At 49.6% G+C, this 41,556-nt stretch carries 41 protein-coding genes and 1 riboswitch (1 of these 42 running past the window's edge); of the genes, 25 read left to right on the forward strand and 16 right to left on the reverse strand.

The window, feature by feature from the left end:
* Together zwf and pgl are read left to right on the forward strand one after the other, a co-directional pair.
* Positions 1-976, forward strand: partial view of a glucose-6-phosphate dehydrogenase gene (gene zwf, locus GWK09_RS10645; RefSeq protein ID WP_163693375.1) — the 3' portion only. 557 nt of this gene lie to the left of the window's left edge; only the last 976 of its 1,533 coding nucleotides appear in the window; its start codon lies beyond the left edge, outside the window; it ends in the stop codon at positions 974-976.
* 5 nt (positions 977-981) lie between these two features.
* Positions 982-1,692: a 6-phosphogluconolactonase gene (pgl, locus tag GWK09_RS10650; RefSeq protein WP_163693376.1), complete on the forward strand. Its 711-nt coding sequence runs from the start codon at positions 982-984 to the stop codon at positions 1,690-1,692.
* A gap of 4 nt (positions 1,693-1,696) precedes the next feature.
* On the opposite strand, the gene rmuC is transcribed toward pgl, so the two are convergent.
* The 4 genes from rmuC to GWK09_RS10670 all read right to left on the reverse strand — a co-directional run bounded on the left by rmuC (position 1,697) and on the right by GWK09_RS10670 (position 6,150).
* Entirely contained in the window at positions 1,697-3,052 is a 1,356-nt protein-coding gene (gene rmuC, locus GWK09_RS10655) for a DNA recombination protein RmuC (protein ID WP_163693377.1), read from the reverse strand.
* Positions 3,053-3,111: 59 nt separating this feature from the next.
* Entirely contained in the window at positions 3,112-3,894 is a 783-nt protein-coding gene (locus tag GWK09_RS10660) for an ABC transporter ATP-binding protein (RefSeq protein WP_163693378.1), read from the reverse strand.
* 81 nt (positions 3,895-3,975) lie between these two features.
* Positions 3,976-4,995, reverse strand: coding sequence for a FecCD family ABC transporter permease (locus tag GWK09_RS10665; protein ID WP_239530898.1), 1,020 nt, complete (start codon positions 4,993-4,995; stop codon positions 3,976-3,978).
* Positions 4,996-6,150: an ABC transporter substrate-binding protein gene (locus GWK09_RS10670; protein WP_163693379.1), complete on the reverse strand. Its 1,155-nt coding sequence runs from the start codon at positions 6,148-6,150 to the stop codon at positions 4,996-4,998. It lies immediately after the preceding gene.
* 69 nt (positions 6,151-6,219) lie between these two features.
* A riboswitch (cobalamin riboswitch) is annotated at positions 6,220-6,432 on the forward strand.
* Positions 6,433-6,497: 65 nt separating this feature from the next.
* Here GWK09_RS10670 and GWK09_RS10675 point away from each other — a divergent pair.
* Positions 6,498-8,360, forward strand: a complete 1,863-nt coding sequence (locus GWK09_RS10675) for a TonB-dependent receptor plug domain-containing protein (protein ID WP_163693380.1) — start codon at positions 6,498-6,500, stop codon at positions 8,358-8,360.
* Positions 8,361-8,392: 32 nt separating this feature from the next.
* On the opposite strand, the gene GWK09_RS10680 is transcribed toward GWK09_RS10675, so the two are convergent.
* The gene (locus GWK09_RS10680; protein WP_163693381.1) at positions 8,393-9,850 is read right to left on the reverse strand and encodes a S41 family peptidase; all 1,458 of its coding nucleotides are present in this window, start codon (positions 9,848-9,850) and stop codon (positions 8,393-8,395) included.
* A 225-nt stretch (positions 9,851-10,075) separates the two neighbouring features.
* On the opposite strand from GWK09_RS10680, the gene GWK09_RS10685 reads away from it, so the two are divergent.
* The 4 genes from GWK09_RS10685 to GWK09_RS10700 all read left to right on the forward strand — a co-directional run bounded on the left by GWK09_RS10685 (position 10,076) and on the right by GWK09_RS10700 (position 12,168).
* Positions 10,076-10,585: an RNA polymerase sigma factor gene (locus GWK09_RS10685; RefSeq protein ID WP_163693382.1), complete on the forward strand. Its 510-nt coding sequence runs from the start codon at positions 10,076-10,078 to the stop codon at positions 10,583-10,585.
* Complete coding sequence (locus GWK09_RS10690; protein WP_163693383.1) at positions 10,572-10,991, forward strand: FecR family protein; 420 nt, start codon at positions 10,572-10,574, stop codon at positions 10,989-10,991. Before GWK09_RS10685 ends, GWK09_RS10690 begins: the two co-directional genes overlap by 14 nt.
* Before the next feature lie 11 nt (positions 10,992-11,002).
* Positions 11,003-11,551, forward strand: coding sequence for a DUF4252 domain-containing protein (locus tag GWK09_RS10695; protein ID WP_163693384.1), 549 nt, complete (start codon positions 11,003-11,005; stop codon positions 11,549-11,551).
* A 77-nt stretch (positions 11,552-11,628) separates the two neighbouring features.
* A complete protein-coding gene (locus GWK09_RS10700; protein WP_163693385.1) occupies positions 11,629-12,168 on the forward strand; it encodes a DUF4252 domain-containing protein in 540 nt (179 codons plus the stop codon).
* Between the two features lie 59 nt (positions 12,169-12,227).
* On the opposite strand, the gene purB is transcribed toward GWK09_RS10700, so the two are convergent.
* Both purB and GWK09_RS10710 read right to left on the reverse strand, forming a co-directional pair.
* A complete protein-coding gene (gene purB / locus GWK09_RS10705) occupies positions 12,228-13,586 on the reverse strand; it encodes an adenylosuccinate lyase (protein ID WP_163693386.1) in 1,359 nt (452 codons plus the stop codon).
* A gap of 76 nt (positions 13,587-13,662) precedes the next feature.
* Positions 13,663-14,358 (reverse strand): SIR2 family NAD-dependent protein deacylase, encoded by a 696-nt coding sequence (locus GWK09_RS10710; RefSeq protein WP_163693387.1) that lies wholly within the window; start codon positions 14,356-14,358, stop codon positions 13,663-13,665.
* A gap of 44 nt (positions 14,359-14,402) precedes the next feature.
* Between GWK09_RS10710 and GWK09_RS10715 the strand changes: the two genes are divergently transcribed.
* The 3 genes from GWK09_RS10715 to GWK09_RS10725 are packed head-to-tail and all read left to right on the forward strand — an operon-like array spanning position 14,403 to position 16,021.
* Complete coding sequence (locus tag GWK09_RS10715) at positions 14,403-15,059, forward strand: TrmH family RNA methyltransferase (RefSeq protein WP_163693388.1); 657 nt, start codon at positions 14,403-14,405, stop codon at positions 15,057-15,059.
* 45 nt (positions 15,060-15,104) lie between these two features.
* A complete protein-coding gene (locus GWK09_RS10720) occupies positions 15,105-15,638 on the forward strand; it encodes an SRPBCC family protein (protein ID WP_163693389.1) in 534 nt (177 codons plus the stop codon).
* A gap of 2 nt (positions 15,639-15,640) precedes the next feature.
* Positions 15,641-16,021 (forward strand): VOC family protein, encoded by a 381-nt coding sequence (locus GWK09_RS10725; RefSeq protein ID WP_163693390.1) that lies wholly within the window; start codon positions 15,641-15,643, stop codon positions 16,019-16,021.
* Positions 16,022-16,024: 3 nt separating this feature from the next.
* Here the strand turns inward: GWK09_RS10725 and GWK09_RS10730 are convergent, their stop codons facing one another.
* The 5 genes from GWK09_RS10730 to GWK09_RS10750 form a co-directional block, all read right to left on the reverse strand.
* Entirely contained in the window at positions 16,025-16,840 is an 816-nt protein-coding gene (locus GWK09_RS10730) for a metallophosphoesterase (protein ID WP_163693391.1), read from the reverse strand.
* A 46-nt stretch (positions 16,841-16,886) separates the two neighbouring features.
* Positions 16,887-18,578 carry an alpha-amylase family glycosyl hydrolase gene (locus GWK09_RS10735; RefSeq protein WP_163693392.1) on the reverse strand — a complete coding sequence of 564 codons (1,692 nt, stop codon included), beginning with the start codon at positions 18,576-18,578 and terminating at the stop codon, positions 16,887-16,889.
* Positions 18,579-18,744: 166 nt separating this feature from the next.
* The gene (locus GWK09_RS10740) at positions 18,745-19,533 is read right to left on the reverse strand and encodes a carboxypeptidase-like regulatory domain-containing protein (protein ID WP_163693393.1); all 789 of its coding nucleotides are present in this window, start codon (positions 19,531-19,533) and stop codon (positions 18,745-18,747) included.
* A 61-nt stretch (positions 19,534-19,594) separates the two neighbouring features.
* Complete coding sequence (locus tag GWK09_RS10745) at positions 19,595-21,361, reverse strand: DEAD/DEAH box helicase (RefSeq protein ID WP_163693394.1); 1,767 nt, start codon at positions 21,359-21,361, stop codon at positions 19,595-19,597.
* 152 nt (positions 21,362-21,513) lie between these two features.
* On the reverse strand, positions 21,514-22,119 hold the full coding sequence (locus GWK09_RS10750) for a non-canonical purine NTP diphosphatase (protein ID WP_163693395.1): 606 nt from the start codon (positions 22,117-22,119) through the stop codon (positions 21,514-21,516).
* A 75-nt stretch (positions 22,120-22,194) separates the two neighbouring features.
* On the opposite strand from GWK09_RS10750, the gene GWK09_RS10755 reads away from it, so the two are divergent.
* From GWK09_RS10755 to serA, 4 genes are all read left to right on the forward strand, one after another.
* A complete protein-coding gene (locus GWK09_RS10755) occupies positions 22,195-22,647 on the forward strand; it encodes a methyltransferase family protein (protein WP_163693396.1) in 453 nt (150 codons plus the stop codon).
* Between the two features lie 106 nt (positions 22,648-22,753).
* Entirely contained in the window at positions 22,754-23,356 is a 603-nt protein-coding gene (locus GWK09_RS10760; RefSeq protein WP_163693397.1) for a hypothetical protein, read from the forward strand.
* Positions 23,357-23,361: 5 nt separating this feature from the next.
* Positions 23,362-24,060 (forward strand): DUF3307 domain-containing protein, encoded by a 699-nt coding sequence (locus tag GWK09_RS10765; RefSeq protein ID WP_163693398.1) that lies wholly within the window; start codon positions 23,362-23,364, stop codon positions 24,058-24,060.
* A gap of 226 nt (positions 24,061-24,286) precedes the next feature.
* A complete protein-coding gene (gene serA, locus GWK09_RS10770) occupies positions 24,287-26,179 on the forward strand; it encodes a phosphoglycerate dehydrogenase (protein WP_163693399.1) in 1,893 nt (630 codons plus the stop codon).
* Here the strand turns inward: serA and rlmH are convergent.
* Positions 26,173-26,646, reverse strand: coding sequence for a 23S rRNA (pseudouridine(1915)-N(3))-methyltransferase RlmH (gene rlmH, locus GWK09_RS10775; protein WP_163693400.1), 474 nt, complete (start codon positions 26,644-26,646; stop codon positions 26,173-26,175). The genes serA and rlmH overlap by 7 nt on opposite strands.
* An 83-nt stretch (positions 26,647-26,729) precedes the next feature.
* Here rlmH and nadC point away from each other — a divergent pair, with 83 nt between their 5' ends.
* The 4 genes from nadC to priA are packed head-to-tail and all read left to right on the forward strand — an operon-like array spanning position 26,730 to position 31,458.
* Positions 26,730-27,587, forward strand: coding sequence for a carboxylating nicotinate-nucleotide diphosphorylase (nadC, locus tag GWK09_RS10780; RefSeq protein ID WP_163693401.1), 858 nt, complete (start codon positions 26,730-26,732; stop codon positions 27,585-27,587).
* Positions 27,588-28,565 carry a YihY/virulence factor BrkB family protein gene (locus GWK09_RS10785; RefSeq protein ID WP_163693402.1) on the forward strand — a complete coding sequence of 326 codons (978 nt, stop codon included), beginning with the start codon at positions 27,588-27,590 and terminating at the stop codon, positions 28,563-28,565. It abuts the gene before it with no gap.
* On the forward strand, positions 28,558-28,992 hold the full coding sequence (locus GWK09_RS10790) for a DUF2147 domain-containing protein (RefSeq protein ID WP_163693403.1): 435 nt from the start codon (positions 28,558-28,560) through the stop codon (positions 28,990-28,992). The genes GWK09_RS10785 and GWK09_RS10790 overlap by 8 nt, the downstream gene beginning before the upstream one ends.
* Before the next feature lie 9 nt (positions 28,993-29,001).
* Entirely contained in the window at positions 29,002-31,458 is a 2,457-nt protein-coding gene (priA, locus tag GWK09_RS10795; protein ID WP_163693404.1) for a replication restart helicase PriA, read from the forward strand.
* Between the two features lie 5 nt (positions 31,459-31,463).
* Here priA and GWK09_RS10800 read toward each other — a convergent pair whose 3' ends face one another.
* Positions 31,464-32,156, reverse strand: coding sequence for a LytR/AlgR family response regulator transcription factor (locus GWK09_RS10800; protein WP_163693405.1), 693 nt, complete (start codon positions 32,154-32,156; stop codon positions 31,464-31,466).
* A gap of 234 nt (positions 32,157-32,390) precedes the next feature.
* On the opposite strand from GWK09_RS10800, the gene rpsF reads away from it, so the two are divergent.
* From rpsF to hisS, 6 genes are all read left to right on the forward strand, one after another.
* Positions 32,391-32,729, forward strand: a complete 339-nt coding sequence (gene rpsF, locus GWK09_RS10805; protein ID WP_163693406.1) for a 30S ribosomal protein S6 — start codon at positions 32,391-32,393, stop codon at positions 32,727-32,729.
* A gap of 5 nt (positions 32,730-32,734) precedes the next feature.
* Positions 32,735-33,031, forward strand: coding sequence for a 30S ribosomal protein S18 (rpsR, locus tag GWK09_RS10810; RefSeq protein WP_129604536.1), 297 nt, complete (start codon positions 32,735-32,737; stop codon positions 33,029-33,031).
* A 13-nt stretch (positions 33,032-33,044) separates the two neighbouring features.
* The gene (gene rplI / locus GWK09_RS10815) at positions 33,045-33,497 is read left to right on the forward strand and encodes a 50S ribosomal protein L9 (protein ID WP_163693407.1); all 453 of its coding nucleotides are present in this window, start codon (positions 33,045-33,047) and stop codon (positions 33,495-33,497) included.
* A gap of 95 nt (positions 33,498-33,592) precedes the next feature.
* A complete protein-coding gene (locus GWK09_RS10820; RefSeq protein WP_163693408.1) occupies positions 33,593-36,769 on the forward strand; it encodes a TonB-dependent receptor in 3,177 nt (1,058 codons plus the stop codon).
* A gap of 47 nt (positions 36,770-36,816) precedes the next feature.
* Entirely contained in the window at positions 36,817-37,287 is a 471-nt protein-coding gene (locus tag GWK09_RS10825) for a DUF6495 family protein (RefSeq protein ID WP_163693409.1), read from the forward strand.
* Between the two features lie 28 nt (positions 37,288-37,315).
* Positions 37,316-38,692, forward strand: coding sequence for a histidine--tRNA ligase (hisS, locus tag GWK09_RS10830; protein ID WP_163693410.1), 1,377 nt, complete (start codon positions 37,316-37,318; stop codon positions 38,690-38,692).
* On the opposite strand, the gene GWK09_RS10835 is transcribed toward hisS, so the two are convergent.
* Both GWK09_RS10835 and GWK09_RS10840 read right to left on the reverse strand, forming a co-directional pair.
* Positions 38,687-39,235: an NUDIX hydrolase gene (locus GWK09_RS10835; protein WP_163693411.1), complete on the reverse strand. Its 549-nt coding sequence runs from the start codon at positions 39,233-39,235 to the stop codon at positions 38,687-38,689. The genes hisS and GWK09_RS10835 overlap by 6 nt on opposite strands.
* A 46-nt stretch (positions 39,236-39,281) precedes the next feature.
* Complete coding sequence (locus GWK09_RS10840) at positions 39,282-40,370, reverse strand: M42 family metallopeptidase (RefSeq protein ID WP_163693412.1); 1,089 nt, start codon at positions 40,368-40,370, stop codon at positions 39,282-39,284.
* Between the two features lie 100 nt (positions 40,371-40,470).
* On the opposite strand from GWK09_RS10840, the gene GWK09_RS10845 reads away from it, so the two are divergent.
* Positions 40,471-41,166, forward strand: coding sequence for a DUF4294 domain-containing protein (locus tag GWK09_RS10845; RefSeq protein WP_163693413.1), 696 nt, complete (start codon positions 40,471-40,473; stop codon positions 41,164-41,166).
* Positions 41,167-41,556 lie beyond the last annotated feature (390 nt).

Genomic DNA, 41,556 nt, shown 5'->3' on the forward strand with positions numbered 1-41,556 from the left:
CCTGGGAAAGGAAACGGTGCAGAACCTTCTGGTCACCCGTTTTGCGAACAGTATTTTTGAACCCCTGTGGAACAGGAACTATATACAGCACATAGAGATCACCAATGCCGAGAGCGTGGGGGTCGAGAAAAGAGGCGGATATTACGATGGGGCAGGGGCCCTGAGAGACATGTTCCAGAACCACCTGCTGCAGATCGTTTCCCTGATCGTGATGGAGCCTCCCATAAGTGCAGAGGCCGAATCGATCAGGAATGAAAAAGTAAAGGCCCTTAAATCGCTCCGCATCCTGAGGGATGAAGAGAGCCTGAAGGAAAACATCATTCGCGGGCAGTATCTCTCCGCAGAGATCGATGGTAAAAAGGTCAAGGGATACCGGGAAGAAGACGGTGTAGATCCCGATTCGACCACAGAGACGTTCGTCGCCATCAAGTTTTTTGTGGACAACTGGCGCTGGAAAGACGTGCCTTTTTATGTAAGAACTGCAAAGCGAATGCCTACCAAGGTCACTGAAGTGGTCATCCATTTTAAACCTCCCCACCACAAGATCTTTACCGAATCCGGCATGTTCAACAAGGACAATAAACTCATCATCAGGATACAACCGGATGAGGGTATTCTGATAAAGTTCGGCGTGAAGGTGCCGGGACAGGGATTTAAGGTGGAACGGGCGAACCTCGACTTCTACTATGACAGCCTGGCAGAAAACAACCTCATGGCCGCCTATGAGAGGCTCCTCCTGGACGCCATGCAGGGCGATGCCACACTCTACGCCCGGGCCGATGAGGTGGAAGCCGCCTGGGAGTTCGTCGATCCTATTCTGGAGTTCTGGAACACCAGCAAAGATTCCATGATCTACGGCTATTCCGCAGGGGTCTGGGGCCCTCAGAATGCAGATGACCTCATAGAAGGCGAGAATACCTGGCGCAACCCCGGTTCTAACCTCGCGGATGACCCCGGGTTCTGTGTTATAAATTAAGGAGGATGGAATTGAACATTTACGACACCAAGATTTCAGTAGCAAGGCATTTCGCCGATTATCTTGTAAATAAGATGAAAGGAGCGGGGCCTTATCATATTGCCCTTTCAGGTGGGAGTACCCCCAGGATCCTCTTTGAGGAACTTTCTCATACTGAGAAATACGACATCGAATGGAAAAAGGTAAACCTTTACTGGGGGGATGAGCGCTGCGTACCCCCTTCCGATCAGGAAAGCAATTTCGGGATGACGGAAGATTATCTGCTCCGGAACATCCAAATACCCAGGGGAAATATTCACAGGATCAAGGGGGAGAACGACCCCGAGCAGGAAGCCAAAAGGTATGGAAACCTTCTGGACAGGGAACTTCCTGAGGCAGACGGAGTTCCCGTGTTCGACCTGGTGATCCTCGGGATGGGGGAGGACGGGCATACTGCCTCTATCTTTCCTCATGAGATCGGTCTCTGGGATTCTGACCGGAACTGCGAGGTGGCCATCCATCCGGAAAGCGGACAAAAAAGGGTCACTATCACCGGGAGGGTGATCAACCAAAGCAGGGAGGTGGCATTCCTGGTAACCGGTGCCGGCAAGGCCGACAAGGTAGCCAGTATCCTCGAGAAGCAGAAAGGCTACCGCCAGTATCCTGCAGCCCTGGTAGATCCAGTGGATGGGAAGCTAAGCTGGTATTTGGATAAAGAAGCTGCTTCCGCCCTCTAAACCCTTAATTTAAATTGAAAGTCGTGGGCTCTTCTTCCTGTAGATCGTCGTCCTCGGCCCTTTTTAAGATCTTATCCGGAAGGGATTTCTTGGCCTTGGCTCCCATTTTCTTTAATTTTTCTATACTGGTGATGATGTTTCCCCTTCCTTCCACCAGTTTGTTCATGGCCCCCCGGTATTCGTTCTTCGCTTCGTCCATCTTTTTACCCACCCGGGTGAGGTCGGCCACGAACCCTTCGAATTTATCGTAGAGAGCACCCGCCTGCCTGGCGATCTCTATGGCATTCCGTTGCTGCTTTTCGTTGTTCCACATGGTGTCTATGGTGCGCAGCGTGGCCAGCAGGGTGGAGGGGGTAACGATGACGATGTTCTTTTCGAAAGCCTTGTTGTACAGGGCGGGGTCCTGGTTGATCGCAACCGAAAAGGCGGTTTCAATAGGGACAAACATCAGCACAAAATCCGGACTTTCCATGTCATAGAGGTCCTCGTATTTCTTGGAGGAGAGTTGCTCAACGTGTTTTTGAAGCGATTGTATATGGCTCTTTAGGTGGTTCTCCTGCATCTCCTCTTCTGCGTTCACAAAGCGCTCGTAATCCGTGAGGGAAACCTTGGAGTCAATGATCATTTTCTTGCCATCTGGAAGGTTGATCACCACATCGGGTAAAACCCTGCTTCCATCTTCCTTCTTGAAACTCTGCTGTACGGTGTATTCCCGGTCTTTTTCCAAACCCGATTTTTCAAGGACCCTTTCCAGGACCAGTTCACCCCAGTTACCCTGCATCTTACTGTCTCCTTTGAGTGCTTTGGTCAGGTTTTCGGCTTCCTTGGTGATCTTGAGGTTTTGGTTCTGCAGGTTGAGGAGCTGTTCCCTGAGTGCCGAATGGATGCTGATATTCTCCTTCTGGCTTTCCTCTACTTTCTTCTCAAAGAGCTGGATCTTTTCCTGGAGGGGCGTGAGGATGTGTTTGATGTTCTTCTGGTTCTGCTTTGTAAACTTCAGGCTCTTTTCATCCAGGATCTTGTTGGCCAGGTTTTCGAATTCCTTGGTGAATTTCTCCTGCAGTTCGGCCACTTCCTCTTTTTGTTCATCCAGTTTCTGCCTCAGGTTTTCCAGGTCGGCCTCATTTCGAGTGACCTGCTGGGCCAATCGCGTATTCTCCGTCCGCAGCCCTTCCACGATCTGTTTTTCGTCAGTCAGGCGGGCTTCGAGTTCCTCACGGCTCAAACGGATCTGCCGTTCTCTTTCCTCCAGGGTACTCTGTACCGACCTCCGCTTAAGACGTTCGATGTAGTTCCCCAAAAAAAAGCCAAGCAGACCGGCCAGCAAGGCCAATATTACCCACGTGATCTCCGTACTCATCTCGTTCTCATTTTACGTAAAGATAGGCCATCTCACATAAAATAGGGAGTAGAGACCTGCTAGTTTTTGATTTTGAAAGTGCCTGTCCTGGAATCAAAACCGATCAGGTCTGAGGGGAAAAGTCGCTGGAAGCTGCGATCCTCTATATGCTGGCAGGGCGGTCCGAAATGGTGGCCAGAACTGTCCAGGATAAGCATCTGATCGCAGAGTTGGATGGCCAGATCGATCTCATGGGTGGTATAAATGACCGTCTTTCCGAATTCCCTGGCGATCTCCTTCATGGTTTTCAAAACCTGAACCTTGTGATAGAGGTCCAGATGGGTGGTGGGCTCATCGAGCATCATCACGGGTGTGTCCTGGGCCAGGGCCCTGGCGATCAGTACTTTTTGCAGTTGCCCGTCGCTGAGCTCATAGCATTTTCGCTCCTCCAGCGCTTCCAGTCCCGTCTTTCTAATGGAATCCGCCACAATTTCGGTATCCTCAAGGGTGAGGGTTCCGAGCCAGTTCGTATACGGCTGCCTTCCCAGGCTGATCAGTTCCCTCACGGTGAGATTCCTGGTGGGAAGGGGTTCTGTAAGGACGATACTCAGGGAGCTCGCCAGTTCCTGGGGGGTAAGAGACCCCATGGGCTTGCCGTTGATAAGTACCTCTCCGGATAATTTCCGCTGCACGCCAGCCAGGGTCCTCAGTAAGGTCGACTTCCCGATCCCGTTGGCCCCCACCACAGAGACGAATTCCCCTTGTTTCAGTGAAAAATTCAGGTTCTCGGCAACCGGTATGGGCTTTCCGTCCTTACCCCGGTACCCAATACTCAAATTCGAAATGTCAAGGACGTTGTGCATGCGTTAAACAGAGCTTGTATTTGTGCTCACCTGCGAAGGTAGGTATTCTTCAAAAACTATGTGATCCACCCTACAGCCCATCTAGAAGATCATATTTCGCCTCCTGAGCAACAGCCAAATGACCACGGGAGCACCGACGATAGAGGTGATCGCATTGATGGGGAGGATATAGGAAGAGGATGGGAGTTGTGCGATGGTGTCACAAAGGAGCAGGAGGATGGCCCCATAAAGGACCACTCCGGGGACAAGGATCCTGTGATCGGTTGTATTAAAGAGCTGTCTGGTAAGGTGGGGTACGGCCAGGCCTATAAAGGCGATCGGTCCCGCAAAAGCGGTCACAGAGCCGGCCAGGAGTCCGGTAGCAATGATGATGAGGTTTCTGGACCTGCCTATCCGAACCCCCAGGCTTCGGGCGTAACTCTCCCCAAGCAGCAGGGCGTTCAGGGATTTGATAGTGCTGATACTCAACAACAGCCCCAGAAAGCAGATCACCCCTAAAATAATAACCTGTGAACTGCTCAGGTTTCCCACCGTACCGAAGGTCCAGAAGATATATTGCTGTAATTCCTCTGCCTTGGCGAAGTAAGAGAGTATGGTAACCACGGCCGCCGTGATACTGGCGAACATAAGCCCGATGATCAGCAGGGCCATGGTATCTTTTACCCTCCGGGCAACGGCTACCACCGTCAGTAAAACGAGAATACTCCCAAGGCTGGAGGCCAGGGTAAGGGCGAGGTCGCTAATGAGGACATAGCCAAACGAAAAGATCCCGCCTCCCAGGATCAGGAGGGCAGCACCCAGGCTGGCCCCTGAACTGATCCCAAGGACGAAAGGGCCTGCGAGGGGGTTCCTGAACAGGGTTTGCATCAACAGGCCGCTGAGTGACAGCCCCCCGCCCACCAGGATGGCCGTAAAGGCCTTGGGTAGCCGGTATTCCCATATGATATAGCTCCAGGAATCCTCTGTTGCCCTGTAACCTAAAAGTTCTCCCAGGGTAGCAGAAAAGGGGATCTCCACCGAGCCCAGGCTGATGTTGATGCAGAAACAAAGGATCAGGACAAGGATCAGCAGGGGAAATTGATATGGGAGCTTTCTGTTCAACTATTGAAGAGGCTTAAAAAAATAGGGTTCGTGATCCGGCAGCACTTCCGGGTGAAAGATATGGATAAGGTCTTTGAGGATCAAATCGGGCCTGTTGGGTCCGAGTTCAAAGAAGGTGAGTCCGCCTGTTTTTCCCTTGCTCAGGGCATAGGTATAGATCTTTCTGTTCCGGTAGGGTCTGAATTCTGTATAATGCCGGTTGGCATTCTCGAGCTCCTGATAGGAGGTGAACTGGGAGGGGGATATCCATATGTCTGCCTCGTCTGCCCTGCTGAGGACGCTCTCCAGACCGAGAGAGAGGCTGCCTGTATCCCTGGTGTCATCCCAGAGGTAAGAACCATTGGCATCCCTTATGAATGCGGCGGCCCAGCTATCGCCTCCCGGGGCGTACCACACATCCTTATAAAGGGCCCCACTCATTACGGCAGGGACAGATCCGGCCTTTTTAGCCAGCTCACGTGCGCCGGAATAGGCTTGTGCTATGGAATCGAACAGGGCCTCCGCCTGGTCTTCCTTTTGGAAAAAAGGCGCAAAGAATTTGATCCACTCGGCCTTGCCAAGGGGGGTCTGCTCCGTCCAGTCCCCGTTGTAGACTACCGGGATACCGGACCTTATCAGGGTTTCGTAGGCCTTGTTCCTAGAGGCTATGCCGAATCCCACTACGAGGTCGGGGCGCAGGCTCAGGGTCATTTCAGTATTCATCATTTCGTTCTTCCCCAGGTTGGCAACCGCCCCGGAGTCGACCCGCCCACGTGTGTAGTCCGATGAGATATAGTCCGTACCCGGAAACCCCACGAGACGGTCGGCCACGCCCAGAGCTTCCAGGGCGGGGATATGCGTTGTGGAGGTAACCACCACCCTTTCAACGGGTACCTCTATCACAGCGTCGTACTTCTCCTTTTCCAGGTTGATTGCACCAGCGCTATTCCTTGGGATAAGGGCGTAGACAAAGGGTTCCTCGGCTTCTGGCCAGGGCTGCAGGACGCGTATCACTGTAATACCCCCGGAGATTCGGTCAATCTCAAAACCCCTGGCATATTTTACACGGTGAGAAATGAGACCGTCTCCGGGAGGGCTTTTGGCCTCTCCGGAATCAGGCGCCTTTTCCCTGCAGCTTATAAGGCTAAGGAGCATTATAAAGATGAATATTCTCATTCGGCCATTTTTCGAATTTCAAAAGTAATCTTATTTACCCTAAGTGGGAAGGGAGGTCTAATTTGATTATCTTCGCCCCTGAACAATGGTTGCCGGCCCGTATTTAGGACGGCATTAAAAGGGAATCCGGTGAGAATCCGGAACTGTTCCCGCAACTGTAAGCTCAGTAGGGCCTCCTTCGGGAGGATCTATGTTTGACATCTCTTCAATACCACTGTCTGAGGACGGGAAGGTCGATGTCAAAACGCAAGTCAGGAGACCTGCCAGGTTCAAAATCGAATACTAACTTTCGGGATAAAAGTTTTCGTATGCAACCTCATACGCCATTCCGACAACAGGAATAACTAATGACTGAGAAATTCTGGAAAACCGGTGTGCTTTTGTGCATCGCAACGGGAACCTGGGCCCAGGTTCCCAACACCGACAGCCTTCAAGTACGTCAATTGGATGAAGTGGTGGTGAGTGACACCCGCTTTCCCATCCGAAGGGAAAATTCGGGAAAAACAGTGATCCGCATAGGGCCTGAGGAACTGGCTCTGAACCAGGGGCGTTCCCTGCCTGAACTGATCAACACCAAAAGTGGGATTGAGATCTCAGGGAGCAGGGGCAGGGCAGGAGAAGTGCTGGGAGCCTTTGTCCGTGGTGGTCGGGGCAGGCAACTCATAGTCCTTATAGACGGGTTAAGGGTATCCGACCCCTCTTCCTTTTCCCAGGAATTTGACCTCCGCCTCCTGCCTCTGGACAATATAGCTTCCATAGAGATCATCAAGGGTGCCAACAGCACCCTGTACGGGGCGAATGCTGCTACGGCCGTGATCAATATTACCACAAAAGGAGCCCCTGAAAAAGGACTGGCTGCAAGCTTTCGGTCATCTTTAGGCAGCAACCAGACGGCAGAGGATCAGAGATACCGCCTGAACGCTTTTGAGAATTCTGCCAGGGTGGCGGGGACCACAGCCCGATGGGTGTATTCCGTGGGTTTTGGCCACAGGTATACGGACGGGATCTCTTCCATCAGGACGGAAACAGGGGAAACCGATCCCTTTTCCGCCTGGAATACGGACCTGAAACTGGGGTATCGCATCAGCGATAAGATCAGGACTCAGGTGTATGCAAGTCAGGCTAAACTCAATGCAGCCTACGACGAATCTTTTGGCCTGGCTGATGCCCCCTACCGCTTCATTAGTGAACAGGAAAGGGTAGGTCTTAATACCACACTGTCTTACAAGGAAGGTACTATGACCCTCAATCTGGCCTACGCTACCTATAACTCGGAAAATTTCAGCGCTTTTCCGGGGACCTTTGAGGGAAAAAATCTTATAGGGGATCTCTTTAACAGAGTCCGACTAGGAAACCTTCTTTTACTCTCCGGGGTCAATTACAACCTTGAGCTGATGGAATTTGAGGACACCAGGCGATTCAGCTTTGTGGATCCCTATGTGAACCTGGTTTACCTTGGGAAAAAGGGGCTGCAGCTGAATGCAGGGGGAAGGCTGAACCTCCACTCGGAATACGGCTCAGAATTCGTTTATAATCTCAATCCAAGCCTTACGCTGAAACGGGAGGATGGGTACCTCAAATTCCTGGGCAGTTTTTCCACTTCCTTTATCACCCCCTCCCTGACCCAGCTTTTCGGGCAGTTTGGGGCCAATCCTGACCTGGGGCCGGAATCCAACCGCACCCTTGAGCTGGGTTCCGAATACGCAACAAGCGAGATTCGCGCGAGCGCCGTGTTCTTCTCCAGGAAGGAAATGGATTTCGTCTTTTTCGACAATGCTGCCTTTCAGTACAGGAATGCCGAAGATGATACGAGGGCAAGCGGAGTGGAACTTGAGCTCGACTGGCGGCCCGTTGGGGAGCTGAGCCTCGAAGCGAATTATACCTTTACCGAACGGAAAGGGGATCCCGGGATCCGCATCCCAAAACACAAGGGGTATGTAAGCCTGGGGTATCGTTTTTCGGAACCTTTTTCGATGGCTGTGAGCTATGCCTACACCGGGGCCAGGGCGGATACCGACTTTAATACCTTTTCAGATGTGCGACTGGATGCCTTCTCCCTGGTAGGGATGACGATGAGGTATGAGGCGATTCCCGGAAAGCTGACCTTTTTCCTTCAGGCAGACAATCTTCTGAATGCCTCCTTTACGGAAGTACTGGGTTTCAATACCCGAGGGAGGAATGTCAGGGCAGGATTTGCCCTGAATCTTTAAAAAGAAAAGGCCGGAAGAACCGGCCTTTGTATTTACTTTATAGTGAGATCGATGGGCTTGTCCAGGATCATCCGGTCTTTTACAGGAGTAAAGTCATCCGTGTCTGTAAATGGCCTGGCAGGGCTCCTGACCGTAAAGTCCCGTTTTCCTGATAATCCTGTGATCTCCTCCAGGGCACGTGCCAGGAGGGGTTCGTTGGGATCCCCGAGGATACCCAGGTTTGCAAGGTCTTCTTCCAGAACGATCTCGGGTACAAAGCCGGAGGTGTAATCCGAAAAACCGACGGAGTTCTCGTTCCTGCCCACGAGGGGCTGCAGAGCCCACTGGTTATCGGGGTTGATAAAGGATTCCCTTGACGGGGAATACACATAAGGAGCACCGGACCTTTTGGGGTCGTCTACCATGGTAAGTGAAAATTCATTCTTTCCGGTAGTGGTTGTGCCCACCTGTATGACATCCATATAGGGATCGAGGCCGTTGATGATCAGTTCGCTGGCCGAGGCAGATCTGCCGGTGGTGATGATATATACGCGGCTTAGGTTCAGGGTATTGATCGGCGTCCCTTCCCCTGTTCGGTCCGCGAAATAATCCTCGAGCTGAGAAGCATCAAAGGAAGCCTGGATCTTTGGGTTCCAGCGCTGTTTTATAAAGAGGTTGTTGGTATTGGTGCCGTAGATCATACTGGCCAGGAGTCGCGTGGTATTCACAGAACCACCAGGGTTATAGCGAAGGTCCAGTACGAGGTCCGTGATCCCTTGTGCCTTTAATTGCCCGAATGCGGTATTGAGTTCTTCATCGAACTCATTGAGAAAGCGGTTGTAATAAATATAGCCGATCTTCTGCCCGCTGATATCGAAGGTATTTACAATAAAAATGGGATTCTCCTGGAAGCCTTCGATCTTGGTCAGGGTGACCTCTTTGCCGTTGGGGGTAAAGGTGTCATTTACCAGGTCGGCCATATTAAGGGTATAAGTATCATTCTCTCCAAAAAGGAGGTCTATGTAGTTGTTCAGGTTCAGGGTTTGCCCGTCTACCCCGGTAAAGAATTCCCCTCTGAAAATATTCTTGGATGCTGCGTCCGAGTTGGGTGTGACATAGCGCACATAACCTACCACATTGTCATTGTCCAGTGCGATCAGCCCGAAGCTCAACCCGTTGCTTTTGGAAACCCCGGAAAGGAAGTCCGTGAATTCGCTGTAATCCGAGGCATAGGTGCTGAAGCGATCCTCAAAATACCTAAGCCTGTTGTCAAAAAAAGCGGCGGGGTCAGTCTCCGACTGGAGGAATTCCGTGTATTCCTGGTCCGTGGAAAAGCGGGTATCAGAGAGATTGTCTACCTCGGCTTGCCAGAAATACCACAGATTCATGGACTTCCACATAAAATCCTGTGTGGCCAGGTCCGTTGAGGTCGGATTGACGTTATCATCGTCTTTATTGCATCCCAGGATGACAAAAAACACCCCCAATAGTAAAACCAAATTCTTTTTCATCTTTCTTTTTTTATGGTAAATAGCAATTGACAGTCGGTCACTACCCCAGGTCTTTTTAGTACCTTGGAGGTTAACGGACTATCACGTGTGTAGGGAAGGTTAGTTCCTGCTAAAATAATCAGATCGGGGCGAAGAAAAAAAGAATTGTAACAAAATTCGATATCGGTCGTCTAGCTTATGTAACACAGCAGGAAGATGCTTTACGTCACAACCGATCAAAAACTAATGACACAGTCAGAATTCGTAAATCTGGTTATGCCCTTCAAGGATAAGCTCTTCAGACTGGCCAAGAGACTGCTGGTCTCGACGGAAGAAGCTGAGGATGCCACCCAGGAAGTGCTGATGAAATTGTGGGACAAAAAGAAAGGTATTCACGGATATCGCAATGTAGAGGCTTTTGCCATGACGATGACCAAGAATTTTTGCCTGGACCGATTGAAGTCCAAGCAGTCCGGAAACCTGAAACTCGTCCACAGCAATTATGCAGACGAAAGGAGTTCTCTGCAAAAGGAGGTCGAAGTACACGACAGTGTGGAGTGGGTCGGAAAGATCATGGAGAACCTGCCTGAGCAACAAAAGTTAGTCCTGCAATTACGGGACATTGAAGAATACGAATACGATGAGATTTCGGAAATGCTGGACATGAAGCCCACCGCAGTAAGGGTAGCCCTGTCCAGGGCCCGAAAGGCAGTAAGAGATCAATTAATAGAAAAACACAGCTATGGAATCCAATAGAATAGAACAATTACTCGAGAAGTACTTTGAGGCCCATACCACGGAGGCCGAAGAGCGGGATCTGAGGAAATACTTTTCCGGAGATCAGGTGGCGGAACACCTGGAGCCCTATCGCCCCATGTTCGCCTATTTCTCAGAAGCCAAGCAAGAACGATCCGTCCGGCAGGTTCCACTAAAAACCAGAAGACACTTGTATCAGTGGATTTCCGTTGCAGCGATGGTCGTTTTAGTAGCAGGCGTTTATTTCGGAAAGCAATACCAGGAGAGGAAGGAAGCGGAATACGCCTATCTCCAGACCAAAAAGGCCCTTGGGCTTCTGGCTGCCAACCTGGACCGTGGTAAGGAAAAAGTGGCCTATTTACATGAATTTGAAGAAACAAAACAAAAGATTTACAAAAACAATTAAAAAACGAAATCATGAAAAAGTATATCGCAATTATCGCCCTGGCCTTGTTGCCATTCACGGGAATGTCCCAGTCTATCTTTGACAAGTTCGAGGATATGGACGAAGTGAGTTCGGTCATCGTCAACAAGAATATGTTCGACCTCCTTGTAAAAATGGACGTCAATGTAGACGAACCCGAGGCCAGAGAGGCCATGGAGATCGCCAAGAGCCTCAGCGGCCTGAAAGTATTTGTCACTGAGAATAAGGGTATCTCCGCAGACATGAAGTCGACCGTAGACCGCTACCTGAAGAACTCTTCCCTGGAGGAACTCATGAGGGTAAAGGACAAGGACGCTAACGTCAAATTCTACGTAAGAAAAGGGAAGGATGATGACCACGTCAGCGAACTGCTCATGTTCGTGACCGGGATGAACAATTCAGATGTAAAGGTCAATGATCGCAAGATCGAAACCGTACTCCTCACTCTCACAGGAGATATCGACCTCACCAAGATCGGTGCACTGACCAAGAAGATGAATCTTCCCAAGGAGTTGAACCAGATCGAGAAAAAGAAATCCTAAACACATGGGGATGATGGTTACGGCCGTGCTCTTCGCAGCAGGGCCGTGACCCATTCTCTAAAACGAAGACAAAGACCATGAAAAAATTAACTGCCACCCTGCCTGTACTAACATTTATCCTCTTGTTGGGCTGTTCTTCCACCCAGAGCCTTCAGGAATACTACGTGGACAACGCGGAGAATCCCAATTTCATCTCCCTGGACCTTCCGGCGAGTATCCTGAACCTGGACGAGGTAGATCTTACCGAGGAACAGCGCACCGCTGTCGAATCGCTGCGCAAGCTGAACATTCTCGCCTTTAAAAAAACGAGTTCGAACTCGGCGGAATACGAGGCTGAAAGGACTAAGGTGAATGCCATTCTGAAGAATTCCGAATTCAAGGAATTGATGAAGCTGAACTCTTCCTATGGCAAGGGTTTCGTAAAATATCTGGGGGATGCAGACGCCATTGATGAGGTGGTGATATACGGCAATAGCAACGAAAAGGGATTTGCCCTTATTCGCGTCCTGGGGAAGGACATGAACCCCGCCCATCTCATGCAGCTGATGCAGGCAATTCAGAAATCCGATTACAAAGGAGAGGGCCTGGGAGAGATAGGTCAATTCCTCAAGGGATAGAACGAAACTCTTCAGAAATGCTCAAAACCTGCCTTATCGGGCAGGTTTTTTTATGCAGATCAGATCCCGGTATAATTCTGAGGGCTGATGGCCTTCAATTCCGATTTCACCTTTTCAGGGACCTTGAGGGTATCTATAAAGCGGGCGATAACATCCCGAGTGATGGCTTCGTTCGTCCTGGTGAGCTCCTTTAAGGTCTCGTAAGGGTTAGGATATCCTTCTCTTCGCAGGATGGTCTGGATGGCCTCAGCGACGACTGCCCAGTTATTCTCCAGATCTGATTGGATCTTCTGTTCATTCAACAGAAGTTTTCCAAGGCCTTTGAGGGTAGATTGCAGGGCGATGAGGGTGTGGGCAAAAGGCACCCCTATATTCCGAAGGACCGTGCTGTCTGTAAGGTCCCTTTGCAGCCTGGAAACAGGCAGCTTGGCAGAGAGGTGTTCAAAAAGCGCATTGGCAAGGCCCAGGTTCCCTTCCGCATTCTCAAAATCGATTGGATTCACTTTATGCGGCATGGCCGATGAGCCCACTTCCCCTTCCTTGATCCTCTGTTTGAAATAATCCATGGAAATATAGGTCCAGATGTCCCTGTTGAGGTCTATCAGGATGGTGTTGATCCTCTTCAGGTTGTCAAAGAGGGCCGCCATATGGTCGTAATGTTCGATCTGGGTCGTGGGAAAGGAATGGTACAATCCCAGTTCCTCCTGGACAAAGGATTCCCCAAAGGCTTTCCAGTCGATCTCAGGATACGCTACCCGGTGGGCATTGAAATTCCCGGTGGCACCCCCGAATTTGCTGGCATGGGGCACTTCGGAGAGGAGTTTTAACTGTTCTTTCAAACGGGTCACGAATACTTCGAATTCCTTCCCGAGTCGGGTTGGGGAAGCAGGTTGCCCGTGGGTCCTTGCGAGCATGGGTACCGTTTTCCACTCCTTTGTCTTATCCTCAAGGGTATTGAGGAGTTTCTCAACCCCTGGCAAATACACGACCTCGATCGCTTCCTTTACAGAGAGGGGGATGGCCGTATTATTTATATCCTGGGAGGTGAGCCCGAAATGGATGAATTCCTTGTATTGAGATAAACCCAGGGCATCGAACTTCGATTTCACAAAATATTCCACAGCCTTTACGTCGTGGTTGGTGGTCTGTTCGATCTTTTTGATCTCGAGAGCATCTTCCGTTGAAAACTGCTTATAGACCTCTTTCAGGGATCCGAAACTGGAAGCTGGGATCGCTTTCAGCTGTGGCAGCGGAAGCTTCGCGAGGGCGATGAAATATTCGATCTCTACGCGCACCCTGTACTTCATTAAAGCTTCCTCCGAAAAGAAGGGAACCAGGGAATTTACCTTCTTCTTGTAACGGCCATCCACAGGGGAAATAGCCTTGATCTCTGTTGAAAGATGGGTCGATGAACTCATAGCTTTAGGAAAGCGCAAAGATAACTATTCCTTTTTAGTTTGAGGGGATGAGATCGCAGGCCTTTTAAGGGGTAGTTCAGCCAACTGTTTCAAGTAGTTGGGATACCAGTTCGGGAACGCCTTCCGAGGCCTTGCGGGGGATGAGGTGCAGGTTGAGACCGCGGGTGGGTGTCAGCGCAGGCCTGGGGTCCACGAGGTAGATCGGGGTCCCTTCACTTGCGTAATAAAGGAGGGAGGCCGCAGGGTACACCTGTAGGGAAGTTCCCACGATGATCAGGATATCGGCCATGGAAGTTAGGCTTGCGGCATGGGGCAAGAGAGGTACTTCCTCCCCGAACCAGACGATGTGAGGCCTCAGCTGGCTTCCTGCTTTACACCTGTCTCCGAGATGGAGGTCTTTTTTCCAATCGTACACCGTATAGGGAGGAGCCGTACTTCTGACCTTGAACAATTCACCGTGCAGATGGAGGACCTGGCTGCTCCCTGCCCTTTCATGGAGGTCGTCCACATTCTGGGTGACGATGTGGGTGTCGAATTTCATTTCCAGTTCCACCAGAGCCTCGTGACCGGCATTGGGACTCGCCTGCAGCAGTTGTCTCCGCCTTTCGTTGTAAAATTCCAGGACGAGTTCAGGATTGGCACGGAATCCTTGGGGGGAGGCCACCTCCATTACGTCATGCCCCTCCCACAGGCCGTCGGCGTCCCTGAACGTCTTCAAACCGCTGTCTGCGCTCATACCGGCCCCGGTGAGTACCGTGATCTTTTTCCTCATCCAGCTCCTTTTCCCTAAAGATACGTTTTTCTTATATTCGGATCATGGAAGATCCAGGCCTGATCGCTTATCTGGAGTCATTCATTTCCGAGGGTCGATTAGGGCGATTCGAAGAGGTGCTCCAATGGCGCACCCGGTACGTTACGGTGGCGATGGAGGACGTGTACCACCTTCACAATGCAAGTGCCGTGATCCGAACGGCTGATGTATTCGGTGTGCAGGACGTACATGTCATTGAGCGCAGATTTGGGAAGAGACTCGACAAAAAGATCGCCCTAGGCGCGCAGAAATGGACGGATATCCACAGGTACCCGACCACAGAGGACTGCCTGATAAATTTGAGGAAGAACGGATACCGCATCATAGCCACCACCCCAGATAAGGATGCCATATCGCTGAAAGACCTGAAGACTGAGGGAAAGATGGCCTTTCTCTTCGGGGCTGAAAAAGAAGGCCTCAGTGAAGTAGCCCTGAAAGAGGCGGATGAGAGGATCCAAATCCCCATGGTAGGTTTTACGGAAAGTCTCAATGTTTCAGTGGCGGCCGCGATCATCCTTCACTCGGTGACGGCTTCCCTGTATGAATCCGAGGTAGACTGGCGTCTGAATGAAGCGGAAAGGGAAGAAATCCGCAGGACGTGGATCAAAAGGTCCATAAGGAATCTCGATAAAATTATTTCCCGATACCACCAGGAGCGATAAGAAGATTTCGTATCTTACTGTGGTAATCAACTAATTGATATCCAAATGTATACAGCACTCTATATCATCCTTGTTCTGGTGGCCGTTATTCTTTTCCTGGCCCTGATCGCACCCAAGTCATACGACGTGAATCGCTCTATCGTCATATCCAGGCCCAGGAGCGAGGTATTTAATTATCTGAAATCCCTTAAGAAAATGGATGAATGGTCTCCCTGGGCCAAAAAAGATCCGAATATGGAAAAGAAATTTACAGGTACTGACGGAGAGGTGGGAGCCATTAGCTACTGGAATGGGAACAAGGACGTAGGGGAAGGCGAACAGGAGATCACAGCCATTGAGGAAGGGAAGCGCGTTGAGGGTGAGCTCCGTTTTTTAAAACCCTGGAAATCCACTTCGGATTGCTACCTGATCACGGAGGACGCCCCGGATAGCAGTACTAAAGTAACCTGGGGCTTTAAGGGAAAAAATAAATTTCCCATGAGCATCATGATGCTTTTTATGAATATGGACAAAGCAGTGGGCAAGGACTTTGAGGAGGGCCTGTCTAACTTAAAAACAAAACTCGAAAGGGATTCATAAAGATGGAAGCGAATATGGTAGGGTGGTTCGAGATCCCCGTGACCGATATGGACCGCGCCCGGAAATTCTATGAAGAGGTATTTGACCTGAAGATACAGGTACAGGATCTCAACGAATTACAGATGGGCATATTTCCCTTTGCCGAGGGTAAATCCGGAGCCTGGGGTGCTCTGGTGAAGCACCCGGATTTCTATCATCCCAGCACGTCTGACGGGCCTTTGCTTTATTTTTCGAGTAAGGATGTCAAGATACAGGCAGACAGGGTGGATCGGGCCGGAGGAAAATTGTTACAACCCAAAAAACTCATCAGCGAAGGGGTAGGGTATATGGCCCTTTTTGTAGATTCGGAGGGGAACAGGATAGCCCTGCATTCACGTCATTAAACTCTAGAGATAAAAGATCGGGGCTTCCGATCGTGCACCAAAACGGATAGGGAGATAGCTGGTTCCCACGCCTTTGGATACGTACATGAGGGATTCCGCGCTTTTATACCACCCGTTCAGATACTTGCCGCTACCGCCTGGCTTATAAAATTCCTTACCGAAGAACTGGATCTGCCCCCCGTGCGTATGGCCGCAGAGGATCAATTTTATGGGAATGTTCAATTCCCTGTTCAGCAGGTCGATAGTATCCCGGTATTCAGGGCAATGATTTAAGATGATGGTTTCGATCGCGGGGTCTGCATCTTTCAGTGCTAGGGCGTAGTCGGGATTGCCGTTCAGAAAATCGTCAATACCTGTGATGTTGTAGCGCCGACCTCTTTTCTCAAAGGGGATGGTCTCGTTGACCAGCAATTGACCATTGTATTTTCCAAAGAGTTCCCGGTAGTCCTGATGTCCGATATGGCCATCGTATTCCTTGTTTCCCATAACCACCACTTTGGGAATATCCCTCGGGATCATCTCGAGGAACTCCTCGAGCAGTACCAGCTGATTTGGGCGGTTGATGGTATCCCCTGTAAAACACAGCAGATCGGGTTTTTCCCTGCTTATCCGTCGGGCGATCCAGCTGTGGCTCACCTTCATTTCACGGAGGTGCAGGTCAGTCAGTTGAATGAGTTTAATATAGGGTCCGCCTGCCTTTCTCAAGTCGTGGCGCGACCAGTTCACCAAATAGGTCTCTATCCAGAAAGCATCCAGGAAAATAAATCCGGTAATACCCAGAAATGAAAGGATGATAAATTTCCTACGACTGATATTCATTTTGACAGGGTTTACTGGCCGTTCCGGTATATTCCAGGGCGACCTGTCACGGCTGCGCAAGCTCGAGGAGTGCCACCGGATAAGGGTTATCCAGGGTCACCTTGCCGTTCTTGACCTCTACGCGGGTCTCGGAGTAGGTGTCGAACAGGAAGGTACCATCCCCGAAAAATCCTTTGACCCAAAGGGATTTCTTGCCCTTGGGAAGATCCAGCCCAACGACCACTTTATCCCGGTATTCTCCGTCGGTATAGGTTCTGCTGAAGACGTACGGTTTCCTGGCGAGTCGTTTGTGCCTGCCTGCCCCGATAGCGGGGTGTCTGCTCCTGAACTTACCCAGTTTTTGCCAGTGGGTGAGAATGGCTTTTGTGTTCACGCTGTCTAATTCCTCCCAGTTCATAAAGGACCTCAGCGTGGCATCCCCTTCAGTACCTTCTATGGTCAGGTTCCTGGAGGTCTCATCACCGTAATATACCTGGGAGGCTCCAGGTGTAAGCAATAATACGTTTGCCGCGTGGTATGGCTGTTTGCGCTCCTTGTCGAACGGACTGCCATCGTCGTGGGAGGTGAGGTAATTGAGCACACTGATGCCGCCCATTTCAGAATGCAGCAGGTCGCTGTATTTCTTAAAGATCTGTTCGTAATCCTTACGGGCATCCGTCTTGAGTTCAAAGTTGATCAGGCTCTGGAACCCGAAGTTGAAATAGTCTACTTTTTTGTCCCCGAAATCGAATTCCCTGCCACCGGAGATCCCGTAATTGTATACTTCCCCTACCATAAAGAAGGGGTTCTCGTCCAGGACCTCGTCCTGATGTTTCTTCTTCCAGTTCTCGAAGGCATAGGAAGCTTCCTTGTACAATTCCGCCCAGGCCTGCTCATCCACGTGTTTTACAGTATCTACCCGGAAACCATCGATTCCCAGCTCGTTGACATAATCGGTCAGCCATTTGATGATATAAAACCTCGGGGCCCGCGGATAGCCTGTTCTGTCGAAGAACAATTGCAGCTCATCGAGCTCCATGCTCAGTCGGCCTTCCCTCTTCCACTTCGCCAGAAGGGCATCAGGGAGGTCAACGGGGCCGTTCTCTGCGGTCCTGATATCCGGGAGGTTATCCACGAGGGTACAGGCCGTGGTGGTCTCGTAGCTCTGAAATGTGCAGGTCGGTTCCGTAATCACCCATTCCTCGGGCCATACCGGATCCTGTTCAGTGACGGGTCCAGTGTGATTGAGGACCACATCCATCAGGATTCGGATCCCTTTTTTATGGGCCTTTTTGACCAGGGTCTCCAGGTCTTTCTTCGTGCCAAAATTGGGATCGAGGGCAGTCCAGTCCTTCGCCCAGTAGCCGTGATAAGCATAGGTATTACCCGTACCCTCGTCGGTATCCCCGTGGACCTGTTCCACCACTGGCGTGAACCAGATGGCATTGATCCCCAGATCCGTAAAGTAACCTTCTTCTATTTTTTGTGTGATCCCCTGCAGGTCGCCCCCCATAAAACCGCGAAGGGTACCGGTCTCATGCACTCGATCGAAATTGATATCATTATCAGGATTCCCGTTGTTAAAACGATCTGTGAGCAGAAAATACACATTCGCAGCATCCCAGCGAAAAGGCACCATTTCCTGGGTAGATTCCGTAACAGGCTGGGTTTCGAGGGAGACTTGCTCGGCAGTTTCTTGTTTTGGCTTGCAAGAGCCAAAAAGGGTCACTAAGCACAATAAGGCCAGTGTTCTATTCATGAAGTATCATGTTTGAGGAATGCCCATCTCACATAAAAGCCCCGCTCCACGGTATTTCCGCAAGGCCGAAACAAATGTATAAGGCACTTTAATTTTCGCCTAAAACTATAAAATGATACTGGATAAATAAAATTTATTTGACGCTGCCCCTGGGGCACCCGATCACCTATTTCTTCCGGTTGAGGACCTTGTATTCCTCGTAGCAGCTGCTCATGGCATCCAGGATCTGCAGGTCATTGGCCGTGGTGATAAAGGAATTGGAAAAATTGCAGTTGGAAAGGATATCTTCGATATCTACTTTTTCTAATTGTAGAAGTTCGGTCAGGGTCTCCCGGTCGAATTTTGAAGCCAGCAGGTCTCTGATCTCGTCATCTTCCTTGATCAGGCGGAGTTTTCGCATTTGGTTTGGCCGCTTTCCAAAAAGGTTCCGCAACAGGTCGGCGGGATTGAGAATGGCCCCAAGGACCTTGGTGACGGCGCTCGGGTTCTTATTACCCGCCTCATAGCTCTTGGAAAGGCCGGATATGCTGTATTGATAGGCCGTATTGATGGGCAGATTCTTCACGTCTATCTCTAGGTATCCGGTGAGTTGGTAAGGCCTAACTATCACTTCTTCCAGGGCATAGGCAAGCTCTGTCAGGGCTATTTTCGTATCCCCGAACCGGAACATGTCATTGGTCACCCGGATCTTCTGGGATTTGAATCCCAGATAGGAGAAATAAAGGGTGTCATTTACGGCGGCTCTGATCGTAAACTCCCCTTCTGCATTCGTGATGGTCCCTATTACCTGGTTTAGGTTTACCACGTGAACGCTTTCCAGAGGTTCTTCGGTCTGGGCGTTGATCACCAGGGCAGTGAATTCCTGCAGCATCTCACTTACAGGTTCATCCTGTGCTCTGAGCACGAACGGGCCCAAGGCCACGCCGATCAAAATAAGTAGTTTCTTCAATCTCATGCTGATGGCACGAATAAACCAAAAATTCCTTTTTCAGGATTCATCTTTAATATACAATTAACTAATAGAATCCATCTCTGAATTTATTCTTTGTCTTTCCGGACCTCCTGCCGCTTTTCTTGTCTTTCGTCCTTCGGCCCATCTCTTCCCGTTTCCGGTCCTTCTTCCTTCTTTTACCCTTGTCCCGGCCTTTTCTTCCGCTGCTATCTGGACTTTTGGAAACTTCCACATTCACGAACCGGCCATCGACCTTGAAATCCTTGAACGTGCTCAGGATCAGATCTGTAAGGGAAGCATCCGTGTTGAAGAATGAAAAGCTGTCCTTGACATCTACCCTGCTGACGTCTTCCTTACCCACACCCAAGGTATCCTTGAGGAAGTCCTTAAGGGACATCCAGTCGTACCCATCCTTTTCTCCCACGTTGATGAAATACCGCACAGAATCGCCCATGTCGGAATCTGATCCGGGTACGTCCGCATGCTCGCCAGAGCGCCCGGAACCTTCAGAACTGTTGAGGTCTTTTACCTTGCTGTAATAGGTGTAGAAACGCGAGAATTCCACGGAAACGATCTTCTTGATCAGTTCTTCCCTGTCTATCCCCTCCAGAACGTCGTGGATAGCGGGGAGGTAATGGTCCACGGCTTCATTGATCTTTGTATTGCGGATTTTGCTGGCCAGATGGTACAGTTGTATTTCACAGATCTCCATGCCAGATGGGATCTTCTTGGCCTCAAATTTCTGTTTGATGATATTCTCAATCGTCTTGATCTTCCGCAATTCGCTCCTGGTGATGATGACCATGGAGATCCCGGATTTTCCAGCCCTGCCGGTCCGTCCACTGCGGTGTGTATAGGTCTCAATCTCGTCAGGGAGCTGATAGTTGATGACATGAGAGATGTCGTCCACATCGATGCCCCGGGCTGCCACGTCCGTGGCTACCAGCATTTGTATCTGGTTTTTCCTGAAGGAATTCATGACCAGATCGCGCTGGTTCTGGCTCAGGTCGCCGTGAAGTGCCCCTGCATTATAGCCATCCTCTATCAATTTTTCGGCTACCTTCTGGGTATCCCTTTTGGTACGGCAGAAGACCACGGAAAAGATCCCGGGATTGGCGTCTGCCAGTCGTTTTAGGGCCTCATACCTGTCCCTGCCACTGACCACGTAGTATTCGTGCTGTACTGTATCCACTCCCGTGTTCCTTGCGCCAACGGTCACCTCCTTCGGCTGATGCATGAACTTCTTTGCGATCACGGCAACCTCCTTGGGCATGGTGGCAGAAAACAACCAGGTGGATTTCTCCTCCGGGGTAGTGGACAAGATGTCTTTGATATCCTCGTAGAATCCCATATTCAGCATCTCATCCGCCTCATCGAGGATACAGTACTCGATCTTACTGAGATCTATCAGGCCACGGCCGATCATGTCTTTCATCCGACCAGGGGTAGCTACGATGATCTGGGCACCCCTCTTGATCTGTTTGGCTTGTTCCGTGATGCTGGCACCTCCGTAGATGGCAACGATATTAAGGCCTTTCACATACTTGGAATACAACTGCATTTCATTGGTGATCTGCAGGCAGAGTTCTCTGGTGGGGGAGAGGATGACCCCCTGTGTGGTGCGGCTTTCGCTCTCTATTTTCTGGATTAAGGGAAAACCAAAGGCAGCGGTCTTGCCTGTCCCGGTCTGGGCCAGGGCCACAAGGTCCGTATCGTCTTCCAGTAAGATGGGAATGGTTTTTTGCTGAACTTCCGAGGGAGTTTCAAATCCGAGGTCGGACACAGCCTGTAACAGGGCTTCGTTAAGCCCCAGCGCTTCAAATGAATTCATATAAGGTTATTTTTCGCAATCGCAAATACGGATGTTGCTTAGAGCGAATATCGAAATAACGTTATGATCCTCAGCGCAACACATGCTATACCAGCGGCTATAATTAAGCGGCAAAGGTACTGCTATTAATCGACACGTATTGAGATAGAGGCCTATTTATTCCTGAAATCTTCACTTTGGGGAAAGTGGCGCTTCAGATGGAGTAGCAATTTGGCAAAAGCCCTCGCCCTGTGGCTGATCCGGTTTTTTTCAGGAAGGGAAAGTTCCGCAAAGGTTTCCCCGTAGCCCTCCGGCTGGAAAACGGGATCATAGCCAAAACCCTTGTTTCCCCGGGGGAACTCTGTGATCACACCCTCGACTTCTCCCATGAAGAGACGGGACTCCTCATGGGTGCACAGGGCGATCACCGTGGTGAACCGGGCCTTCCTGTTAGGCTGGCCCTGCAGATCCTTTAATAGCTTTTCCACATTTTTGCTGTCATTTTTCGGAAGTCCCGCATAACGGGCGGAAAAAACTCCCGGAGATCCGCCGAGGGCGTCCACTTCCAGCCCCGTATCATCTGCAAAACAGGGCATCCCGTAGTGTTTCAGGACATGGGTCGCTTTCAAAAGGGCATTTCCTTCCAGGGTGTCTGCTGTTTCAGGGATCTCCTCCCGGCATCCGATATCCTCCAGGGTTCGAAGGGTGATATGTGGAGGCAGGACCGCTTGAATTTCCCTTACTTTATTGAGGTTATGGGTAGCAAAAACCAGTTCCATGGCGCTGTATTTTTTAGGGTTGGACTGCCGAGTCCCCAAAAGTAGTAATTTTGTTCCCTGAGACCCGAAGACCCTATGAAGTTAAGAGTACCTCCTGCCGTCATTTTTTTGTTAACAGCCCTGTGCATGTACCTGCTCGCTGAGTTTCTTCCGGTTGGGTACTTTGATTTCTTTGGACGTGAGTACCTGATGAAAGCGTTGGTAATTCTGGCACTTATCGTGTCTGTCGCGGCACTCGTGCAGTTTTTCAGGGCACGGACCACGGTGGATCCTATGAATCCGCAAAGAGCTTCTGTACTCGTCACCAGGGGTATTTTTTCCATTTCCAGGAACCCCATGTATCTCGCTCTTTTGATGGTCCTGCTGGCCTGGGGACTTTGGCTCGGGAATGCTTTCAATGTTCTTTTGGCTGCCGGATTCGTCACGGTGATGAACCGCGTACAGATCAGTCGGGAGGAGGCCAGCCTTTTGGATAAATTCGGTAACGAATACAGGCATTACTGCCTTAAGGTGCGCCGTTGGTTCTAGGGGCGGATGTCCCAAATCGGTTTTGTGAAATAATCCCTGCAACTTATCGTTTCATATATTAGTATTTATGCTTATATTTTGTTATATTAGCTTATAAACTTATTAAATGATCGCAGTACTAACCGGAGATATCGTAAATTCTGGGCTCTATCCGGGTGAAAAATGGATGCCTGTATTGAGGGAGGTCCTTGGCCGTTTGGGTGCGCAGCCGGAGGAGTGGGATATTTACAGGGGGGATGAATTTCAGGTAAAGACCCCGTTAGATAAGGCCCTGGAAACGGCCTTGCTTTTAAAATCGAGTCTTGCGTCCTTCAGGAACCTCGATGTCCGACTCGCCATAGGCTTAGGGGACGAGACCTTTTCCGGCCAGAAGATCACCGAGTCTAACGGGTCGGCTTACCGGAATTCGGGCCGACTCTTTTCAGAACTGAAATCAGGCAGACAGTCCCTCGCTCTCAGGAGTAAATGGGAGGAAAAGGATGAGGTCATAAACCTGATGCTTCGTTTGGCCTTGAGTTTTATGGACGAATGGACTCCCGTTTCAGCCGAGACCGTGGCGTGGACCCTTTTGCATCCCCATAGTTCACAAGAGGAAATGGCCACCCACTTTGGGATACGGCAATCTGCTGTGAGTCAGCGCCAAAAAAGGGCTAGGACAGACCTGGTGTTCGAATTACTCGATTTTTATCGTACCTTTTACAAAGAATAGATGAAATGACCCTGTTTATTAAACTCCTGCTCGCACATTTGCTGGGTGATTTTCTCCTTCAGCCCGGAAAATGGGTGATCCACAAATCGGCCAACAAGATAGGGTCGCCTTACCTCTATTTACACGTCCTGATCCACTTCTCTCTGGTGTTGATACTCCTTGGGAATTACACCCACTGGCGTATAGCGCTGGTCATTGCCCTATCTCATTTTGTCATTGATCTGGGTAAGCTCTACTCCGAATCGGCATTTACGAATCGGGCCGTCCCTTTTGTGGTGGATCAGTTTCTCCATTTACTGGTGCTTTTCGGTTGTGCGTATTACGGAAATATCATAGGGCAGTTGGATTATTTACTGGGGCTGGTGGATTGGGGCCTGGTGACTGCCGTCTTCTTTCTCACCTTTCCGAGTGCCATTCTGATGAACATCCTTCTTGAAAAGATGTCGGATCAGATCTCCCTGGATCACAAATCTCTGCCCAACGCAGGGAAATATATCGGAATGATAGAGCGACTTTTCGTGCTTATCTTCATACTCACCGGTCGCTGGGAAGGCATTGGCCTGCTGATCACCGCCAAATCCGTATTCCGCTTTAACGACCTCAAAGAGAGCAACAGCCGAAAGCTCACAGAATACATCCTGATCGGGACCTTGCTCAGCTTTGGCCTGGCCATCGTTACCGGATTGATCTATCTGAGATTCTGATGGGGTTCGGTCCGGGTAACCTGCTTTGATGCAAACTAAGGTAACACGAAAATGGATCACGGGTCCAAGACCGTCTGCTAACTTTTGGGAATTGTCACTAAACACGGTATAAAACGGCAGATTTTAGAGGAAAACCGCACTAAAATTCAGGATCTTTTACTTTTCTCTCCCTTTGATGTGAGCCTCCTTAATTATTCCTACTTTTGCTGCTTAGAACACCAATGATATGACCACAGTGGAGAGGAAGTATGTTTTTGATTTTGACAGTACGCTGACCAGGGTGGAGGCCCTGGATGTGCTGGCTGAGATGACCCTGCAGGGTCGCGCAGACCGGGAGGAGATCATCAAAGAAATACAGCACATCACCAACCTCGGTATCGATGGGGATATTTCATTTACGGAATCCCTAGAGCGCAGGATAAAGCTGCTGAAGGCAAACAGGAAACACCTCAATCCACTGGTGGAAGAACTCAGAAAGAAGATCTCCAAATCCATCGCCTCCAACAAAGAATTCTTCGAGAAATATTCCAAGGATATCTACGTAATCTCCTGTGGCTTCAAGGAATTTATTGACCCAATCGTGGAAGAATACAATATCCCTTCCGAACGCGTATACGCGAATACCTTCACCTTTGACGAGGAAGGCAATATCACAGGTTTTGACGAGGAGAACGTGCTGGCCAGCCACAACGGCAAGATAGCCTGCCTCGAGCAACTCGATCTGGATGGAGAAGTGCAGGTGATCGGCGACGGGTATAGTGATTACGTGATGCGGGAGGCCGGAATCGCCCACAAATTCTTTGCCTATACCGAGAATGTTCACAGGGAAAAGGCGGCGTCCAATGCAGACCATATTGCCCCAAACCTCGATGAATTCCTCTTTGTGAACGACCTGCCGAGAAACCTTAGCTATCCCAAGAACCGGATCAAGATCCTCCTGCTTGAAAACGTACATCCCATCGCCTTTGACAACCTGTCCGAAGACGGTTTTTCCGTGGAACTTATAGACCGCAGCCTCTCCGAAGAGGAACTGATCGAAAAGATCAAGGGGGTGCACGTACTCGGGATACGTTCCAAGACCCAGATCACCCCAAGGGTCCTCGATGCGGCGAACAAACTCCTCGTAGTTGGCGCGTTCTGTATAGGGACCACCCAGATAGATCTGCATTATTGCCAGAAAAAGGGTGTGGTGGTTTTCAACGCCCCCTACAGCAATACCCGATCCGTGGTAGAATTGGCCGTGGGCCAGATCATCATGCTCATGAGGAGTATTTTTCCTAGGAGCGTGGAGATCCACAATGGGCAATGGAACAAGACCGCTGAGAACTCCAGGGAGGTGAGGGGTAAGAATTTGGGGATCGTGGGATACGGCAACATTGGGAAACAGCTTTCAGTCCTTGCTGAGGCCATGGGAATGCGGGTCTATTACTACGACCTGGAAGACCAGCTGGCCCTGGGCAACGCCAAGAAGTGCAATACGCTCGAAGACCTGCTCAATGTCAGTGATGTGGTTTCCCTACACATAGACGACAGCATTTCCAACCATAATTTCATAGGGGAAAGGGAGTTCCGGCAAATGCGTGACGGGGCCTATTTTATTAACCTCTCACGTGGGTTTGTGGTCGATATACCGGCTCTCGAAAAAGCGCTTAAAGAGGGAAAACTGGCAGGTGCGGCAGTGGATGTCTTTCCCGATGAGCCCAGGAGTAATGGACCGTTTACTACCCCCCTGCAAGGGATCCCCAACGTGATCCTCACACCGCATATAGGCGGAAGTACGGAAGAGGCCCAGATGAATATAGCCGATTTTGTCCCGAATAAGATCATGGATTACATCAACTCCGGAAACACGGTAGATGCCCTGAACTTCCCCAATATCCGTTTGCCGAAACAGAACAATGCCCATCGATTCCTGCATATCCACAGGAACCTTCCCGGTGTGATGGCCCATATCAACGAGGTCCTGGCACATTATGAGATGAATATTTCCGGACAGTACCTCTCTACGAACCGGGAACTTGGATACGTGATTACGGATCTCGACAAGGATTACAACAAAGAAGTGATCAAAGCGCTCCGGAAGGTGGAACACACTATCAAGTTCAGGGTCCTCTACTGATGGTGGTAGGATTCGTTCCTAAGGATGGTGAAGGCTCTGTATAATTGCTCTAAAAAGATCAGACGTACCATCTGATGGGAAAAGGTCATGGGGGAGAGACTGATCCGCCCATTCGCCCGGTCATAGACCTGTTCGCTGAAACCAAAAGGTCCGCCTATGACAAAGACGAGCTGGCGCGTCCCGGCGTTCATGTATTTTTGAAGTTCGGTCGAAAATTCCACAGAGCTGTAGCTTTTGCCGTTCTCATCCAGTAGTAGCACCGTATCTGATTCGCTGATCCCTGATAAAATGACCTCCCCTTCCTTTTGTTTTTGTTCAGGGATTGAACGGTTACGCACATTTTTCGGCGGCAGGATGGTCTCCTGTTCGAACCTCACGTAATGTCCCAGTCTTTTCTGATATTCCTGAATCATGGACTGCAGCCCCCTGTGGTCTGTTTTGCCTACCACCAACAGTTTTATCTTCATAACCCAAAGGTAAAGTTTTCCCCTCTTCCGGTTTCTTCAGTGGCATTTGTTTTTACTAATTTTACGACAATTAAGACTACTACATGATTTCACAGCAGGCCTTGGAGCAGGAGATTAGATTGATCATCGAAAATGGGATCAGGGAAGATATAGGAGAAGGGGACCACAGTTCACTGGCCTGTATCCCTGAGGAGGCGACAGGGAAGGCGCGACTGCTGGTAAAGGACGAGTGCGTGATCGCCGGTGTGGACTTCGCCCGTCAGGTTTTTCAGTTCGTAGACCCGGGGCTGAAGATGGATGTGGTGGTAAAGGATGGTAGCAAGGTGAATTACGGGGATGTGGTCTTTTATGTCAGTGGTTCTTCCAGGAGCATCCTGATGGCGGAAAGGCTGGTCCTGAATGCCATGCAGAGGATGAGCGCCATAGCCACTAAAACCGCCCATTTTGTTTCATTACTGGAAGGGACGGGCACAAAGATCCTGGATACGCGGAAAACCACTCCCGGCTTAAGGGCCCTGGAAAAATGGGCGGTCAGAATAGGAGGGGGAGAAAACCATCGCTTCGCCCTTTATGATATGATCATGCTAAAGGATAATCACATCGATTTTGCTGGAGGTATCACGAAAGCGATCGAAAAGACAAAGGCGTATCTCAGGGAAAGGGACCTGGATCTCAGGATCATCGTGGAGGCCAGAAACCTCGCAGAAGTGGAGGAGATCCTGCGGTCGGAGAATATCTATCGCATCCTCCTCGACAATTTTAATTATGAGGACACCGTAAAAGCCGTAAAGATGATAGGCGGGCGCTGCCTGACCGAGTCATCCGGTGGAATTAGCGAATCTACCTTGAGGAAATATGCAGAATGCGGGGTGGATTACATTTCGTCCGGCGCACTTACCCACTCGGTCAGCAACAAGGATCTCAGCCTTAAAGCGGTATAAATGACGAAGGAGGTTGAAGACAAACTCGAGAAAATACCGATCCTTAACTGGGTCGTAAGTATACTCAAAAAGATCAAACTAGGGGGCAATCACGGGTTGTCACTTTACGACCTTCTGGAGATGTACATCATCGGGATCGCACAGGGAGCCCTCTCCACCCGGGCCAGTTCCATCGCCTTCAGTTTGTTCATGGCTCTTTTTCCGCTTTTGATCTTTTTGATCACCCTCATTCCATTCGTCATCCCCCTGGTGAGTGTAGGGAACCAGGATTTTGACGCTCAGTTCCTCAGGTTCCTCGAATCTTTTCTGCCGACAGCCACGGGGGAGTATTTCGGGGAGATCTACACACAGATCAAGGACCAGAAACAGGGCGGGTTGCTCTCTTCGGCATTCGTCCTATCTATTTTCCTGATGACCAATGGGGTGAATGCCATTTTCGGCGGATTTGAATCCTCTTATCACATCATCCTCACCCGCAATTTTTTTAAACAGTACGCCTATGCCCTGATGGTGGGTATCATACTATCCCTCTTGCTCATCGTGGGAGCCGTGGCCTTTGTGTATTTTGAATACACCCTGGAATACCTCAACGTTTGGGCGTCTGAATCGAGCGGTGTGGCGCCTAACCCCAACGAACTGGTGGGGGCAAGGGCCGGAAAGGTCCTCTTTTATGCCATTCTTTCCTATTTGACAACAGCGATCCTCTATTATTTTGGCACCGCTCAGGGAAAACAGGCGCGATTCTTCTCCTACGGAGCCCTTATGACCACCCTGCTCTTTTTGCTGACCTCCTACCTATTCGGGGTGTATATCGAAAAATTCGCAAGGTATAATGAGCTTTACGGGGCTTTGGGGGGATTGCTCATTCTCATGGTCTATATTTGGTTGAATTCGAACATCCTCCTGCTTGGATTCGAATTGAATGCCACGCTGACGAAGCTGAGAAAGAATGTTGAGAAAAAGGACGAAGATGCGTAATATTCTTCTGCCCGTGCTGTTTTTTTTCCTATGGCTTTCCGAGGTAAGTAGCCAGGAGATCGTGGGTTACTGGAAGACCATTGACGAGGTCACGGAACAACCCAAGTCCATCCTGGAGATCTATAAGGAGGATGAAGGCCTTTCTGCCAGAGTTGTGGAGATCCTCGTAGAAGGCCGGGAAGACGCCCTCTGCATCAAGTGTGACGGCCCGCAAAAGAACCGGCCGATCAAGGGAATGAGGATCTTCAGCGGCCTGAAAAAGGTAGATGAAGACACCTACGGGGATGGTGAGATCCTCGACCCGGAGACGGGGAAAAAATACCGGGTTCGGATCTGGTTAGACTCCGAGAGACCGGAGCGACTCAAAGTGAGGGGCTATATCGCCTTCTTTTTCAGGACCCAGACCTGGAAGAGGGTATCCCCTTAAGTAAAACCTATGGAACAATTCGTTGACGTCGTACTGCCCATCCCACTGGAAAGGCTCTTCACCTACAGGTTGCCAGGGGATCTCGCTGCCAACCTGAAACAGGGGATGCGCGTAGCCGTACCATTCGGCAAATCCAAGATCTATACAGCCCTGGTTTTCAGGGTCCATCAGGAACCTCCAACGGCCTATGATCCTAAGGAGATCCACGAGGTAATTGACGAGGTACCTCTGGTGAATAACATACAGATGGAGCATTGGCAGTGGATTGCCACCTATTACATGTGTACCCTCGGAGAAGTATTCCGAACGGCCGTTCCAGGTGCCTTCCTGCTCGAGAGTGAGACCCTGGTCCTAAAAGGGGAGGAAAAGGAATGGGAGGATGAGGAGGTAAGTGACCAGGAGTTCCTGGTACTCGAGGCCCTGGAGCACCAGACCTCCCTGAAAATCGGCGATGTATGTGATATACTGGAACGCAAGACCGTATTGCCTCTGCTTCACCGCATGTATGAAAAAGGATGGATCCAACTCAGGGAAACCCTTCACAGTCAGTACAAACCAAAATACATAAGGTCCGTTACCCTTCATCCGAAGTACGAATCTGAAAAGGACCTGAACGATCTGCTCGATGAGCTCAACAGGGCCCCCAAACAACGGGAGGTCATACTTACACTTTTTCAGCATCAGGCTACTGAAAGGATACCTATCGAAATCATTGAGTTGCAGAAAAAAAGCCGGGTTTCTGCAGGTGTGATCCGCGGGCTCCTGGACAAGGATATCCTTCAAGAAAAAAAGATCAGAACAGACAGGATCACGTACGAAGGGGATGAGGGAGTATTGACGCAACCCGAATTAAGCGATTTTCAGCAAAAGTGCCTGGGAGAGATCAGGGATTCCTTCCGGGAGTTAGACGTCACCCTCTTACAGGGGGTTACCTCCTCAGGCAAAACAGAGGTCTACATGAAATTGATGGAGACCTTTCTCTCCCAGGGTAAACAGGTGCTGTACCTCCTGCCGGAGATCGCCCTGACCACCCAGCTCATCTCCCGTCTCCAGGCCTGTTTCGGCAGCAGAGTCTCGGTATTCCATTCCAGGTTCAGCCTTAATGAGCGCGTCGAGGTCTGGAACAATGTGAGGAGGAATGAAGAGAAGGCCCAGGTGGTCATCGGCGCCAGGTCTTCCCTTTTTCTGCCCTTTGAAAACCTCGGGTTGGTCATTGTGGATGAGGAGCATGAGAACTCCTTTAAACAATTCGATCCGGCACCCAGATACCACGCAAGGGACGCAGCCATTGTACTGGCTACCCTCCACGGAGCCAAGGTACTGTTGGGATCAGCCACACCCAGTCTGGAAAGCTATTACAATGTAAGGACCGGAAAATACGGGCATACCGTCATGAATTACCGGTACGGAGGTGTTCAGATGCCTGCAGTGGAACTGGTCGATATCAGGGATGCCTCGAGACGGAAGCGGATGAAAGGCCATTTTTCGGAGAAACTGATCGCTGGGATACAAGAGACCTTGTCCCTGCGAGAGCAGGTGATTCTTTTCCAGAACAGAAGGGGATACGCTCCTATCGTGGAATGTATGACCTGTGGACACGCCCCCCAATGTCCCAACTGCGATGTAAGCCTCACTTACCATCAAAGTAGAAATGAACTCAGGTGTCATTACTGCGGATATCATGAAAAAATGATGGTGCAGTGCATGGCCTGCGGCAATGCCACCCTGGATACGAAAGGCTTCGGGACAGAACAAATCGAGAAGGAATTGAAGGAGCTGTTTCCCGAGGCCAGGACAGGAAGGATGGACCTCGACACAACCCGTGGTAAATTTGCATACGAAAAGATCATCTCAGGGTTTGCATCCGGGCAGTTCGATATCCTGGTGGGCACACAGATGGTCACCAAAGGTTTGGATTTCAGGCATGTGAACCTGGTAGGGATCATGAACGCCGATGCCTTGCTCAATTTTCCTGACTTCAGGGCCCATGAACGCAGCTACCAGCTGCTTACACAGGTAGCGGGCAGGGCGGGGCGGACCGAGAAACAGGGGACGGTACTGATACAGACATACAACCCCCAGAATCCGGTACTCAGGCAGGTCGTTTCAGGAGATTATATCGGCATGTATGAGGAACAACTTTCACAGCGTAGTGAATACCGGTATCCTCCGGTGAACAGGATCATCAGGATCAGCTTTAAACACAAGGGTTACAGCACCTTGAACGAGGCTGCTGCCTGGTTCGGAAAAGCGTTGAGGAATGCCTTTGGTGAACAGGTTCTGGGACCGGAGTTTCCCCCTGTTGCGAGGATCAGGAACCAATTCATAAAACAGGTACTGGTTAAGATACCCAGGGATCGATCCCTGGCCCAAACAAAAAATAGCATCAAAAGAATCGAGAATTCCTTTAATGCTATTTCCCAGTACAGAAGTGTGCGTGTGATCTACGACGTAGACTACTTTTGAAATTCTCAGACGTTGCTGAGAGCCTCGGCCAGTTCTGTTTTCTTATTTCGGCTTAAGGGGATGGACCTGCCGCTCACCTCAACGTTCTTACTGTTGAATTTTTCAATCTTCTCCAGATTTACAATGTAGGATTTGTGTATCCTTAGGAATTTATCCGGCGGTAATTGTTTCTCAAATGCCTTCATGGTGGAGAGGATCACGATGTTGGCCTCATCCGTAACGAGTTTGATATAATCACCAAGGGCTTCTATCCATTTGATGTCATTGAGAATGACCTTTCGTTTTTTGAGGTTGCTCTTGACGAAGATGTGCTCTTCATCCTCAGCCACCTGGTTCAATTGCTCGTACTTGGTGACCGCCCTTTTTACCGATGCGTCGAAACGCGCCATGGTGATGGGTTTGTGCAAATAATCCGTTACGTCGTAATCGAAGGCTTTAAGGGCATAATCGGGCTTTCCGGTGATCAGGATGACCTGCGGACTGTTTTCCAGTGACTCCAGCAAGTCGAATCCGCTTATGATCGGCATCTCAACATCCAGAAAGATGAGGTCAATTTCATTGTTCTTGATGCCGTTCTTGGCTTCGATTGCATTGCTGTACTCCGCAACCAGGGCTAAATTCGGATGATTATTCACCAATTTTGCAACTGCCATACGCTGCATAGATGAATCATCAACAACTATACTTCTTAATTTCATAAAGGGTTGATTTGTGGGGTTAAATCATCGACAAAGTACTTAAAAAACTAGTTCAACTGCAACTAAAGTTGTGAACAAATCCCATTGATACTCAGACGGTGATGCGCATAATTTAGGTTTATAGGTTAAGTTCGATTTGAGCGATTATAGTACCAATAACGAAGAAAAGTTTAATTTCTTGTAAATCGAAGGAAGAATTATTACTTTTGCGCTCCTAAAAATCTATATATCAATATGAATCATTACGAAACTGTTTTCATTTTAAATCCCGTTCTATCTGATGTTCAGATAGAGGAAACAGTTAAGAAATTCGAGGATTTCTTAATTAAGAATGATGCCAAAATGGTGTCGAAGGAAAATTGGGGCCTGAAAAAACTGGCATATCCCATTCAGCACAAGAAAAGTGGATTCTACCACTTGTTCGAATTTACGGCTCCCGGAGAGGTCATTGCTGCCTACGAGCAGGAATTCAGGAGAGATGAGCGCATCATGCGCTTTCTGACCGTAAAATTAGACAAGCACGCCATCGAGTGGGCTGAGAAGAGAAGGAATAAACTTAAAGCTAAAGCGTAAGGGACATGGCAACATTACAACAACAGGCCAAAGGCAAGAAAGACGGGGAGATCAGATATCTGACCCCTCTGAACATCGAGACCAACAAGCAAAAGAAATACTGCCGGTTTAAAAAATCCGGAATCAAGTATATCGATTACAAGGATCCCGATTTCCTGATGAAACTCGTGAACGAGCAAGGTAAACTGCTTCCCAGGAGGCTTACCGGTACTTCCCTGAAGTATCAGCGCAAAGTAGCTCAGGCGGTAAAAAGGGCGAGACACCTGGCCCTCATGCCGTACGTTGGTGATTTATTAAAATAAAAAGGAGAAGATCATGGAACTTATTTTAAAGGAAGATGTACAGAATCTGGGATTTAAGGACGATGTGGTGACCGTTAAGAACGGCTACGGCAGGAACTACCTGATCCCGAAAGGACTTGCTACCATGGCTACTCCCTCTGCCAAAAAAGTGTTGGCGGAGAACCTGAAGCAAAAAGCGCACAAGGAGAAGAAGATCGTGGATGCTGCTAACAAGACTGCAGAAGCACTCAAGCAACTCGAAGTGAAGATTTCAGCCAAGGTTGGGGCCGCTGACAAGCTGTTTGGATCGGTTACCAATGCCGATGTTGCGGACGCACTGGCCAAAGAGGGTCATGAGATCGATAAGAAATACATCATGATCAAGGGAGGCTCCATCAAAAGGGCCGGGCCTTATGAGGCTCAGATCAGACTGCACCGAGACGTGATAGTGGACTTCAATTTTGAGGTGATCGCAGAACAGAAATAAGCGTTCTCTCAGAAGGAGAAAAAATAAAAGGGCCATGGAAATCATGGCTCTTTTTTTTTGCTATCTTGAATCCTTTAAGAACCAACACTATAATTATGAAAAAACTACTTTTAGCAGTCTGCTTCCTGATCGCTTTTGTCACTGTTTCCTGGTCCCAGATAACTACGGCAGATATCAGGGGGACGGTGTATGAAGGGGACAATCAGCCTCTTTTTGGGGCTAACATCGTGGCCGTTCACACACCCACAGGAACCAAGTACGGAACGGTGAGCAACGAGGACGGCCGGTATAACCTGCCCAACCTGCGGGTAGGAGGCCCCTACGAGATCACGGTTTCCTATGTGGGGTACAAAACCCAGGTACAGAACGGGGTCTACCTCTCTCTCGGGCAGACAACGATCCTGGAATTCAGCCTCATTTCAGAAAGTCAGGCTCTGGATGAGGTCGTGGTGGTCTATGATCAAACAGGAACTTTTGGAAGTGATCGCACGGGGGCGGAGACCAGTGTAGGCCGCAGGGAACTTACCCGGCTGCCAACAATTTCCAGGTCTGCGAGTGATTTTATAAGACTGGACCCTCAGGCGTCGTCAGGAGCCTCGGGCCTGTCCTTCGGAGGGCGGAATGACCAATACAACAATTTCTCCTTGGACGGGGCCATCTTCAACAACCCGTTTGGGCTGGATGCGGCTACCCCGGGTGGGCAGACCAACGCCCAACCCATTTCCCTGGATGCCATTGACCAGATCCAGGTAACGACCGCCCCATATGACGTCACACAATCGGGGTTTACCGGGGCCTCTGTCAATGCCGTAACCAAAAGCGGAACGAACGAATTCTACGGCACTGCCTATGGGTTTTTTCGCAATGACGACCTGACCGGAGGCAAGATCAACGGGGACGATGTGTTTAAGACCGGACTGGAGCAATACCAGTATGGGTTCAGCCTGGGTGGGCCCATCGTAAAGAACAAACTCTTCTTCTTTGTCAACTTCGAGCGGGATGAATTAACTGAGCTCGGCACCGATGGCTTTGTGCCCAATACAGGTACGGGGGATATCAACGAGAGCAGGGTCACCCTGTCTGATTTCCAGTTGGTCGACAACTTACTGAGGCAGGTCGTCATAGGCCAGAATGCACAAGGAGACGATATTTTTTACGATCCCGGAAGATTCCAGGGTTTTAATTTTGACCAGGAATCTACCAAGGGCATCATTAAATTCGACTGGAACATCAACGATAATAACCGCCTCGCGGTCATCTACAATTTTCTCGATGCTTCCAAGGGCAAACCGGCCAACCGGGATGCCATTACCTTCAGAGGGCCCAATACCCAGACCCTGCAGTTTGAGAATGCCGGATACGAGATCAACAACAAGATCAATTCAATCCAACTCGAATTGAACTCAAGACTCTCTGATGAGGCGACCAACAAACTGCAGGTGGGCTACACCCATTTCGACGATTTCAGGAACCCGTTTTCCACGCCTGCTCCCAGCATTGTGATCCTGGACGCCACAGGGAGTTCTAACTATATCATCGCAGGGCACGAACCTTTTTCCATCAACAACAGACTGGACCAGAAGGTCTTTCAGATCACAAATAACCTGAACTTCTTCAAGGGAGACCATACCTATACAATTGGGTTCTCCTTCGAGAAATTCCAGTTCGATAACTCCTTTAACCTGGGAGCTTATGGGGCACAAGGTGTCTTTTTCCCTACCACCACCATCACGGATTTTCCCAATTTTGCCAGTTCAGGTCAATTGCAGGCTGCCTTTGATTCTGCTATCAACGCAGACCGGGCCTTCAATGCCAACGGGACAGGAAACCCCGGTGGATGGGCGCTTTCCGAGACCAATGTGGGACAACTCTCTTTTTATCTCCAGGACGAATGGGATGCAACAGAAAATTTCAAGCTTACTTACGGGGTGAGGTTCGACAAACCTCTGTATTTCGACACGGCTGAGAAGATCAGGGAGAATATACAGCGCAAAGGAGGGGCTTCCGGTACCTATATCCCCTCCATTCAATACTTTGATCCGGAAACAGGGGATCCCGTTTTCCTCGATTCCGAAGTGCTGCCTAACAACAGGTTCCTCGTATCACCAAGGGTCGGATTCAACTGGGATGTGAACAATGATAATTCCCTCCAGATCAGGGGTGGTTCAGGGCTGTTCACAGGCCGTTTCCCCTTTGTGTGGCTGGGCAACCAGACACAGGCGGTCGACTTCTTCTTTTACCAAATCGTAGATCCGGAATTCCAGTGGCCGCAGGTATGGAGGACCAACGTGGGGGTCGACAAGAAATTTGACAACGGCCTGATCCTTACCGCCGATGTGTCCTTCACCAAGGATATCAATGCGGCCCATGTACAGAACTGGGGGCTGGATACTCCTTCCGCTACCCTGAATGGGGTGGATAACCGGGCCGTATATACCAACGCCGACAAATCCCAGATCTTTGGAGGACCTACCAATGCCTACGTTTTCACCAATTCAGATAAAGGACGGATCTGGAACGCCTCCATTAAAGGACAGAAGAACTGGGACAACGGGTTGTACACCATGCTGGCCTACAGCTTCCTGAATGCCAAAGAGGTGAATTCCGTGGACGCGGAGATCACAGGGGATGCATTTGCCGGAAATGCCATCGTGGGGAATGCCAATAATGATGTACTTTCATTCTCCAGGTACGGAGACAATCACAGGATCATAGGAGTGCTCTCCAAGCAATTCAAGACGGGTACCACTATTTCCACCTTTTTTGAATACGCCAAAAGTGGGAGGTATAACTATATCTACGGGGGAGATATCAACAATGACGGTTCCAGCATCAACGATCTGATCTATATCCCGACGAGTTCAGAGATCGGGTCGATGACCTTTAGCGGTCCCGGACAGGCCGAGGCTTTTGAGGCCTTTATACAGCAGGACGACTACCTGAGTGGACGTCGCGGGCAATATGCCGAAAGATATGGTGCCCTTGCACCCTGGAGAAGCAGCTGGGATATAAAGATCCTTCAGGATATCAACATAACAGACAGGAATAAATTCCAGTTGAGCCTGGATATCCTGAATTTTGGAAACCTCCTGAATTCGAACTGGGGGGTGGTGGAAGGCCCGAGTTTTGACCAGTTGCTGGGGGTGACGGTTGATTCGAATAACAACCCTACCTACACCTTTGATCCAAGCAGGACGGACACTTTTGCGGCCATAACCAGCGCGGTTTCCAGATGGAGGGCCCAGGTGGGGGTACGCTATATCTTTAACTGAGGAAAAAACCTTAATTTTGGGCCGCCCTAAAAAGGCGGCCTTTTTTTATGAAATACACCCGATTGACTAAAGAGCAGTTAGAAGAATTACATCCTGAATTCATCAATTTCCTTGCGACCCAGTCCATAACGGCTTCGGAATGGGAAATGATCAAGACTAACAGGCCGCACGTGGCCGAAGAGGAGATCGACGTGTTCAGCGACCTGGTCTGGGAAGGGGTATTGCAGAAGGTACAGTACCTCGAGAATATTTCCGCCAATCATATGCACCTATTCTACCTCGCAGAAAAGGAAATGAAGCTGATCTCGGTAAAAGTGAGGAATCCGGGGATAGACCTTTCTACCTCAGAAGGGTTTGCCTGGTTTAAGAAGAACTGGCAATCCGACTATGTCGATTATCTGGTGGCCTCCAGGGCCTATTCAGAAGATGTCAGTGCGGATAAGTTCCGGCTTATTCAGGAAGGAGCGGTAATCACAAAAGGGGAGTTGTACCAATGGTTTGATAAAATCATAGAATAAGGCGATATTTGCCGAACTACCCTAGCATATGGCACAAAAACCCTCTATTCCCAAAGGCACCAGAGACTTCAGTCCGGCTGAGGTCGCTAAAAGGAACTACATTTTCGATACCATCCGGAATCAATTCGAGATCTATGGTTTTCAGCCCATAGAGACCCCCAGTTTTGAGAACCTGGAGACCCTGATGGGGAAATATGGGGATGAGGGTGACCGTCTCATTTTTAAGATCCTCAATTCAGGCGATTATTTAAATAAGGTGGATGACCGTACCCTTGAAGAAAAGGACGCAGCTGCCCTGACTCCCCAGATCTCTGAAAAGGCCCTTAGGTACGACCTTACCGTGCCCTTTGCCAGATATGTGGTGATGCACCAGAATGAGATCGATTTACCCTTTAAAAGATATCAGATCCAACCTGTGTGGAGGGCAGACCGGCCCCAAAAGGGGCGGTTCCGGGAGTTTTACCAGTGCGATGCAGATGTGGTCGGGCCCAGTTCCCTCCTGCAGGAAGTGGAATTGATCCAGTTGTACGATGCGGTTTTTGCGGATCTCGGTCTGGAGAAGGTCACCATCAAGATCAACCACAGAAAGATCCTGAGCGCGATTGCCGAAGTGATCGGTGCCCACGAACAACTGATCCCTTTTACGGTGGCCCTTGACAAACTGGATAAGATCGGGGAGGAGGGAGTCATACGGGAAATGGCCGCCTCCGGGATCAGTGAAGCTGCTATCAGGAAAGCCATGCCGTTATTCTCGATATCCGGCGACCAGGATCAAGCTCTGGGAGTACTCTCTGATTTTCTGAAGGAATCCAAGACAGGGGAGGAAGGCATAGAAGCTCTCCGAATGATCACGGCTACCATAGGTAAACTGGGTCTTTCCAGTTGCCGATTGCAAGTGGATGTCACCCTGGCCAGAGGGTTAAATTACTATACGGGGGCCATTTTCGAAGTATCAGCCCCTGAAGGGGTTCAAATGGGCTCCATCGGTGGGGGAGGCCGGTACGATGATCTTACAGGGATCTTCGGACTGAAGGATCTCAGCGGGGTGGGTATTTCCTTTGGCCTCGACAGGATTTACCTGGTGCTGGAAGAGCTCGGGCTCTTTCCGGAAACCGTAGAGGAATCGGTTCAAGTTCTCTTTGTCAACTTCGGTGAAAAAGAAGCTCTGGCGGCTCTGCCGCTGATCGGTGAACTGAGGAAGGCAGGGATCAAATCGGACCTATATCCCACAGACGCTAAACTTCAGAAACAGCTCAAGTACGCCAATAACAGAAAGATCCCCTATGTAGTGCTTTTGGGGAAGGACGAATTGGAGCAAAATACGGTGGTCGTAAAGGACATGGCAAAAGGCAGTCAGAAGACTTATGATTGGAAACATCTTCCGGAGTTTATCAAAACCTTATAGATTTCTTCTGATCGCACGGATGACGTCCCGGTAGTAAGATCCTTCATGAGGTACGTACACTTTATTATTCCCATTGGAAAACAGGTCCATTTCCCATTGATCAAGGGCCAGTAGCTTTATGTCGGCTACTTCCTCCTCCTGAATGCCGAGAGATGAAAGGGGCTGCCGCAGTTCGCACAGAAAGGTATGGTGGAATTCGCAGTCCAGTATACCATTTTCATGATGCTGGACCGACTTGAAAATTCCGACCGGGATGAGATCTCCGGCCTTTATCTTTAAACCTATTTCCTCCCTGACCTCCCTCAAAGCAGCCTGTTTGGCTTTTTCGCCGGCAACCGTATGACCCGCAACGGAAACATCCCACAGTCCGGGAAAGGTCTTTTTGGTCTGGGCGCGCTGCTGCAACAGCACTTCATTCTGGGAAGTAAAGAACCAGATGTGCACCGTTGGATGGAAAATACCCTTTAGATGTGCTTCCGACTTGAGGATACTTTTACCGGTTTGCCTCCCGTCTTGATCCAGTACATCTACCCACTCATCCATAATTTACAAACTTATTCGAGGCGGAGGCCTGGATTATACCAGACTCTTAATTGAAATAGCTAAAGGTCTCTCCGGGTTTGATCGTCAGAAGTGTTTCATAGATCAGGCGGATGACGTTCTCCACATCGTCCTTGTGAACGGTCTCCACCGTGGTATGCATATACCTCAATGGCAGGGATATCAGGGCAGAGGCCACTCCTCCGTTGCTATAGGCAAAGGCATCCGTATCTGTTCCGGTAGACCTGGAAGAGGCCATACGCTGAAACGGGATCTTTTTGGCTTCTGCCGTCTCGATAATGCGCTCTCTGAGTTTATTCTGTACTGCCGGAGCATAAGAGATGACCGGACCGGCACCCAACTCGGTGTGCCCCTGTGTCTTTTTGTCGATCATGGGCGTGGTGGTGTCATGGCAGACATCGGTCACTATAGCGGCATTGGGCCTGATAGTCTGGGTGATCATCTCGGCGCCCCTCAACCCGATTTCCTCCTGTACCGAATTGGTGACGTAGAGACCATAGGGCAACTTTACCTTATTTTCGTGCAACAGCCTGGCTACTTCGGCGATCATGAATCCACCCGCGCGGTTGTCGATGGCACGGCATACGAATTTGTTCTTGTTCAGGATATGGAACTGGTCCGGATAGGTGATCACACACCCCACGTGAACACCCAGTTGGAGTACTTCCTCCTTGTTCTTTGCTCCCACATCTATAAAGATGTTGTCGAGTTGAGGCGGTTTTTCCTTGCTCTTGTCCCGGGTGTGTATGGCCGGCCAGCCAAAAATACCTTTGACGATCCCTTTTTTGGTATGAATATTGACCCATTTCGATGGGGCGATCTGATGGTCGCTTCCCCCGTTGCGGATGACGTAGATCAGGCCTTCATCCGTAATGTAGTTCACATACCAGGAGATCTCGTCTGAGTGCCCTTCGATGACCACTTTGTAAGGAGCCTCCGGGTTGATCACGCCCACCGCGGTGCCGTAGGTGTCCGTGATAAAGGTGTCTACATAGGGTTTTAAATAATTCATCCAGAGCTTCTGGCCTTCCCATTCGTATCCTGTAGGGGAGGCATTATTCAGGTATTTTTCAAAGAAGTCTATGGATTTTTTAGTGAGTATTTTAGTGTTGCTCATGCAGGTTTATTATTTGCATACAAACTTAGCAATATTCACGTTTAATTAATAACCTTGAAAGCGCTTTATGATTAATTTTGACAAGGTAAAATTCATGGAGATGCGGCCGAAAATAAAATGTGCGGTATTCAGTGCAGTAATGATCATGACAGGCTTCCTGCAGGCTCAGGTGGAGGATCAGCCATTAGACTCCATACAGGAGAAACTGATCATTATGGAAGGGGATTCCCTGTTTCGGGCATCCATAGCGCTGGATGAGGTATTTCTATTCGGCAAGCTGGATTTCGATTCCTATGAGGATAAGCTTCGGTATTATATTCTCAAGAGAAAGACACTCAAGGTATACCCTTATGCCAAAATGGCTTCTGAAAGGCTGGTAAGTCTTACGGACAGTCTGGAACTTATCAAATCTAAGAGGAAGCAAAAGAAATACACCCGAAAAGTTCAAAAGTACATAGAGGAAGAGTTTTCGGAAGAGCTCAAGAAGCTGACCCGGACGGAAGGTCAGATCCTGGTAAAACTCATTTACCGTCAAACGGGGATGACTGCTTTTGATCTGGTCAAGGAATTGAGAAGTGGATGGAGGGCGTTTTGGTACAATACCACGGCAAAGATGTTCAAGATCAGTATTAAGGAAGAATTCAATCCCGAAGCCGTGCACGAGGATTACCTTATAGAGGACATTTTGCAACGCGCATTTGCGGAGAGAACACTGCAAAGGCAGGAGTCTGTTCTGGACTACGATTACGCTTCCCTGACCAATAAATGGGACCAGCGACAAAAACAGAAAAAATAGTTGCGCAAAAGGTCTACATCCCTTATCTTTATAAGCCTTTTTTACCAGGAAATACTGCAAAATCCTAGTTTTGAAGGCCTTAATTCAGGAGCCGAATTTTTTTCTTAAAAATACTTGAAAATATATTTTTAATTAAAAAAAGGGTTCTATATTTGCACCCGCTTAACGAGGGATCGTTGGGCGAGAAGAGTAAGAAAGACAAGTTCATTGATATATTGGTAGACAGCGAATTAAGCCATAGACGGCGCTTTAGGGTGTCGTTATATGGATTGATTAAGATTCTTTAAAGATTTAAGGAAACACAAAGAACCGTTTTGAGGCGGGACAGCTTTTGAGGGTTATTGCATTGATGAGATATTAATGTTATAACGATGAAGAGTTTGATCCTGG

The organism is Muriicola jejuensis, assembly GCF_010671595.1.
Taxonomy (GTDB): domain Bacteria; phylum Bacteroidota; class Bacteroidia; order Flavobacteriales; family Flavobacteriaceae; genus Muriicola; species Muriicola jejuensis.

Coding starts and splice junctions, on each gene's coding strand:
- pgl (WP_163693376.1), top strand. CDS start 982: ATGGAATTGAACATTTACGACACCAAGATTTCAGTAGCAAGGCATTTC.
- rmuC (WP_163693377.1), bottom strand. CDS start 3,052: ATGAGTACGGAGATCACGTGGGTAATATTGGCCTTGCTGGCCGGTCTG.
- GWK09_RS10660 (WP_163693378.1), bottom strand. CDS start 3,894: ATGCACAACGTCCTTGACATTTCGAATTTGAGTATTGGGTACCGGGGT.
- GWK09_RS10670 (WP_163693379.1), bottom strand. CDS start 6,150: ATGAGAATATTCATCTTTATAATGCTCCTTAGCCTTATAAGCTGCAGG.
- GWK09_RS10675 (WP_163693380.1), top strand. CDS start 6,498: ATGACTGAGAAATTCTGGAAAACCGGTGTGCTTTTGTGCATCGCAACG.
- GWK09_RS10680 (WP_163693381.1), bottom strand. CDS start 9,850: ATGAAAAAGAATTTGGTTTTACTATTGGGGGTGTTTTTTGTCATCCTG.
- GWK09_RS10685 (WP_163693382.1), top strand. CDS start 10,076: ATGACACAGTCAGAATTCGTAAATCTGGTTATGCCCTTCAAGGATAAG.
- GWK09_RS10690 (WP_163693383.1), top strand. CDS start 10,572: ATGGAATCCAATAGAATAGAACAATTACTCGAGAAGTACTTTGAGGCC.
- GWK09_RS10695 (WP_163693384.1), top strand. CDS start 11,003: ATGAAAAAGTATATCGCAATTATCGCCCTGGCCTTGTTGCCATTCACG.
- GWK09_RS10700 (WP_163693385.1), top strand. CDS start 11,629: ATGAAAAAATTAACTGCCACCCTGCCTGTACTAACATTTATCCTCTTG.
- purB (WP_163693386.1), bottom strand. CDS start 13,586: ATGAGTTCATCGACCCATCTTTCAACAGAGATCAAGGCTATTTCCCCT.
- GWK09_RS10710 (WP_163693387.1), bottom strand. CDS start 14,358: ATGAGGAAAAAGATCACGGTACTCACCGGGGCCGGTATGAGCGCAGAC.
- GWK09_RS10715 (WP_163693388.1), top strand. CDS start 14,403: ATGGAAGATCCAGGCCTGATCGCTTATCTGGAGTCATTCATTTCCGAG.
- GWK09_RS10720 (WP_163693389.1), top strand. CDS start 15,105: ATGTATACAGCACTCTATATCATCCTTGTTCTGGTGGCCGTTATTCTT.
- GWK09_RS10725 (WP_163693390.1), top strand. CDS start 15,641: ATGGAAGCGAATATGGTAGGGTGGTTCGAGATCCCCGTGACCGATATG.
- GWK09_RS10730 (WP_163693391.1), bottom strand. CDS start 16,840: ATGAATATCAGTCGTAGGAAATTTATCATCCTTTCATTTCTGGGTATT.
- GWK09_RS10735 (WP_163693392.1), bottom strand. CDS start 18,578: ATGAATAGAACACTGGCCTTATTGTGCTTAGTGACCCTTTTTGGCTCT.
- GWK09_RS10740 (WP_163693393.1), bottom strand. CDS start 19,533: ATGAGATTGAAGAAACTACTTATTTTGATCGGCGTGGCCTTGGGCCCG.
- GWK09_RS10745 (WP_163693394.1), bottom strand. CDS start 21,361: ATGAATTCATTTGAAGCGCTGGGGCTTAACGAAGCCCTGTTACAGGCT.
- GWK09_RS10750 (WP_163693395.1), bottom strand. CDS start 22,119: ATGGAACTGGTTTTTGCTACCCATAACCTCAATAAAGTAAGGGAAATT.
- GWK09_RS10755 (WP_163693396.1), top strand. CDS start 22,195: ATGAAGTTAAGAGTACCTCCTGCCGTCATTTTTTTGTTAACAGCCCTG.
- GWK09_RS10760 (WP_163693397.1), top strand. CDS start 22,754: ATGATCGCAGTACTAACCGGAGATATCGTAAATTCTGGGCTCTATCCG.
- GWK09_RS10765 (WP_163693398.1), top strand. CDS start 23,362: ATGACCCTGTTTATTAAACTCCTGCTCGCACATTTGCTGGGTGATTTT.
- serA (WP_163693399.1), top strand. CDS start 24,287: ATGACCACAGTGGAGAGGAAGTATGTTTTTGATTTTGACAGTACGCTG.
- rlmH (WP_163693400.1), bottom strand. CDS start 26,646: ATGAAGATAAAACTGTTGGTGGTAGGCAAAACAGACCACAGGGGGCTG.
- nadC (WP_163693401.1), top strand. CDS start 26,730: ATGATTTCACAGCAGGCCTTGGAGCAGGAGATTAGATTGATCATCGAA.
- GWK09_RS10785 (WP_163693402.1), top strand. CDS start 27,588: ATGACGAAGGAGGTTGAAGACAAACTCGAGAAAATACCGATCCTTAAC.
- GWK09_RS10790 (WP_163693403.1), top strand. CDS start 28,558: ATGCGTAATATTCTTCTGCCCGTGCTGTTTTTTTTCCTATGGCTTTCC.
- priA (WP_163693404.1), top strand. CDS start 29,002: ATGGAACAATTCGTTGACGTCGTACTGCCCATCCCACTGGAAAGGCTC.
- GWK09_RS10800 (WP_163693405.1), bottom strand. CDS start 32,156: ATGAAATTAAGAAGTATAGTTGTTGATGATTCATCTATGCAGCGTATG.
- rpsF (WP_163693406.1), top strand. CDS start 32,391: ATGAATCATTACGAAACTGTTTTCATTTTAAATCCCGTTCTATCTGAT.
- rpsR (WP_129604536.1), top strand. CDS start 32,735: ATGGCAACATTACAACAACAGGCCAAAGGCAAGAAAGACGGGGAGATC.
- rplI (WP_163693407.1), top strand. CDS start 33,045: ATGGAACTTATTTTAAAGGAAGATGTACAGAATCTGGGATTTAAGGAC.
- GWK09_RS10820 (WP_163693408.1), top strand. CDS start 33,593: ATGAAAAAACTACTTTTAGCAGTCTGCTTCCTGATCGCTTTTGTCACT.
- GWK09_RS10825 (WP_163693409.1), top strand. CDS start 36,817: ATGAAATACACCCGATTGACTAAAGAGCAGTTAGAAGAATTACATCCT.
- hisS (WP_163693410.1), top strand. CDS start 37,316: ATGGCACAAAAACCCTCTATTCCCAAAGGCACCAGAGACTTCAGTCCG.
- GWK09_RS10835 (WP_163693411.1), bottom strand. CDS start 39,235: ATGGATGAGTGGGTAGATGTACTGGATCAAGACGGGAGGCAAACCGGT.
- GWK09_RS10840 (WP_163693412.1), bottom strand. CDS start 40,370: ATGAGCAACACTAAAATACTCACTAAAAAATCCATAGACTTCTTTGAA.
- GWK09_RS10845 (WP_163693413.1), top strand. CDS start 40,471: ATGCGGCCGAAAATAAAATGTGCGGTATTCAGTGCAGTAATGATCATG.